Consider the following 53,856-nt stretch of genomic DNA (forward strand, 5'->3'; position numbering starts at 1 on the left):
CTGAACGAAACCGGCCGGCCCTGGAGCGAAGTGCGGCCGGAGTTTCTGGCCCTGATCGACAAGACGTTCGGCAAGTCTGAATGAAGGTCGTCCTGGCGCCGCGCGCCGAGCTGGACTTTCAGACGCAGGTCGCCTGGCTCAAACTTCATTCCCCTGCCGCAGGCCAGAAAGCGGCCCTGCGAATTGTCGAAATGATCGACCTGCTGGCGGACTTCCCACAGCTGGGCCTGGTGGTGAACAGCCGAACTCGAGAAAAGCAGTTTCAGTTCGGCCGGGACGGCTTCGTTATCCGATATCGATTAGAGGATGACACCCTGATCGTCATGCGCATCTTCCACTCGCGTCAGGACCGCTGATCCTGCAATCCCAACCCTCCGTTAACCGCGCCAACCGACCCTGCGAGGGTGCGCGAATCTCGTTCCGCCCCTGACCTGACCGACCCCGATCCGCCCCTGTGGGAGCGGGCGGCGGCGATTGTGGTGATCGTCATGCTGACCGGCGCCCTGGTCGGGCCGGTGTTCGCCCCGACGCAGGAAGAGACGCCGATCCTGCGGCTGGTCTGGCTGCCCATCTATGGGATCATCGCCGGGCTGATCGCGCTCCGGGCCGACCGGATGGCGCGCGCCTGGCCGGCGATGATCGCCCTGATGAGCGTGGTCGGGTTGGCCTATGCCTCCAAATACTGGTCGATCGATCCGGCCACCACCAGCCGCCGGGTCATCGCCCTGGCCATCACCGGGGCCTTCGCCGTCTATCTGGGCGCCGTGTTCCGGGGCGCCGCCCTGCCCCGGCTGCTGACGTTGGCGACCCTGCTGATGGGTTTGGGCAGCGTGGTCATGGTTTTCGCCTTCCCGGCCATCGGGGTGCACCAGGACGTCAACGCCGGCCTGTGGCGGGGCCTGTGGTACGAGAAGAACCAGATGGGGCTGGTCATGGTGGCCGGGGCGACGGCGGCGTCCGCCCTGCTGGCCTCGGGCGATCCGCGACGCATCATGCCGATCGTCACCCTGGCCCTGACCAGCGCCCTGGTGCTGGCGACCCAGTCCAAGACTTCGCTGCTGTGCCTGATGATCGGGGTGGGCCTGCCCGCCGGCCTGTGGACCCTGCGGCGGGGCGGTCCGGCCTTTTCGGTGGTGATGGTCTGGCTGGCTGTGGTGGCGGCCTGCGCCGGCGCCTGGCTGTGGTTCAGTCATTCCTCGGCCATTCTGGAGGCCCTGGGCAAGGACCCCTCCCTGACCGGACGGACCGACATCTGGGCCAGCCTGATGCGCCGCGTGGCCGAGCGGCCGTGGACCGGATATGGCTACAGCGCCTTCTGGATCCGGGGGTCGGAGCCCGCGGCCTTCGTCCGTCACGAGACCGACTGGCCCGTGCCCTCGGCGCACAACGGCTGGATCGACGTGCTGGTCCAGCTGGGATGGCCGGGCGTTGTCCTGGTCGGCGGCCTGACGGCCCTGACGGCGGGGCTGACGATCCTGCGCCTGGGGGGTTCGGGACTGCGTGAAGGCGGCTGGGGCCTGGCCTATCTGTGCGTCTTCGTGCTGCTGAGCCTGTCGGAGAGCATTCTGATCCACCATCAGGATCTGCCTTGGGTCCTGTTCCTGGCCATATTGACGCGCGCCCTGACGGCCGATCCCGCGCCACGGCGCGCAACGCTTGCCCAGCGGCCGGCGCGCGGCTACCTGACCGGCTCCCGAATCGCCGCACAATCCGTTCATGGCCCCCGCCGACGACCTGTTCTCCTTCGCTGACGAGCAACCCGAACCGCCCAAGCCGGCCGCCCAGGCCGAGCGCGCGCCTGCGCCCGCCGCCCCGACGCCCGAACCCGCGCCTGCCGCCGCCGCCCCGGCCGGCGGCTATTCGGCCAGTTCGATCGAGGTGCTGGAGGGGCTGGAACCTGTCCGCAAACGCCCCGGCATGTATATCGGCGGCACCGATGAGCGAGCGCTGCATCACCTGTTCGCCGAGGTGCTGGACAACGCCATGGACGAGGCGGTGGCTCGCCATGCGAAACTGATCACCGTCGATCTGGACGCCGAGGGATTCCTGTCGGTGCGCGACGACGGGCGCGGCATTCCGGTCGATCCCCACCCCAAGCATCCAGGCAAATCGGCGCTGGAAGTCGTGATGACGGTGCTGCACTCGGGCGGGAAATTCTCAGGGAAAGCCTATGAGACCTCCGGCGGCCTGCACGGGGTCGGGGTGTCGGTGGTCAACGCCCTGTCGGAACGGCTGGACGTCACCGTCTGGCGCGACGGCCACGAATGGCGCCAGTCGTTCAGCCGGGGTCATGTGCTGGCGCCAATCCAGCAGGTCGGCCCGTCGAAGAAGAAGGGCACACTGATCCGTTTCCGGCCGGACGAGGAGATTTTCGGCCACGGCGCGGCGTTCAAGCCGGCGCGCCTGTTCCGCATGGCGCGGTCCAAGGCCTATCTGTTCCGCGGCGTCGAGATCAAATGGACCTGCGCGGCCGAGCGGATCACGGATTCGACGCCGACCGAGGCGGTGTTCCACTTCCCCAACGGCCTGGCCGACGCCCTGGCCGAGCGCGTGGGAGCCATCGAGACCGTCACCCCGACCTTCGCCGGCCGGGTCGAGCGCAAGGGCGAGGCCGGGGCCGTGGAATGGGCCGTCACCTGGTCGCCCGCCGGGTTCGGAGAAGCCGACGGCTTCGTCCAGTCCTATTGCAACACGGTCGCCACCCCGGACGGCGGCACGCACGAGGCCGGATTCCGCGCCGCCCTGGTCAAGGGGTTGAAGGCCTATGGCGAACTGGCGGGCGAAAAGCGCGCGGGCGTCATCACGGCCGAGGACGTGATCGCCAACGCCGGCGCCCTGATTTCGGTCTTCATCCGCAATCCGGAGTTCCAGGGCCAGACCAAGGACCGCCTGTCGTCGCCCGAGGGCGCGCGCCTGGTCGAACAGCTGCTGCGCGACCCGCTGGACCACTGGCTGACCGAAAGCCCGAAACAGGCCAACACGCTTCTGGGCTTTGTCATCGACCGGGCCGAGGACCGGCTGCGCCGCCGCAAGGACAAGGAGGTCCAGCGCGCCGCCGCCACGCGCAAGCTGCGCCTGCCCGGCAAGCTGTCGGACTGTTCGCGCCAGGCGGCCGAGGGCACCGAACTGTTCATCGTCGAGGGCGACTCGGCCGGCGGATCGGCCAAACAGGCGCGCGACCGGGTGACCCAGGCCATCCTGCCTCTGCGCGGCAAGATCCTGAACGTGGCCTCGGCCTCGGCCGACAAGCTGCGCGCCAACGCCGAACTGTCGGACCTGACCCTGGCCCTGGGGGTCCAGCCGGGCGCCCGCTTCAACATCGACGACCTGCGCTATGAGCGGATCGTCATCATGACCGACGCCGATGTCGACGGCGCCCATATCGCGGCCCTGCTGATCACCTATTTCTATCGCGTCATGCCCGAGGTGGTGCGCCAGGGGCGGCTGTTCATGGCCCTGCCGCCGCTATACCGCATCCAGGCGGGCGCCCTGTCCGAATACGCCCGCGACGACGCCCACCGCGACGAGCTGCTGGCCACCACCTTCAAGGGCAAGAAGACCGAGATCGGCCGGTTCAAGGGCCTGGGCGAGATGATGGCGTCTCAACTGAAAGAGACGACCATGGACCCGAAGAAGCGCACCCTGGCGCGGGTCACCGTGCCGGACGCCGAGGCCGAGATCGAGGATCTGGTCGAACGGCTGATGGGCAAGCGCGCCGAGGCCCGCTTCCAGTTCATTCAGGAGAACGCGCGGTTCGCGGTGGCGGAGCTTGACGTCTGACAAGGTAAGGATCATCCTTACCTCCATGATCGTCAGCCGTATCACCAGCAAGGCTCAGACGACGGTTCCTCAGGCCGTCCGCAAGGCCCTGGGCCTGAAGCCGGGCGATGACCTGGCCTACGAAATCCGCGACGGCCAGGTCCTTCTGACCAAGGCGCGGCCGGCGCCGCATGACGATCCCTTCGCCACGTTCGATGAGTGGTCGGGCGATGCGGACACCAAGGCCTATGCCGACCTTTGAGCGTGGCGACGTCGTTCGCGCGCCCTTTCCCTACACGGATCGCGATACGCGTCAGTACAGACCCGCTGTTGTCGTGTCGGACGGCGTCATAGGCCAGAATCTCGTCTGGATCGTGATGGTGACGAGCGCCGAGAACCGCCCCTGGTCACAGGACTTGGCGCTGGGCGAACGCTATGGCGATTGCGGCCTGCCCGTCCCGTCGGTGGTTCGGCCGGTGAAGATCACGACCGTCGATGCGTCACGCATCGAACGTGTCGGCGCCCTGCCCTTGGATCTGCTTGCAGAGGTTGAACAGGCGCTTCAGCGCGCCCTGGGCCGCTGATCAGCGGCCGCGCACCAGTTCGTTGGTGACGCGGCGCCCCAGGGGGTCGCGGCCGGGCCAGGTGTCGCCGACGTCCGCCTCGACCAGGGGCGAGCAGTAGCGGTCGATCATCATGATGGCGGGGCGGATGCCGTTCAGGCAGATTTTGTCGCCCTCGATGCGCCAACGCGCCGTGATGGTGCGCCCGCTGGAGAACTGGGCCCGATAGCCGCCGTCGCGGTCGAACCAGTGCTTGACCCAGCCGCCATGGGCGTAGCGCGACAGCACCGTATTGCCGAAGGCGCTGGACATGTCCGCCTGGGCCGGGACGGCCACGGCCAGTCCCGCGGCGGCCAATACCGCTCCGATCCGCAAACGCATCCCATACCCCGTCACAACCCAACCCGGCGGCCACTATTGCCATCTGACGCCGTTTTTCAATCCCGCATCCCCGATCGGGCGAACCTGAATACTTGACTCTGGCCAAGGGGCTTCTATATCCGCCCCAGCCTCGGGACAGGTCTGCGATGCGCGCCGCCCCTACGCCCCGGACATGGGCGGTTCCGCAAGGCGATCCCGCGATCATCCGGATCGCATGAACGCAAACGTCCCAAGGACTTATGACAGATTTCAATCAACTGGGCCTTTCGCCCACGACCCTGCAGGCGGTCGCCGACACCGGCTACACCACCGCCACCCCCATTCAGGAACAGGCCATCCCCGTGGCCCTGGCCGGACGCGACGTTCTGGGCATCGCCCAGACCGGCACCGGCAAGACGGCGGCCTTCACCCTGCCGATGGTGGATCGCCTGGCCTCGGGCCGCGCCCGCGCCCGCATGCCGCGCGCCCTGGTCCTGGCGCCGACCCGCGAACTGGCGGACCAGGTGGCCGAAAGTTTCGCCAAATACGCCAAGGGCACGCGCCTGAACTGGGTGCTGCTGATCGGCGGGGTGTCGATGGGCGACCAAGTGGCCGCCCTGAACAAGGGCGTGGATGTGCTGATCGCCACGCCCGGCCGCCTTCTGGACCTGTTCGACCGTGGCAAGATGCTGCTGACGGGCGTCGAGCTGATGGTGGTCGATGAAGCCGACCGTATGCTGGACATGGGCTTCATTCCCGACATCGAGCGCATCTTCAAACTGACGCCGCCGCGCCGCCAGACCCTGTTCTTCTCGGCCACCATGCCGCCGGAGATCACCCGGCTGACGACCCAGTTCCTGAAGGATCCGACCCGGATCGAGGTGGCGCGTCCGGCCACCACCGCCGACACCATCACCCAGCACGTCACCCGCCTGCCGACCTCGGACCCCAAGGCCAAGCGCACCGCCCTGCGCGCCCTGATCGAGCGCGGCGACGTCCAGAACGGCATCGTCTTCTGTAACCGCAAGTCGGAAGTCGACATCGTCGCCAAATCGCTGAAGACCCATGGCTTCGACGCCGCGCCGATCCATGGCGACCTGGATCAGAGCCTGCGGATGAAGACCCTGTCGGACTTCCGCTCGGGCGCGCTGAAACTGCTGGTGGCGTCGGACGTCGCCGCGCGCGGCCTGGACATCCCCGCCGTCAGCCACGTCTTCAACTATGATGTGCCGCACCACGCCGACGACTATGTGCACCGCATCGGCCGCACCGGCCGCGCCGGGCGCCTGGGCGAGGCCTTCATGATCGTGACGCCCGCCGACGACAAGTCGTTGGACAAGGTGCTGAAGCTGATCAAGAAGGAGCCGGTCGAACTGCCGCTGGACGGCATCGACTTCGCCTCGATCAAGGACCAGCCGCGCCGCGACAGCGACCGCTCGCGCGGGCGTGGCCGTAGCGAGCGGCCGGACCGCCCCGCGCGCGGCCGTCACGAAAGCTCGGCCGTCGCCGAGGCCGTGGCCGAAACGCCGGTGGTTGAAGCGGTCGAGGCCGAGGTCGCCGCTCCGGCGCCCGAGTCCAGGCCTCGCCGTGGCCGTCGCACCCGGTCGGACCTGGCCGAGGCGGCCCCTGCCCCCACGCCGCCGCCGGCGCCCGCCAAGGCCGAAGCCCAGTCCCGCCCCCTCCAGGAGCCGCAGCTGAGACAGTCCGGGCGTGGCGGCCGCGCCGACGGCGACCGTGACGAACCCCGCGCCGGCGCTGGTTTCGGCGCCGAAGTGCCGGCCTTCATGCGGCGCTCGGCGTTCTGAATCCGCGACTGAACCGCGTTCGATTCAGTCGGTCTTTACGTTCCAAGGCCTAGCTTCCCTTTTGAACTGACCAGAAGGGTCGGACGGGGGACGTTCATGCCGCAGATTGAAACGACGCTACGCGGCCCTGACGCCTATGATCTGGCTTCGCGCGCGATCCAGGAAATGCAGCGCGCCGAGGTGTGGCCGACACCGCTGAATTTCGAGTTGTGGCTGCACTATCTGGGCGATCCCGAGGGCGCCCTGGGGCGCGAGATCCGCCGGCTGATCGAAACTGAAACCACCTTCACGGAGGACACCTCCGAGATGCTGGCGGCCAAATTCCTGCCGCGCACCCAGCTGTCCGAGGAAATTCGAGACGCCGGCGCCGTGCTGAACCGCGAACTGTCCAGCGTCGCCGAGGCGATCGCCACCGCCCACCGCAGCCAGGCCGCCTATGGCGTCACCCTGGCCGACGCGGCCGCCACCATGGGGTCGATGGATGGCGATGGAGGATTGAAAAAGCTCGTCTCTTCCCTGTCCGACGCCACCCGCAAGGTCCAGCGCGAGAACGCAACCCTGGAAGCCAAGCTGGAGGACTCCACCCGCGAGGTCGCCAGGTTGCGCGACCACCTGGAGCAGGTGCGGCGCGACGCCATGACCGACGCCCTGACCAGCCTGGCCAACCGCAAGGCGTTCGACGAGCAGCTGGCCCGTCTGTGCGAGGAGGCCGACGCCAAGGGCGGCCAGCCCCTGACCCTGGCCGTCATCGACATCGATCATTTCAAGCGCTTCAACGACACCTGGGGGCATCAGACCGGCGACCAGGTCCTGCGCTATGTCGCCAGCGTGATGAACCGCATGGCCAAGCACCCGCGCGTGGCCGCCCGCTATGGCGGCGAGGAATTCGCCCTGATCTTCCCCGGCGAGATGGGCGCCACGGTCGAAGACGGGCTGGAGGCGATGCGCCAGGAAATCTCGTGCCGCTCCCTGCGTCGCCGGTCGACCAATGACGAACTGGGCGCCGTCACCATTTCGGCGGGCTATGCCGAACGACGGCGCAACGAGATGCCGTGCGCCCTGCTGGAACGGGCGGACGAGGCGCTCTATGCCTCCAAGCGCGCGGGCCGCAACCGGGTCACCAAGGCCGACAGCCTGGCCGACGCGGCCTGACCGCTGGTCGTGGGGGCCGGCAGGCTTCATAAGACGGCATGATCCGCAGCCTTCTGTTCGCCGTCGCCTATTGGATCCTGTCCATCGCCTACACCCTGGCGGCCGTGATCGCGGCTCTTGCGCCGGGGCGTGGCGCGACCGGGTGGATCATCCGGCGCTATGTGCGGCGCATGGTGCAGGCGATGCGCGTCCTGGCCGGCATCCGCATCCAGTATCGGGGCGAGGACCGCCTGCCCGAAGGCGCCTTCATCCTGGCGGCCAAGCACCAGAGCTGGGGCGACGGATTCTCGGTCTATGACCGGTTCCAGGATCTGGCCTTCGTCACCGGAGACCATCTGGAGAAGTTTCCGCTTCTCTCGACCGTCCTGACCAAGCTGGGCGCCATCGTCGTCAACAACTGCGGAGGCTCCAAGGCGCGCGAGGCGCTGAAGACCCGCGCCGCCGACGCCCATGCGCAGGGCCGCCGCATCCTGATCTATCCCGAGGGCAATCTGGCCAGGGTCGGCGAGAAATTCCGCTATCGTTCCGGCGTCTGGCACATGTACCGCGACTTCGACATGCCGGTCGTTCCGGTGGCCACCAACCTGGGCCTGTTCTGGCCCGGCGAGGAATTCCGCAAACACCCGGGCGTGGCGACGCTGGAGTTCCTGGCCCCCATCCCGACCGGCCTGCCCAAGGACGAATTCCTGGCCCGTCTGGAAGCCGCCGTCGAGGATCGCACCGCCGAACTGGTGGCCGAGGCGACGGGCCAGCCGGTCACACCCGCCGTGCGCGTGCTGGCGCCGGACGAGGCGCGGCGGGCGGCGGCGCGGCCTTAAACCCAAACCCCGTCACCCTCGGGCTTGTCCCGAGGGCCCATCTATCCGACTGCCCGAACAGCGATGCGTCGCGCAGCCAGCGGGCCACGGTTTCGGTCCCATGTGACGGCGCCATGGGCCCTCGGGACAAGCCCGAGGGTGACGGAGCTATTTCGGCGTCTTCTTTCGCGGCTTCTTCGCCGCTGCCTTCCTGAGGGCCGCGTCGATCGACGTCCGCGCCCAGCGCACGGCTTCATCCGGATCATCGACGGCGGGTTCCGGCAGGCTCCAATAGGCCATGGTCATCGTCTCCCCATCCTTCATCGGATAGGTGAACTGGCGCGACCCGGCCTCACGCAGCATCGGCTCGTTCTGCTCGTCAGCCTTAAGCCACACGACGCCGTCGTCCAGCAGGGCGAAGATGGGGCCGTTCGCATAGACGCCGGCCCCGCCGAACATCCGCTTGATCGTCAGGGGACCCAGTCCGGCGAAATGCTCCTGAACCCACTCACCGAACGACGGATCATAGGCCACCGCTCAGGCCTGTTCCGCCGGGATGATCGTCACGCTCTCTCCGCAGCCGCAGGCGTCGGTCTGGTTCGGGTTCCGGAAGACGAATTTGGACGCCAGCTTCGTCGTCTCGAAGTCGATCTCGGTTCCGATCAGGAACAGGATGGCCTTGGGGTCGATCACCACGGTCGCGCCCTTGTCGGTCACCACCTCGTCCAGCGGCCCAATCTCGCCGGCGAAGGCGAAGGTGTATTCCTGACCGGCGCAGCCGCCGTTCTTGACGCCAACGCGCAGGCCCTTGTGGCCGCCGGTTTCCGTCAGCTCGCGCACCCGCGCGGCGGCCGCCTCGGTCAGGGTCAGAACCTGCGGGCGCGGTCGGCGGGGACGGGGAGTGGTCGAAAGTTCGCTCATCGCGGCCTCAGAACATGTTGAGCGCGAGCTTGGCCTCGTCGCTCATCTTCGAAGGGTCCCACGGCGGATCGAACACCAGGTTGGCGCGCGCCGACTTCACGCCCTGGACCGTCATCACGGCCGCCTCGACCCAGCCCGGCATTTCGCCGGCGACGGGGCAACCGGGCGCGGTCAGGGTCATTTCCACCAGCACGTCGCGGTCGTCGTTTACGTCCACCTTGTAGATCAGGCCCAGCTCATAGATATCGACCGGGATTTCCGGGTCGAACACCGTCTTCAGCGCCGCGATCAGGTCGTCGGTCAGCCGGTCCAGTTCGGCCTGGCCCAGGGCGCTCTGCCGAGGCTCGTCCCAGGCGGCGGCGAAATCGCCGCTGTCGCTGATGGTCTTGGCGTCCATATCCGTCGTCATACGAAGAACTCTCGCGCCCGAACCAGGGCGTCCACGAAGGCGTCCGCATCCTCCAGCGTATTATATAGGGCGAAGGAGGCGCGTGTGCTTGAAGTCACGCCGAAACGCGCGGCCAGGGGCTCGGCGCAGTGCAGACCGGCCCGCACCGCCACCCCATAGCGATCCATCACCTGGGCGATGTCGTGGGCGTGGATGCCCTCAAACACGAAGGTCAGGATGGCCCCCTTCCCTTCCGCCTCGCCCAGCACCCGCAGGCCGTTGACCCCAGCCAGCCGCCCGCGCGCATGGGCATACAGCCGCCGCTCGTGCTCGGCCACCGCCTGGCGGTCGAACTGCATCAGCCAGTCCAAGGCCGCGCCCAGGCCGATGGCCTCCAGGATCGGCGGGGTGCCCGCCTCGAACCTGTGTGGCGGCCGGGCGTATCTGACATGATCCCTGGTCACCGTCTCGATCATCTCGCCCCCGCCCTGATAGGGCGGCAGCATGTCCAGCGCCTCGGCCGTGCCGTGCAGCACGCCGACGCCGGTCGGTCCGAACAGCTTGTGGCCCGTCAGCACATACCAGTCGGCGCCGATGGCCCGGACGTCGGGCGCGGCATGCACCGCCCCCTGGCATCCGTCGATCAGCACCCGCGCCCCGGCCGCATGGGCCAGGCGGACGATCTCGGCGACCGGGTTGATCGTGCCCAGGACATTCGACATGTGGCTGACGGCCACGACCTTCGTCCTGGGGCCCAGCAGGCCCGCGAAGGCTTCCAGATCCAGCGACCCGTCGTCCCGCACCGGCGCCCATTTGAGCACCGCCCCATGGCGTTCGCGCAGCATGTGCCAGGGCACGATGTTGGAGTGGTGCTCCATCTCGGTGACGATGATTTCGTCGCCCGGCTGGATCGTGCGGCCGACGCCGGCGGCGACCAGGTTGATGGCCTCGGTCCCGCCCTTGGTCCAGACGATGTCGTCCGCCCGTCCTGCGTTCAGGAACCGCGCCACTGTCTCGCGCGCGGCCTCAAACGCCTCGGTCGTCTCGTTCGCCAGGGTGTGCAGTCCGCGATGGACGTTGGCGTAGCTGCCTTCCATCGCCGCCGTCAGGGCCTGGATCACCGCCCTCGGTTTCTGGGCCGAGGCGGCGTTGTCCAGATAGACCAGCGGCCGCCCGTTCACCTGGCGCGACAGGATGGGGAATTCGGACCGGACAGCCTGGGGGTCAAATCCTCCCCCATCGGGGGAGGGGGACCGCGAAGCGGTGGAGGGGGCTGGCTGCATCGCCGGTGTCAGGGGTTGGCCCCCTCCACCATGCTGCGCATGGTCCCCCTCCCCCGATGGGGGAGGAATGCTCACAGACGCGCCTCCAGCCAGTCGCGCGCCACATCGCGGGCGCCCTCGTGGCCGATGCGGTCGACCACCTCGATCAGGAAGGCCTGGGTCAAGAGGGCCCGCGCCTCCTCGGCCGGAATGCCGCGCTGCTGCATGTAGAACAGGGCGCTTTCATCCAGCGCGCCGACCGTATTGCCGTGGGCGCACGACACCTCGTCGGCGTAGATGACCAGCTCTGGCTTGGCGTCGATCTCGCCCCGGTCCGACAGGATCAGAGCGTGATGGCCCATGCGGGCGTCGGTGTCGTCGGCGCCGCGCGCGACCACGATCCTGCCCTGGAAGACACCCCGCGCCGTGTCGCGCACGACACCCTTGGTCAGCTGGCTGGTCACGCCGCCGCGCCCCTGGTGCGCCACCACGCTGGTCAGGTCGGCGTGGCGGGCGCCGGACAGCAGATAGAGGCCGTCCATCCGCACGGCGGCGCCCTGGCCCGGATGGGACACATGGGTTTCCAGGCGCTGCAGTTTCGCCCCTGTGGCGATAAGGGTCTGGTTGAACACGGCCCCGGCGCCCAGGCTGACCTCGGCCCGCGACAGGGCGATGGCGTCGTCGGCCTCATCGGCCAGGATGACGCGCGTCAGCCGGGCGCCCGCGCCGACGCGGATGTCCAGCGCCACGTTCGACACATAGCCGGCGGCGCGACCCTCATGGCTTTCCAGAAGCGTCAGGGCGCCGCCCGCCGCAACCTCGATCTTGAGCCTCGGCTGATGCCCCGCCCCCGCCTCGGTCGAGACGAAACGCAGCCGCACGGGCGCCGGATCGTCGCCATCGGCCACGATGTCGGTGAAGCCCTGAAGGCGCCCATTGACCACGGCCCGCTCTTGCCCGCCGAGGGCCGCGAACGGGCCGCCCGGCGCCACCGTGGCCTCAGCCGAGGCGGGCGGGGTCTCGCGCAGGAAGCGGCGCAGGTCGGTGTATTTCCACGCCTCGACCCGCCGGGTCGGGAAGCTGGACGGGTCGCGCAGATCGACCAGGGTCATGCGGCCGCCGGAAGGTATTTGTCATAGCCTTCCGCCTCCAGCGCCAGCGCCAGTTCCGGCCCGCCCGAGGCGACGATGCGACCGGCGGCCAGAACGTGCACCCGGTCCGGTTTGATGTAGTCCAGCAGGCGCTGATAGTGGGTGATGACAAGCATCGACCGGTCCGGCCGGCGCAGGGCGTTCACCCCGTCGGCGACGATACGAAGGGCGTCGATGTCCAGGCCCGAATCCGTCTCGTCCAGGATCAGCAGGGACGGCTCCAGCAGCACCGCCTGCAGGATTTCCATCCGCTTCTTCTCGCCGCCCGAGAAGCCGACGTTCAGCGGCCGTTTCAGCATGTCGAAATCCATCCGCAGCGACCGCGCCGCCTCGCGCGCCCGCTTCAGGAAGTCGGGCGCCGACAACTCGGCCTCGCCACGCTGGCGCTTCTGGGCGTTCACGGCGGTGCGGATGAAGGTCAGGGCCGGGACGCCCGGAATCTCGGTCGGATACTGGAACGACAGATAGACGCCTTCGGCCGCCCGCTCGGCCGGGCCCAGGGCCAAAAGGTTGCTCCCGCGCCATGCGACGGCGCCCTCGGTCGCCTCATAGCCCGGCCGTCCCGACAGGGCGTAGCCCAGGGTCGACTTGCCCGCCCCGTTCGGCCCCATGACGGCGTGCACCTCGCCCGTCGGAACGTCGAGCGTCAGGCCCTTGAGGATCGGCTTTTCGCCGACGGCGACGTGGAGGTTGGAGATGGAGAGCATCATGAAAACCAGCGAGCGTGCATTGCGCTCAAAAACGTGGGGTCAGAAACAGGGAGACCAGACGCATCACCGATAACCGAATCGATGCCGCACCGAGGACAAACGGCCGTGCAAGGGTCCGGCCTGCGCGAGAGTTCGCCGCCAGTTTCCTCAATCCAATCCTTGATTTCGGACGGTGGGAAGGTCTGACGGCAAGAGAAACAGCCGCAAACCTTGCTGGCGCGAAGCTCGTCACGATGACACGCACAGTGCCAATGGGCCCGCTCAAAGGTTTCGGCAGAGAACGTCATCCCACGCTCCCTTCAAGACTGATCGCCACCAGCTTCTGCGCCTCGACGGCGAACTCCATCGGCAGTTCCTGCAGCACGTCGCGGACGAAGCCGTTGACCAGAAGGGCGACCGCCTCCTCCTCGGACAGGCCGCGCTGCTGGGCGTAGAACAGCTGGTCCTCGCTCAGGCGCGTTGTCGTCGCCTCGTGCTCCAGCTGGGCCGAGCCGTTGCGGGCCTCGATATAGGGCACGGTGTGGCTGCCGCAGTCCTTGCCGATCAGCAGGCTGTCGCACTGGGTGAAGTTGCGGACACCCGTCGCCTTGGGGTGCACCGAGACCAGGCCGCGATAGGTCGAGTCCGACTTCCCCGCCGAGACCGCCTTGGCGATGATGCGGGATTTCGAGTTCCGGCCCAGGTGCACCATCTTGGTGCCGGTGTCGGCCTGCTGGCGGCCGTTGGTGATGGCGATGGAATAGAACTCGCCCGAGCTGTCCTCGCCCTTCAGCAGGCAGGAGGGATATTTCCAGGTGACGGCCGAACCCGTCTCAACCTGGGTCCAGGACACCTTGGACCGGTCGCCGCGGCAGTCGGCGCGCTTGGTGACGAAATTGTAGATGCCGCCCCGCCCTTCCGCATCGCCCGGATACCAGTTCTGGACCGTCGAATATTTGATCTCGGCGTCGTCCAGCGCCACCAGCTCAACCACCGCCGCGTGCAACTGGTTCTCGTCGCGCATCGGCGCCGTGCAGCCTTCCAGATAGGAGACATAGGCGCCCCGGTCGGCGATGATCAGGGTCCGCTCGAACTGGCCGGTGGAAGAGGCGTTGATGCGGAAATAGGTCGACAGCTCCATCGGGCAGCGCACGCCCGGCGGCACATAGACGAACGACCCGTCCGAAAACACGGCGCTGTTCAGGGCGGCGAAATAGTTGTCCGACACCGGGACGACGGTGCCGAGATATTGGCGCACCAGATCAGGATATTCGCGCAAGGCCTCGGAAATAGGCATGAAGATCACGCCCGCCTTGGCCAGTTCGGCCTTGAAGGTGGTGACCACGCTGACGCTGTCGAACACGGCGTCCACCGCCACCTTGGGCGCGCCCTGGACCCCCGCCAGCACCTCTTGCTCCTTCAGCGGGATGCCTAGCTTGGCATAGACTTCCAGAAGCTCGGGATCGACCTCGTCCAGGCTCTTGGGACCGTCCTTCTTCTTGGGCGCGGCGTAGTAGTGCAGGTCCTGATAGTCGACCGGTTCGTATTTCACGGAGGCCCAGGTCGGCTCCTCCATCGCCTGCCAGCGTTCGAAGGCGGCCAGGCGCCAGTCCAGCATCCACTGGGGCTCGCCCTTCTTCTGGCTGATGAAGCGCACGATGTCGGCGTTCAGCCCCTTGGGCGCGAACTCGGTCTCGATGTCCGAGACGAAGCCGTGCTCATAGGTCTCCAGCGCCGCGACGGCGTCGATGGTCTCCTTGACCGCGACCATCAGGCGACCTCGACCGTCTGGGCCGCCCGGGCCCGGCGTTTGCCCCAGGCCTCCAGCCAGGCGTCGGCGAACCGGATCCAGTCGGCCTCGGTCGTGCCCCAGCCGCCCGAGATCCGAATGCCGTTGGTGGCCAGATCGACCAGGCCGGTGGCCAGTATGGCGCGCGACGGCTTGGTCTTGCCCGACGAGCAGGCGCTGCCGGCCGAAACCATCACCCCCATCAGATCCAGGGTGATCAGCTGCTGCGGGCTGTCCCAGCCGGGGGCGGCCATGAACAGGGTGTTGGGCAGGCGCGGCGCGCCTTCGGCGATGATGGTCGCCCCGGCTGCCTTGACCCGCGCCTCGGCGGCGTCGCGCCAGGCGACATGGGCCTGGGACGCGGCCAGATCACGCGCGGCGCAGTCGGCCGCGGCGCCGAAACCGGCGATGCCCGGCACATTCTCGGTGCCGGCGCGCAGACCGCGTTCCTGGCCGGCGCCGTGGATCATGCGAACGGCCTCGCGGCCTTCCTTCAGCACCAGGGCGCCCACGCCCTGCGGCCCGCCCAGCTTGTGCGCCGACAGGGTAAGGGAATCGGCGCCCAGGGCGGCCATATCGACCGGAATCTTGCCCGCCGACTGGATGGCGTCGACATGCAGCCAGCCGCCCGCCGACCGCACCAGCCGCGCCGCCTCGGCGATGGGCTGGATCGCGCCGCTCTCGTTATTGGCGTGATGGATGGCGACCACCGCCCTGCCCGGCTGGCCCAGCAGTTCGCGCAGCCTGTTCAGGTCGACCACGCCGTCGCGGTTCACCGGCAGCATCTTCACCGGCTTGCCCGACGCGGTCGCCGCCTCGGCCACACAGGGATGTTCGGTGGCGCAGACGATCAGCCGCTCGCATCCGGCCGCCAGGGCGCTCAGCAGGGCCTGGGCGTTCGATTCCGTGCCGCCGGACGAGAAGACCACCGCCGTCGCATCGGCCCCGACCAGGGCCGCGACCTGGGCCCGCGCCGTTTCGACCCGCGCCCGCGCGCGCCGCCCGGCGGCGTGGACAGCCGAGGGATTGCCGTTGTCGGCCAGGGCCTTGGCCATGACATCCTGAACTTCCGGGCGAACCAGGGCCGAGGCGTTGTAATCCAGATAGACGCTCACGCCGCCGCTCCCACTTGACCATCCGCCGCCGACCGGCGCCGCGCGCCCGTGCGGTTCATCACCACATCCTCCAGAGACACGGCGGCCAGGAAGGCGTGGATCTCCTCGCCCAGATCCTCCCACAGATTGTGGGTGATGCAGCGTTCGCCGGCCATCATGCAGCCGCGCGGGGACGAATGGGCGGCGCAGCGGGTCGCGCGGATCGGCTCGTCCACCGCCAGAACGATCTCGGCCACCGTCGTCTCCCGCGACCCCCGCGCCAGACGATAGCCGCCGCCAGGGCCGCGCACGGAACGGACCAGGCCGCTCTTCCTCAGGCGCGCGAACAGCTGTTCCAGATAACTCAGGGAAATCTCCTGCCGCGCCGCGATCTCGGCCAGGGACACCGCGCGATCCCGTCCGTTCCGGGCCAGATCGGCCATGGCCATCACGGCGTATCGTCCCTTGGTCGACAGTCGCATCGCGGGTTCCTCAAAAATTGCGCGCTTTCGGGGGCTGTTGTGCTAAGACCCCCGCCTTCGCGGGCGAACCGGCGCGCGTGGCGGACTTAGAAAGTCCGACTGCCCCGGTCAAGTATTACGCGACTGCGAAACGACAGTTGAGACGGGATTTCCATGCCTGAAGTCATTCTGCCCGGCGCCTCGGGCCGCATCGAAGGTCGCTATTCGCCGGGCAAGCGCCCGAACGCCCCCATCGCCCTGATCCTGCACCCGCACCCCAAGGCGGCGGGACATATGAACAATCCGGTGGCGGTGACCCTGCACCAGCTGTTCGTCAAGCGCGGCTTCGCCACCCTGCGCTACAACAGCCGCGGCGTCGGCAAGTCCCAGGGCGAATTCGACAGCGGCATAGGCGAGCTGGCCGACGCGGCCACGGCCCTGGACTGGCTCCAGGCCAACAATCCGGCCGCCAGCCAGACCTGGGTCGCCGGCTATCAGTTCGGGGCCTATATCGGCATGCAGCTGCTGATGCGCCGGCCGGAAACGGACGGCTTCATCTCGGTGTCGCCGCCGTCCAACATCTACGATTTCAGCTTCCTGGCCCCCTGCCCGGCCTCGGGCCTGTTCCTGCACGGCACGGCCGACACCATCGTCCCGCCGATCGAGGTGGAGCGCGTGGTCAACAAGCTGCGGACCCAGAAGGGCATCGTCATCGACTATGAACTGGAAGAGGGCGCGACCCACTTCTGGCAGGACCATCTGGAGGCCGTCGACCGCCGCGTCGGCGCCTATCTGGACAAGCGGCTGGAAGAAAACCCGGCCTGACGCCGGGCGGTCGGATCAGAGCGGAAACGCCGCCGTCCAGCCGTCATGGGCCACCTCGACATTCGCCGGCACGCGCCGGCGAAGGGTCTGATAGTCCATGTCGATGTGCAGATTGGTCAGCAGGGCGCGCTCCACTCCCGCCTCGGCGATCCAGTCCAGCGTCTTGTCCAGGTGGGCGTGGGTCGGGTGTGGCGTCATCCTGAGGGCGTCCACGATCCACAGCGCGCAGCCCCGCACGGCGTCTAGCGCCGCCGGGTCCAGGTCGGACACATCACTGGAATAGGCGACCGGTCCCAGTCGATAGCCGACTGAACGGATCGGGCCATGCGCCTGGTCGAAGGTGACGACCGGGATCGACCCGCCCGCCCCGTCGATGCTCCACCCGACGCCGTGCGGCGGCAGGTCGCGACGCTCCAGGATGGGCGGATAGCCCTCAAGACTCTCGAAGATATAGCGGAAGCGGTGGTGCAGGGCCGCCGCCGTGGGCGCGTCCATCCAGGCTGGTATCCGCCGCCTTGCCCGCATGGCGAAGACGCGCAGATCATCGATCCCATGGGTCTGGTCGGCATGATCGTGGGTATAGAAGACGGCGTCCAGCGTCTTCAGTCCGGCCGCCAGCGCCTGCTCGCGCAGATCCGGAGAGGTGTCGATCAGGACCGCCGTCTCGCCTTCGCGGCCCCGTCGCCGGGCCAGCATCGAACAGCGACTGCGCCGGTTGCGGGGTTCGCCCGGGTCGCAGACGCCCCAGTCGCCGTCGCCGCGCGGGACGCCGCCGGACGAGCCGCAGCCCAGCACCGTGATCTCCAGCTGGTCGCTCATGCCCCCTCCGGGCGCGGAATGCGGTCAAACAGGGCGAAGAAGGCGTCGGTCGTCCGCGCCTCGGCCTCTTCCCGGCTCCAGCCCCGGATCTCGGCCAGCTTGTCGAGGACATGGCCCACATAGGCCGGTTCGTTGCGGCGCCCCCGGTGCGGGATCGGCGCCAGATAGGGGCAGTCGGTCTCGACGATGATCCGGTCGGCCGGCATGTCGCGGATCACCGCCCGCACATCGTCCGCCGCCTTGAAGGTGGCGATGCCCGAGACCGAGAACCAGGCGCCAAGTTCGGCTGCCAGTTCCGCCAGTTGCGGGCCGCTGGTGTAGCAGTGCATCAGGAAGCGGAATGGCCCTTCGGCCATCTCCTCCCTCAGGATCGCGGCCATCACGTCGTCGGCCTCGCGCGTATGGACCACCAGGGGCAGGCCCGTCTGGCGCGCCGCGGCGACATGGGCGCGGAAGACCTGGGCCTGGGTTTCCCGCGGACTGAGGTCGTAGTGGAAGTCCAGGCCGCACTCGCCGATCCCGACCACCCGCGGCCGCCCCGCCAGACCGATCAGCCGTGAGGACGTCAGGTCCGCATAATGCCGCGCCTCGTGCGGATGGACGCCGACGGTGCACCAGATGTCCGGATGGGCCATGGCCAGGCCGTGCGTCGCCTCGAAGGTCGCCAGCCGGTCCGAGATTTCGACCATCAGGGATACCCCCGCCTCACGCGCCCGTTCGATCACGGCGTCACGATCCGCGTCGAACTGTGGCGCATGCAGGTTGACGTGGCTGTCGATCAGCATGCCGGGGGCCCCGTCATCCGCCGGGTGCGGGCCAGGTCGGCCAGGGCGCCGGACAGGACGTCGCCCTTGTCCAGGTTCAGGCCGGATTGACGCTCAGGCAGTTCGGACAGCCGCCCCCACAGCTCGGCCCAGCGCGCGCCGTCGGGGCCCGCCGACAGGGCCCTTTCGCGCACGGCCGCGATCAACCGTTCCATCAGGATGTCGAACCGCGCCTGGCCCTCCGCGCCCCGGAAGCCGTCGATGACGGCCAGCTGCTCGGCCCGATCCGCGTCGGCGGCCACCCAGGCGCGGGCCAGTTCGTCGGCCTCGACCACCGGCCCCGCGGCCAGGGCCAGGGCGCGGCCGGGCGAACCGCCCGCCATGACCGCCGCCCGATGCGCCGCCTCGCCGCCCACGCCCGTGCGGCGCGCGACCAGGGCCTCCAGCCTATCCTCGGCCCAGACAGGAAAGGCCAGGCGACGGCAACGGGACCGGATGGTGGCCAGAAGCCGCCCCGGGGCATGGGTCACCAGGAACAGGACGCCACGCTCAGGCGGTTCCTCAAGAACCTTCAGCAGGGCGTTGGCGGCATTCAGATTCAGGTCGTCGGCCGCATCGATGATCGCCACCCTGTGACGCGCCTGGGACGGGCTCTTGGCGAAGAACTCCGGCAGGTCACGCGCCTGGTCGACCGAGATGTTCCGCTTGGTCCGTCCGCCCTCCACCAGGCGCTCCAGCACCAGCAGGTCGGGATGGGCCTGGGCCGAGACCAGGCGGCTGACCGGATCGTCCGGCCGCGCGCCCAGAGGTCCCCGCGCGGGGTCCGGCGCGGCGCCCAGCAGACGACGCGCCGCCCGATAGGCGAAACTGGCTTTCCCGGCCCCCTCCGGCCCGCACAACAGCCAGGCGTGATGCAGGCGCCCGCGCTCAAGCGCATCCAGAAACGCCGTCTCCGCCGCCTCGTCGGGAACCAGGTCGAACCGGTCGCGGGGGTGGTCGGTCACAGCAGCCGCTCCCGCACCGCGGCCCAGAGACGCGCCTCGACCGTATCCGGATCGGCGTCGGCGTCGATCATCACACAGCGCTGGGGGTGACGGCGGGCGATGTCGGCGAACCCGTCGCGCAGCCGCTGATGGAAGGCCAGGCCCTTGGCTTCGAACCGGGTCTCGAACAGGCCCCGGCCGAACGCCCGCTCCAGCCCCACCTCGACAGGCAGGTCGAACACCAGGGTCAGGTCCGGCTGATCGGCGCCGACCACGGCGGCGTCGATGGCCTCGATCACCTGGGGCGCCACGCCGCCGCCCGCCCCCTGATAGGCCCGGCTGGAATCGGCGAAACGGTCGCAGACCACCCAGCGGCCGGCGTCCAGGGCCGGACGGATGGTCCGTTCCAGATGGTCGCAGCGCGCGGCGTACATCAGCAGGGTCTCGGTCATGGCCGACCAGGCCTCGGTCTCGCCGGAAACGACCAGGTTGCGGATGGTCTCTGCGCCCGGACTGCCGCCCGGCTCGCGCGTGCGGATCGCCTCGATCCCCTGGGCGCGCAGCCGTTCGACCAGGCGCACGGCCTGGGTCGTCTTGCCGGCGCCTTCGCCGCCTTCCAGGGTGATGAACCGCCCGCGAGTCATCGGCGCACAATGGCGGCCCGGCCGCCCCCCGCCAAGGGCGCAGGCCGCCTCAGCCGCCGGAAATCAGCATGGCGTCGACATAGCCGAAGGCGACGGCGGCCTGGCGCGCGCGCTCGGCGGCATTGGCGTCGGGCCAGGGGCCCAGCATGACGCGGTAGAGACCGCCGCGAGCATCGTCGATGCGAGCCGAACGGCCCAGGGCGTCGGCGGCCCGCCGCGCCCGCTCCACATCGGAAAAGGCCCCGGCCTGGACCCAGAAGGCGCGCGGCTCGACCGGCGGCGGGCGCGCGGTCTGCGCGGTTGACGGCGGCGTCTGGGCGACCTGCAGCGCCCTGCCCCCGCCCAGCCGCGGCGCCCGGCCCAGATAACGCACCCGCACCTGGCCCACCCCGGCCTGAAGCAGGCCCAGCTCCTGCGCCGCGCCGCGCGAAAGGTCCAGGATGCGTCCATCGACGAAAGGCCCCCGGTCATTGACCCGCAGGACCGCCCGACGGCCGTTGGCCATGTTGGTCACCTCGACCAAACCGGGCAGAGGCAAGGTCTTATGCGCCGCCGTCAGGGCGTGCATGTCGAAGATCTCGCCCGTGGCCGTGGGCCGGCCGTTGAAGGCGTCGCCATACCATGAGGCCAGGCCCACCTCGTCATAGGCCGGCTGTTCCTCGGGCCGATACCAACGGCCGCGCACCTGATAGGGCCGCATGGTCCCGCTGACGATCGGGGCCGGATCGTCGACGGCCGGATAGGCGACGGCGGCGCCGCCCGGCCGCGGGCCCATGCTGGCGCAGGCGGCGGACGTCAGGGCCAGGGCCGCGATCAGCAGCCCCCGCCATCCCCTCGCTCCCAGCCTGGACCGCATCATGAGCTCAGGATGGGCCGCAAGGATTTCCGCTTTGGTTAACGCGCCCTTGTGCTGCTATGCACCCTTCCCTGCCCGTCGCCGGGCGATGGACAGGTGGCCGAGTGGTTTAAGGCAGCGGTCTTGAAAACCGCCGTGGGTGGAAGCCCACCGTGGGTTCGAATCCCACCCTGTCCGCCACTTCGGTATAAAACCGGGAACGCCGATTCCCGCCGATTTCCCTCCTTTAGTAGCTATCAGCATCCTCAACAGCGTGCTTTTGCTGCCGTTGATGTAGATCGCGTCGTCCGCGACCTCGACATGCTGGGCGAAAGCCCGGACGTGATCCCGCCGATAGCCGCTCTTTTCAAGCCGAAGCCCGGCGCGCGCTTCGCTCGCCAGTTCCCGCACGGCCGCCCCTGTGAGGCCCTGATGGGCCGAGCTTTTCAGCATGGCCTCGGTCCTTGCGGCGTCGGCCCGTGCCTGATCCCGTATCGCTGTAAGGCCGGCGATGCGTTCGCCGAGGGCGGATTCGGCCGGATCGAGTGAACCGGCTTCGATAGCTTCATAGAGCCGCTTGAGGCGCATGTCGGCCTCGGCCGCGCGCTGGTTCAATTCGGCGATGTGCTGGCTGCGCCGCTCGACGCTCTCCTGCCGGCGATCCAATAGCGAGGCGAGCACGTCTTCGATCCGCTCGGGGTCCAGCAGCCTTTCCTCGATGTGGCTGACCACGATGCGGTCGAGCTTGTCCATCGGGATCGCGCGGCCCTTGCAGCCGGTTTCGCCCTGCCGCGCCCGGATCGAACAGGCATAATAGCGATAGCGGCCGTTCTTGCCGGTGCGCAGCGTCATAGCCCCGCCGCAATTGCCGCAATAGCAAATGCCGGTCAGCAGGTTCGGGCCGCTGACGACGCGTGGCGGTGTCACCTTCGGGTTGTTGACCTGCAACCGCTTCTGCACCGCCTCGAATATCTCAAGGTCGATCAGCGGCGGCACCGCGACGGTGACGACTTCTTCCTCCGGCTTCACCTCGCCTTTCTTGGAACGGCGATTGAAGCGATGTTCGCCGACATAGGTGCGGCGGGTCAGGACACGGTGAAGCTGGCCGATGCCCCAACGCCCGCCGCTGCGAGTGAACATGCTGTTCCTGTTGAGGTAGCTGACAATGTTCTTGACGCCCATGGGGCCGGACGTGCCGTCGCCTTCCGATGCGAGGCGGAAGATCAGCCGCACGGTGTCGGCGTGCAGCGGGTCGATTTCCAGCTTCTTCTTCATCTTCGTGCCGCGCTGCTCGGCATCGACGACGCGGTAGCCGATGGGCGGCAGCGAACCGTTCCAGAAGCCTTGCCGCGCGTTCTCCTTCAAGGCGCGCAGGACGTGCTTGGCGTTCTCCTTTGACTGGTATTCGTCGAACAGTGACATGATCCGCCGCATCATCTGGTGGATCGGATCGTCACCAAGTTCCTGCGTCATGGATACGAGCTTGACGCCGTTCTTCGCCAGCTTCCGGTAGTAGTATTCCATTTCAAATTCGTCGCGAAAGAACCGCGAGAAGCTATGCACCACCACCACGTCGAACGCTGGCGGCTTCGACGTGCCGGCTTCGATCATGCGCTGGAACTCGGGGCGGCGGTCGTTGGTCGCCGATGCACCCGGCTCGACGAAGGTTTCCACAAGCTGATAGCCGCGAGACTCGCAATAGGCTTCGCCCTGCCGCTTCTGGTCGGGGATCGACACGTCATGCTCGGCCTGCCGCGCCGTCGAGACGCGCAGATAGAGCGCGGCGCGTTGGGCGACGTGCGGGGAATGAATGTTCATAGCGCGCCTCCTTTCGCCGCGCGGCGTTCGAGCAAGGGCAAGGCCAGCTCGACACGATCATGCAGCACCTTGGGCACGAGCTTCTGGCCTTCGCCGGGGTCCATGCGGACAAGGCCGTAGCTCGCCATCTTCTTGAGGGTTCGGGACAGGTTGGGCTTTGCCCGTCCCGTGATCCGCGACAGTTCCTCCAGCGAGCCGGGCGACTGCTCGTCGATGACGCGTAGCAGCTCGCGGTTCCCGCTGGACAGGAGTTGCGCGAAGGATTCCATGGATGTGAACCACACCTTCGGATCGTCCGCCGCCGGCTTTTCCTCGCCCTTGGCGATCCGCATGGTGCGGGCCTTCATCTCGTCATAGCCGGCGATCCCGACTTTCAATGTGGTCATGTTACGCCTCGCTCCTTCAATACCGCGTCCACCGCCTGCCAGAAGTCGGCCAGCAGCGTGGCCGCGTCCTCGTAGGCGTAGGGCTTCACGGTCTGGAGGCGGTGTCGATGGTCCATCGGCTCGCCGCGTCTGCCCCGGCCGACCGGATGGGCGTTATCGAAGCCGACCAGCCGTTCGCCCGAAGGCCCGTGAAGCGTGAGCGAGTAATCGAGGCCGTGCGGCTTTTCCGGCGATGCCGGAACGCGGGTGACGATGAACTTCACCCAATGGCCGCCCTCGGGATCGACGACAAGCACCTGACCGTCGAGGTCCAGAAGCGTGTCGAGGCTCTGGTCACGATCCTCGCTCATGACTTACTGTTATCATCGGATGATAACGATGGCAAGCCCTGATTGTCTGGATCGGGGTCGATGGGGCCGAATAGCCGGTCGAGCACATGCCCGAAATGCCGCTCGAAGATTTGCAGTTCTTCCTCGGTGATCGGCACCTTCTCGGGCCAGTCGTCGAAGACCGGCAGCGTCTCAACATCGACGATGCGAAGCGGCGACCTGCGGCGTTCCCGGCCATCCGGCGTGGGTTCGTCGGCGTAGTCGAAAAGATCGTCGGGAAGTGGTTCGGGGACCGGGTGTCGCGGTCGCCCTTTGCGGGCGCGGCGGCGCTCTGCGCACATGGAATCCTCCTTGGTTCTGGTGGATTCCGGGGCGCTATAGGCCCCGGAATTAGGCGAACCATGGAGGGCAGTCGGCGGCCTGTAGCGTGCCGCATTTGCGGTGATGCGCTGGCGGCACCCCTGCTGTCAGGATAGGACTTAGCTTGTGGCTCGCCGTGCCTTGGCGAAACCGCGATCCGTTGCGATGAACCGCTCCAACATGGGCACGATCAGCCTGACGGGATCGGCGACGGGCTGGCCGCTCTCGCGGGCCAGCACCTCGGCATAGGCGACCAGATCGCGGTGAAGCGCCGCAGGCAGCTCCACCGTCACCTTGACGGGCTTGTCGTCGGGCAGCGGGCCGAGTTTCAGCTTGGTCATGCTCAACCTCTTGTCGGCTCGAACACGAGGTCGCGGGTTACGATGATGCGAACCGGGAACCCCGGCCGGATGGTGAGCGTCGGCGCAACCTGCAACTGGCGCTGGACGATCTGCTGGCCGGCCTGATTGACGGTATCCTGCGCCCCGTCGCGGATGGCGCGGATCAGCCGGTCCTCGTCGCTCGTCGCCAACTCTGTGCCGACTGCGAGCAGCGTGGACAGCCCTGCGGCCTTCATCAGATCCCACCAATGATAATCGACGCCATCCTCAAGGCCGGCATAGCCGCTGGCGTCCGCGCCCGGCAGGCGCTCCAGAACGATGGAGCGGCCGCCCGGCAGGATCAGGCGGTTCCACACCAACAACACGCGGCGCTGGCCGAAGGTCACGCCATCGTCGTATTGGCCGATGATGCGCGTGCCCTGCGGGATCAGGAGCAGCGAGCCGGTCGGGCTGTCATAGACGTTTTCCGTGACCTGCGCGGTGATCTGGCCGGGAAGGTCCGAACGGATGCCGGTGATGAGCGCGGCCGGGATCACGGCCCCGGCCTGAAGAATATAGGGCGACGCTGGCGGCATGACGCGATCCGGGGCGACGGTCTGCCGGTCCACCGGCCCGTTGAGAAACGCCGTATGCCGATTCTGCCCCGTCCCGTCCGGCTGCGCGCCGATTCCGGCGAGGCCCGGCATGACCGTTCCGTCTGGCGCTCCGGTGCGCGGGCCGGACTGGAAGAACACGTTGCTCAAGCGCGCGGCTTCTTCCTCGGCGAGACGGCGCTGTTCGTCGGGATCGACGGCGGGCGTCGCCATCGTAGGCGGTGCGACGGGCTGCCCTCGGTTCTGGGCGTCGAGGATCGGACGGCCGAGGTCGCCCGGCAGCGCCGGGCCGAGCACCGGGCCGGTGTAGTCGCGCGGCAGGCCGGATAGCCCGTCCGCCGTGGGTCGGTTCTCGGTCGAATAGAGTTCTTCGCTGCCCGGTCCTGCATCGCGGGTCTGGAGCGCGTAGATCAGTGCGCCCCCGATGCCGAGAAGCGCGACAGCGCCAGCGCCTGCCAGCATCTTGCGGGACAGGCGGGTGACGCGGGGCGGCTCGGCGCGCAGCCGCATGGGTGCAGCGGTGTCGGTGATGGTGTTGTCTGTCATGACGGGGAGTCTCCGGTCGCGCTGGCGGGCTGCGCGGCGGCGGCCTGCGTCGGGTTGATGCGGACGATCCTGACGACCTGCTGGCGGTTGCCGCTGCCAAGGCGCAGCTCGGCCGTGCCGAACAGCCGGTCAACGATCAGGACGTTCTGGTGGACTCGACTGTTGACGATCTGCTGCTCGCCATTGGAGCCGAGCACGAAGATCGGCGGCATCTCGCCCTGCACGATCCCGGCCGGGAAGACGACATAGACGCGGCGGCCATCGTCGAAGACAGAGCTGGGTCGCCACGGCGGGCTGTCGCCTGTCAGGCCGTAGCGGTAATTCCTAGCGGTCTCGGCCGGCATGACGGGCGCGGCCGGGACTGTCTGGCGCTGACTGGCAGGCGTTGCGGGATAGGCCCAAGCCACGGCAGGCATATAGAGCGATTCCCGCGCGCGCAGCTCGATCATGTAAGTGCGCCGGTCGGTGGTGACGACAAGGTTGGTGGAAATGTCCGTGCGTGTCGGCTTCACAAGGATATGGACGCGGCGGTTCGCACCGCTGCCGCTCTCGGTGTCGCCGATGATCCAACGCGCGGTGTCGCCGGCCGCGATCGGCCCCGCGCCGGTCAGGCTCTCGCCCGGCTCCAGCGCAATGGTCGTGATCTGCCCAACTGCGGCATAGACCTGATAGAGCGCGCCTTCGCTCCACGGATAAATCTGGATCGCGTTGTAGTAGCCTTCGCGGCGCGGCTCGACGCGGGCGGCGGCGTTGGCATTCTCGACGCGGCCGGTCGGCGTGCCGGCAGCCTCGCCGCCCCGCGCCACGGTCCATGCCGGCGGGACATGCAGCGGCCGGGGCGTGTCGTTGGTGACGGCCGCCTGCACGGTCGGCAGCGGCGGCACGGTATCGTCATAGCTCCATTGCTGGGCGCGATTGGTGGCGCAGCCCGCAAGCATGGTGGCCGAAAGCAGCATGGCGGCAACGGCCGGGGTGCGGGTGATCGTCCTCATTGGCTCATCTCCCGCGACCATGAAATTGCGTTGACGTAGATTCCGAGCGGATTGGCGCGCAGGCGCTCGGCATTGCGCGGTGGCTGGATCACGATGGTCAGGATCGCGGTCCAGCGTTCGGTCGTGGCGAGCTGGCCGCTCTCGAAATGGCGTTCGGTCCACGCTACCCGAAAGCTGTTGGGGGATGCGCGGATGACGCTCGAGACCTCGACGGCGACCTGCTGACGGCCGACCTTGGCAAAGGGATCATTGGCGCGGGCGTAGTCGTTCAAGGCAGCCGCGCCGCGATCCGTGGTCCACTCATAAGCCCGAAGCCAATTCTGGCGGACGATGATGGCGTCGGCCGGGATCGCGCGGACCTGCTCGATGAAGCGGCCGAGATGGAAAGCGATCTGCGGGTCAGTCGGGCGATAATCCGCGTTCGCGGGCGCGACGGTCTGCGCCTGTCCGAGATTATCGACCTGCACCACCCAAGGCACCACGGTCCCCCGTGCGGATTGCCAGACCAGCGCCGAGGCGAAGCCGGCGGAAAGGATCAGAGAACCGAAGGCCATGAGCCGCCAGTTCCTCGCCTGCACGCGGGCCGAGCCGATACGCTCGTCCCACGCCTGCGCGGCCTTCTGATATGGCGTCTCGGGTTCGGGTGATTTGCCGTAATGGGTTGCGGGTCGTTTGAAGATGCTCATGAGCGGTCACTTTCGGAAAGGTTGACGGAGGAACCGGAGCCGTGGCTGTCGCCGGAGCGAACGGCATGTGCTGACATGGTGGTGCCGTGATTGAGGGCCTGCCGGCGCTGCATCCGCTGCGCCCAAGCCGGAGGACCAGCGGGGGAAGTCGGCGGCGCGGCTGCCGCAGTGGCGCTGGCGCTGGCGCTGCCTACCGTGCCCATGGAGGACGCGCCGCCCGTCGCACCGAAACCGGCGCGCACGCCATCGGCGAAGCTGGACTTGACGCTTTCGCTTACTTGGGATGTTGCATTAGAGGCAGCGCGTTTTAGCGGCGAGATGGCGGCCGAGCCTGCGGCGCGTGCAACACCGCCGAGGCCGGAAGCAACGCCTGCCGCTCCGGTCTGGCCGAGTGAGCCTAGGCTATATGCAGCGGTCGCCGCTCCCGCGGCCGTCGCGCCGCCGCGAACGGCCGCGGCCCCACCGGACAGGGCAGCAGCGCCGCCCTTCGCGGCCAGCATGGCCCCGCCGCCAGCCGCCGCGCCGCCCGCAAGCACCATGCCGCCGGCAGCGAGGCCCGTGCCTACGGCAGCACCCGCCCCGAGCTGCGGGCCGCCCGAGACGATGCCGTTGGCGATGCCGGGGCCGAAGATGCCGAGGCCGAGCAGCGACAGCGCGGCGAGCACAATCGCCATGGCGTCGTCGATACTCGGGGTCTGGCCACCGAAACCGGCCGTGAACTGCGAAAACAAGGTGCTGCCGATACCGATGATAACGGCGAGCACCAGAACCTTGATGCCGGAGGACACCACGTTGCCCAAGACCTTCTCGGCCATGAAGGCGGTCTTGCCGAACAGGCCGAAGGGGATGAGGACGAAGCCGGCAAGCGTGGTCAGCTTGAACTCGATGAGGGTCACGAAAAGCTGGATGGCGAGGATGAAGAAGGCCAACACCACGAGCGCCCATGCGAACAGCAGGCACGCGATCTGGATGAAGTTCTCAAAGAAGGCGATCCAGCCCATCAGGTCGGAAATGGAATCGAGCAGCGGGCGGCCGGCGTCGAGGCCGGTCTGCGCCACGCGGCCCGGCCGCATCAGGTCCGCAACCGAAAAGCTGGTGCCCGACGCCAGGAGGCCGAGGCCGGCGAAGCTCTCGAAGACGATGCGCGCGAGATTGTTCCAGTTGGAAATGATGTAGGCGAATACCCCGACAAACAGGGTCTTCCTGACCAAGCGCGCGATGATGTCGTCATCCGCGCCCCATGCCCAAAAGAGCGCGGCGAGCGTCACGTCGATGACAATGAGCGTCGTGGCGATGAAGGCGACCTCGCCGCCGAGCAGGCCGAAACCGCTGTCGATGTAGGAGGTGAATACGCCGAGGAAATTGTCGATGACGCCCGTGTTGCCCATGGTCAGCGCGCCTCGCTGCGATCACGGCCGAGGAAGCGGTCGCGGGATTCAGCCCATGCGGCGAGGCAGCCGGCGTCACTTGCCGCCGCCTCGCCGAGCTGCTGGCAGTGGCGCAGGGTTTCGCGCAACGGGTCGGCCGGGGGCTGGAAGGCCGGCGCAGGGGGTGGCGCGGAAGGTTCATCCTTCCGCGCCATGTCGATTGCGGTCGCCGTGACGGCGATGGCGATGAACACCACGGCCCCGAGCCGGGCCAGCATCTTGCCGTCCATGGCGAGCCTCCCGGTCAGTTGTTGCCGTTGTTGAACATCTGCGCGTTGCCCGGCTGGTAGCCGGTGCCGGGCGTGAGGAAGCGACGGCGCTGCTCGCGGCCTTGTTCGGCGGCGGTCGCACGCTCGGCCTCGGTCAGCGCGTCGGCCCGCCCGTTCGCCGAGATGAGCGCGATCAGGTCGGAAAGCTGCAGCGACTGGAGGGCAAGGAGCTGGTTGCCGGCCTGCGTGGCTTGCAGCGCGCCGGTCGCGCCTTGGCTCTGGCCGACAAGCGCGGCCATCTCGGCGCGATTGCTGTCGATGTTGCCGACGACGCCAGCCTGCACGCGCATGGCGTCCTGCAAACCGCCAACCGTATTTTCCCAACGGCCGCGCGCATCGGCGACAAGCTGGGCGTCGGTCGCGGACAGCGAGACATTGCCGTATTGGCTCTGGAACGCTTGGTCGATCTGGCCGACCTCGAACGCGAGATTTTGAGCCTGCCCGAGAAGCTGCTGCGTGCGCTGGACGTTCTGCTGGAGCTGCTGGAGCGAGCTATGCGGCAGGCTCGCAAGGTTGCGGGCCTGATTGATGAGCATCTGCGCCTCGTTCTGGAGGCTCTGAATCTGGTTGTTGATCTGCTCCAGCGTGCGCGCGGCCGTGAGCACGTTCTGCGCATAGTTGGACGGGTCATAGACGATCCGGCCGAAAAGCTGGGCATGGGCCGGGCTTGCCAGCATGGGCGAAAGCGTGACGGGCACGGCGAGCGCCAGCGCGAGGGCCGAGGCCCCGACGATCTTGGGATAGGTCATGGAAGAATCTCCTGTGTGGGGTGGGTATCGAGCCGGGCCGGCGCGGCGGATTCCGGCCGGTCGGCAAGATTGGTGAGGTTCGGGATCAGGTCGGCCGCCCAATCGACGCCGCGCTCGCGCAGCCATGCGGCGAGGAAGCCGTCGCGTCCGTGCTCGGCGAGGATTTGTGCAATGAGCGTCTGGTCGGATTTGGCGGATGCGGCGCAAAGCGCGAGGCCGACTTCGGACAGGCCAAGCTCGAACAGGCGATTGCCCCTGCGGCTTTGGCAGTAATAATCCCGCTTGGGCGTGGCCCTTGCGAGGATTTCTATCTGGCGGTCATTGAGGCCGAAGCGGCGATAGATGGCTGTAATCTGCGGCTCGATGGCGCGCTCGTTCGGCAGCAAGAGCCGCGTCGGGCAGCTCTCGATGATGGCGGGCGCGATGTTGCTCCCATCAATGTCGGACAGGCTTTGCGTGGCGAAAATGACGCTAGCGTTTTTCTTGCGGAGCGTTTTCAGCCATTCGCGGAGCTGGCCGGCGAATGCCTCATCGTCCAGCGCAAGCCAGCCCTCGTCGATGATGAGCAGCGTGGGCCGCCCGTCGAGCCGGTCACCGATGCGATGGAACAGATAGGCGAGCACGGCGGGGGCCGCGCCGGTCCCGACAAGGCCCTCGATCTCGAAGGCTTGCACATCGGCCGAGCCGAGATGTTCCGCCTCGGCGTCGAGCAGCCGGCCATAGGCACCTCCGACGCAGAACGGGCGCAATGCCTGCTTCAAGTCGTTCGACTGGAGCAGCACGGCAAGGCCGGTGATGGTGCGTTCTTCAACCGGCGCGGACGCAAGCGAAGTCAGCGCCGTCCAAAGATACTCTTTGACCTCGGGTGTGATGGCGACGCCCGCGCGTATGAGGATGGCGGCAATCCAGTCCGCCGCCCATGCGCGTTCATAGGTGTCGTGGATGCGGGCGAGCGGCTGGAGCGAGACGGACGCCTCGGCCCCTTCTGTCAGCCCGCCGCCGAGGTCGTGCCAGTCGCCGCCCATGGCGAGCGACGCGGCCCGGATCGAACCGCCGAAGTCAAAGGCGAAGACCTGCGATCCTGCATAGCGGCGGAACTGCAAGGCCATGAGCGCGAGCAGGACGGACTTCCCCGCGCCGGTCGGGCCAACGACAAGGGTGTGTCCTACGTCGCCGACATGGAGACTTAGCCGGAACGGGGTTGAGCCTTCAGTCTTTCCAAAGAGCAAAGGGGGTGCACCGAAATGCTCGTCCCGTTCCGGCCCCGCCCACACCGCTGAAAGCGGGATCATGTGGGCGAGATTCAAAGTGCTGATGGGCGGCTGGCGGACATTGGCGTAGGCGTGTCCGGGCAGACTGCCGAGCCATGCGTCAACCGCGTTGACGCTCTCGGGCATGACGGTGAAGTCACGGCCCTGAACGATCTTCTCGACCAGGCGCAGCTTCTCTTGCGCCACGCGCGGGTCGGCATCCCATACGGTGACGGTCGCCGTGACGTAGGCCATGCCCGCCACGTCTGCCCCAAGCTCCTGCAACGCCATGTCGGCGTCGAGCGCCTTGTTCGCCGCGTCGGTGTCCACAAGGGCGGACGCCTCGTTGGTCATCACCTCTTTCAAGATCGCCGCGATGCTCTTGCGCTTAGCGAACCATTGGCGACGGATGCGGGTCAGCAACCGGGTCGCATCGGTCTTGTCGAGCAGGATCGCGCGCGTGCCCCACCTGTAGGGGAACGGCAGCCGGTTCATCTCGTCGAGCAGGCCCGGCATCGTTGCGGTCGGGAATCCCACGATGGTCAGGACGCGCAGATGTGTGTCGCCAAGGCGCGGCTCCAGCCCGCCAGTCAACGGCTGGTCGGCGAGCAGCGCGTCGAGGTGCATCGGCACCTCGGGCACGCGCACGCGATGGCGGTTGGTTGAGATGGTGGAATGGAGGTAGGTCAGCGTTGCGCCGTCATCCATCCAACGGCACTCGGGCATGAAGCCGTCGAGCAGCGCCAGCACGCGGTCGGTGCGGTCGATGAAGCCGCGCATCAGCTCCCACGGGTCCACGCCGGTTTTCTCGCGGCCCTCATAGAGCCATGCCTCAGTGCGGGCGGCTTCCTCGGCCGGGGGCAGCCAGAGGAAGGTGAGGAAGTAGCCGGACACGAAATGCGCGTCCGCTTCCTCGAAATCAGCCTTCCGTTCCGCATCGACCAGCGCCGACGCGGGATCAGGAAAGATGCTATCGGGATAGGTCGCCGCCTCGCTGCGCTGTGCCTCGACGAAGATGCTCCAGCCGGAGCCGAGACGGCGCACGGCGTTGTTGATGCGGCCGGCGACGGCGACCAGCTCGGCCGCGACGGCGGAATCCAGATCGGGGCCGCGAAACTTCGCGGTCCTCTGAAAACTCCCATCCTTGTTCAAGACGACGCCGGAGCCGACCAGTGCCGCCCATGGCAGATAGTCGGCGAGTCGGGTGGCGGTGCTGCGGTATTCGGCAAGGTTCATCATCGACGCGCCTCCCTCACACCGCCAGATGGCCGGGGATGCGCAGATGCCGCCGCCCGACCTCGACAAAGAGGGGATCGCGCTTTGCCGCCCACACGGCCGCGAAATGACCGATGGCCCAGATGGCGATGCCGACCAGCCAGAGGCGCAGGCCGAGGCCCACGGCCCCGGCCAGCGTGCCGTTCAGAATCGCGATGGAGCGCGGTGCGCCGCCGAGCAAAATATGCTCGGTCAGCGCCCGATGGACCGGGACCGTGAACCCCGGCACCGCGTCGAGCTGTTCGAGGCCGCCCGCCATCAGATGAGCGCCCCGCCGCCGAACGAGAAGAACGACAGGAAGAAGCTCGACGCCGCGAAGGCGATGGACAGGCCGAACACGATCTGGATCAGCTTGCGAAAGCCGCCGCCCGTATCGCCGAAGGCCAAAGTCAGGCCGGTCACGATGATGATGATGACGGCGATGATCTTGGCGACCGGCCCTTCGATGGACTGGAGGATGCTTTGGAGCGGTGCTTCCCACGGCATCGACGAACCGGACGCATGGGCGGCCGGGGCAAGCATGAGGCTGATGGCAAGGGCAGATGCGGCGGTCGTGGCGAAGCGATAGCCGCGCGTAAGGGTGCGGATCATGAAGATTCTCCTGTGCTGGTGGGGATTGCCGAAGGGATGGGATGCGTGATGCGGTAGTCGCCGTCCGGCCCCAGCCCCTCGACGCGGGCAAGCTCGGCCAGCCGGCGCGCGGAACCGCGCCCGGAAAGGACGGCAACAAGGTCGATAGTCTCGGCGATCAGCGCACGCGGGACCGTGACGACAGCCTCTTGGATGAGCTGTTCAAGGCGACGAAGCGCGCCGATGCCGGTGCCGGCGTGAATGGTGCCGATCCCGCCGGGATGGCCCGTGCCCCATGCTTTGAGCAGGTCGAGGGCTTCCGATCCGCGCACCTCCCCAATCGGGATGCGGTCGGGGCGCAGGCGCAGCGAGGACCGCACAAGGTCCGACAGGCTGGCGACGCCATCCTTGGTGCGCAGCGCCACCAGATTGGGCGCGGCACATTGCAGCTCGCGGGTGTCTTCGATGATGACGACACGATCCGCGCCCTTGGCGACCTCCGCCAAAAGGGCATTGGTGAGCGTGGTCTTGCCGGTGGAAGTGCCGCCCGCCACCAAGATATTGGCGCGGGCTGCGACGGCTTCGCGCAGCGTTTCCGCCTGATCGGCAGACATGATGCCGGCGGCCACATAGTCGTCGAGCGTGAACACCGCGACGGCAGGTTTACGGATGGCGAAGGCCGGCGCGGCGACCACGGGCGGCAAAAGGCCCTCGAACCGTTCCCCGCTCTCGGGCAGCTCTGCCGAGACGCGGGGGCTGCGGGCATGAACCTCTGCGCCGACATGATGCGCGACCAGCCGCACGATGCGTTCGCCATCGGCGGCGGACAGGCGTTCGCCCGTGTCGGAAAGCCCTTCGGACAGCCGGTCCACCCAAAGGCGACCGTCCGGGTTCAACATTACCTCGACCACGGCCGGGTCTTCGAGCAGCCGGGCAATGGCGGGGCCGAGCGCGGTGCGCAACATGCGCGCGCCGCGCTGGATCGCTTCCTGTCTGTGGTGGTTGGTGGTCATGTCGGCCCCGGCTTCTGGCGGGGCGCAACAGGCGGTCCCCGGATCGGGGTCGATTAAGAGAGACCGAAATGCGGCCGGTTCAACAAGTATCTATGAGGCGGCGGTGATCGGCGGCGAACGGCGGTAAATAGGATGGGTCCGAATACTCATTCTTGATCGCCGTTGCTCTCGGACTCGTCCGGCAACTGATCGTCGGGAAGTGAGTCGAGGTCACGCGACAGCTCCTTGAGGAACCTGTCGCCCGTCGCCAGACGCCGGCCGAGATTTTGCATGAAGCCCTCGAACCGCTCCGCGCCTTTCGCTCGGGCAGCGGATTGTGCGGCTCCCGTAAGCGGCGGTGTGATGGTCATCCAGAAATGGATGAACTGCGCGACCGTCTCGCCGAGGACGGCGAGATCCAGGTCGAGCGTGTCGATCTGGCGGCCGAGCTTGTCCATGCGGCGCGACATGGCGGCTTCAAGCTGGTCGTCGGCATCGCCGGACAGGTAAGATATGACCGCCGCCTCCACGATGGCGGATTTTGAGACATTACGGCGCAGCGCCACCGAGCGGCGCAGCGCCATCGCTTCGATCTGCGGAATGAGCGCGGGGTCGAAATAGAGATTCAGGCGGGTTCTGGTTGCCATGGTCGTGTCCTCAAAGGTCGATTCCGTCATCGGGGTTCAATGCGACCTGCCGCGCGACCATCCTCATACGTTGGCGCATGGCGCGGGCCTTGGCCGCGTCAACGTCCGGCTCGTCGTCCACAAACTCGAACTCCTGTTCGGGTGATGGCGGCGGGGCGACGATTTCCTCATGCTCAGGCAGCTCCGGCTCGCGGCGGATGCCAGCATTGGCCGGATCGCCCTCGGCCCCGTGTGCGGCGTCGGTCGCGGAATGGCTTTCCGCCGCGACCACACGGCCGGACCAATCATCGGCGGATGGACTGGGCGCCAGCGGAGCGGCGACCAGATCGGGCGGGGTCAGGATGCGTTCCTGCAACCGCGCGTCCTCGAAATAGCGGGCCTTGGTCGCGCGGATCGGCGGTGTGCCCGCGACCATCACGATTTCATCGGTGGGCGGAAGCTGCATGATTTCGCCCGGCGTGAGTAGCGGGCGGGCCGTCTCCTGCCGTGAAACCATGAGATGCCCAAGCCACGGGGCCAATCTGTGCCCGGCGTAGTTGGTGGAGTCGCGCAGTTCGGTCGCGGTGCCGAGTGCGTCGCTCACCCGCTTGGCCGTCCTTTCGTCGTTCGTGGCGAAGCTGACGCGCACATGGCAGTTGTCGAGGATCGCGTTGTTCGGGCCATAGGCGCGCTCGATCTGGTTGAGGCTCTGCGCGATCAGGAAGCCTTTGATTCCATACCCCGCCATGAAGGCGAGCGCCGATTCAAAGAAGTCGAGCCGGCCGAGCGCCGGAAACTCGTCCAGCATCAACAGCAGCCGATGGCGCTTGCCGGAGGTGGTCAGTTCCTCGGTCAACCGCCTGCCGATCTGGTTGAGGATCAGGCGAATGAGCGGCTTGGTGCGGTTTATGTCGGATGGCGGCACGACCAGATAGAGCGTGACGGGCTGGCGGCTGCCGACCAGGTCGGCAATGCGCCAGTCGCACCGCGCCGTCACCCGCGCCACCACGGGATCGCGGTAGAGGCCGAGAAACGACATGGCGGTGGAGAGCACGCCCGACCGCTCGTTCTCGGATTTGTTCAACAGTTCGCGGGCGGACGACGCGATGACGGGATGAGCGCCTGCTTCGCCGAGATGCGGCGTGTCCATCATCGCGCGCAAGGTTGCCTCGACCGGGCGGCGGGGATCGGACAGGAAGTTGGCGACGCCCGCCAAGGTCTTGTCCTTCTCCGCATAGAGAACATGCAGGATCGCGCCGACCAGCAAGCTATGGCTGGTCTTTTCCCAATGGTTGCGCTTGTCGAGACTGCCTTCGGGATCGACCAGAATATCCGCGATATTCTGCACGTCGCGGACTTCCCATTCGCCTTGCCGGACTTCGAGCAACGGATTGTAGGCGGACGATCTGGCGTTCGTGGGATCGAACAGCAGCACACGGCCATGCTTCGCGCGAAAGCCCGCTGTCAGGGTCCAGTTCTCGCCCTTTATGTCGTGAACGATGGCGGATGCCGGCCATGTCAGCAGCGTCGGCACCACCAGCCCGACACCTTTGCCGCTGCGCGTCGGGGCGAAGCATAGGACATGCTCAGGACCATCATGGCGCAGATAGTCCCGGTCGTATCGGCCGAGCAGGACGCCATCGGGGCCGAGCAATCCGGCCGCATGGATTTCCTTGCCCTCGGCCCATCGCGCCGATCCATAGGTGGCGACGTTGCGCGCTTCCCGCGCCCGGATGATCGACATGAAGATGGCGGCGGCGATGGCGAGGAAGCCGCCCGATACCGCGATGATGCCGCCCTCGACGAAGATCGCGGGCGCGTAGGCGTCGAACGAAAACCACCACCAGAAGAAGGCGGGCGGATAATAGACCGGCAGGCCCGCCAGCTCGAACCATGGTGCTCCAAGCTGCGGCTGGAAGCCGAGGCGGAACGCCGTCCATTGCGTCGCTGCCCACACCATCACCAGAACGATGGTGAAGACGGCACCAATCTGCCCCCAAAGGATTCGGCCTCCGCGCATACAGGCTCCAGTCGGCAAAAAAAGACGGAGCCGATCAGAGAGTAGGCAAAATCGGGACGGGCAACAGGAAAGAGGATGCCGGAGGGCTGCCGGATACTATCGGCGGCAAATAGGACGGGTCGCCTTTGCCGTTATCGTGCCGGTCGAGTGCCATCTAGGAAACGATTGGGCGAATCGCCGTCACGCTTCATTTTGCCTGCGAGGTTGAGTAGATTTTTCAGTGCGGAGCTGCGATTGAACGGCGACCAGACGGCTGTAAAGGCAACCGGCTCCGGTTCATCGAGGAAGGGCAGGAAGACGATGCCGGTCGTCGGCAATAATGACGTGGCCTCGCCGACGATAGTGATGCCGAAGCCTTGTCCGACCATAGATAGCAGCGTGCCGCGCCCCACATCAAAGCGCAGGATCGACGGTGCGGGCCAACGCCCGGCAAGGCGCAGCACGATATGGTCATGGACCTGCGGGCCGGTGCCACCATAGCGAACAATGAAAGTCTCGCCGACCAGATCGGACCAAGTGATTGCGGACTGCCCGGCGAGGCGATGCCCATCCGATAGCACCACCACCAGCGGTTCGGTCCAGATCGGTCGGGTATGGCAGTCGGGTGGTTGGGGCGTGCCCGCGACGAACGCCACGTCCAACCTGCCGGCGCGAAGCTGCACCACCGCTTCACGGGCCGGGCCTTCGGCGATCTCGACTTCAACATCGGGGTAATCCTTGCGGTATTGGCCGATCAGCTTTGCGAGGAAGCTATGCGGAATCAGGGCATGGATACCGATACGAAGCCGGCCGCTTTCTCCGGCTGCCGCCATGCCGGCGGTTTTCACCGCATGGTCGAGTTGGTCAATACCTACGGCTATCCGCTCGACGAAATGGCGTCCGGCCTCGGTCAGCCGAACGCCGCGCGCATGACGCTCGAACAAGAGGATGCCGAGGTCTTCTTCCAGTGCCTTCACGCGGGCGCTGACGCTGGACTGTGCAACGCCGAGCGCGTTGGCGGCGTGACGGAAGTTGAGATATTCGGCGACAGCGAGAGTGTGAACTAGGCTCAGGACTCATAGCCAGAACAGGACGGTCGCGGCGAGGGCGATGGCGGACAGGAAGACCGTCGGACAGCGATCGTAGCGGGTGGCGACCCGGCGCCAGTCTTTCAGGCGTCCAAACATGATTTCGATCCGGTTTCGCCGCTTGTAGCGTCGCTTGTCGTAGCGGATCGGTTCGGTGCGGGTTTTGCGGCCTGGGATGCACGGCGTGATCCCCTTGGCCTGCAAGGCGCCCCGGAACCAGTCGGCGTCGTAGCCCCTGTCGCCCAACAACCACTGGGCGCGTGGCAGGCTGTCCAGGAGAGCGGCAGCGCCGATGTAGTCGCTGACCTGACCCGCTGTCATGAAGAGGCTGATGGGCCGCCCGTTCGCATCGGTCACGGCGTGCAGCTTGGTGTTCATGCCGCCTTTCGTGCGTCCGATCAGTCGCCCGAGACCCCCTTTTTTACCCGCAGGCTCGAAGCCGTGCGGTGCGCCTTGAGATAGGTCGCGTCGATCATGACCGTGCGGCGTTCGGTCTGAGCCCCGGAGAGGCCCTCCATCATCCGGATGAAGACGCCAGCCTCACTCCATCGCTTCCAGCGGTTGTAGAGGGTCTTGTGCGGCCCGTAGGCCGCCGGCGCATCTCGCCAGCGGAGGCCGTTGCGGTTGACGAAGATGATCCCGCTCAACACCCGGCGGTCGTCAACGCGCGGCTTGCCGTGGCTCTTTGGGAAGAAGGGCTCCAGCCGAGCCATCTGCTCGTCCGTCAGCCAATACAGGTCGCTCATATCCAGACTCCTCAGGAGCCTGAATCAGACCGAACGCCTCACATCAATGGGTCCTGAGCCTAAGGTCATCATTGGCACTCGCCCCGAAAGGAGATGATTGCTCAACAGATTTAATCCGTCATTTCTCCTAAGTCTACGCATGCCAAATCGCCATGACTAAATCACAATGAAGTTGCGAATGGTCTGCGTAGTATTGGCAGACATATTAAATAGAGGATCGCGCCGACAATCCAAACCCAACCGTTCCATGCCCCGGCGGTGGCAGAATAGAGTGCTGTGAAGCCAAGCGGTCCTGCGATAGAGCTTAGATTGGTGAGGCTCGTTAGCGTTCCTTGCAAAGCCCCTTGCTTGTTACTGCTGACATTGTTTGAGAGCATTGCCTGCAAGGCCGGCATGCCAACACCCCCGGCGGCAAGCAGCAACAGAATCGGGAACACCATCCATCCCTGCGTGGCAAAAGCCAGAAGAACGAAGCCAGTCGAATCCGCAGCCATGCCAAACAGCAGCGTGCGCCGCTCTCCAAGCCGGCTTGAAAGCGGGCCGGTAACAAACGCTTGGAAGATCGCATGTGTTGCCCCAAACGCCGCGAGCGACAAACCAACGGTCGCGGTGTTCCACTGAAAACGGTCCTCGCCATATATGACCCATAGGGCTGCAGGCACTTGGCCGATCAGTTGAATAATGAAGAAAACTGCGAAAAGCGCACCTAGCCCGCGCAATGCATCATCCAGCCGTAACAGAACGAATGGTTTGATGCGAACCGGCTTTCCGGTCCCGCCATGGCTGTGATGAGTCTCCTTGAGGAAAATGCAGGCAAGCAGGAACGCGAACCCGTTGAGAAGGGCGGCGGCGATAAACGGGGCATGAGCAGAGATACCACCGAGCATGCCACCAAGTGCTGGCCCGGCAATCATGCCCGCCCCATAACAGGCCCCCATGTAGCCGAACCAGCGTGCGCGAGAACCTTCCCCCGTCGAATCGGCAATGGTTGAGGCTGCTACAGCTCCGGTTGCGCCCGTGACGCCGGACACGAGTCGGCCGATATAGAGCACCCATAAGACCGGCGCTGATGCCATAATCGTGTAATCGACTGCGGCTCCTGCAAGAGAAGCCAGAAGTACCGGACGCCGACCGTAAGAATCCGAAAGCTGTCCAAGCATGGGCGCGAAGACGACCTGCATCAATGCATAGAGCGACAGCAAGGCACCATAGTGTCCAGCGACCTGCTCTGCTGGCACAAGCTCACGCAGAAGCGTCGGAAGGACGGGCATGATGAGGCCGAGACCCATGGCGTCAAGACCCACGATCAGCAGGGCAATGATGGCAGAGCTGCGCACCTGAAACTCCAGCGCCGCTCAATGGAGCGACTTTATCAACGATAAGGAGATGGACATAGAACTTATCGGTGATAAATTGTCAAGCACTGGCGAAGGAACGTGAATGACCAAACTGGACAAGGGCACCGTGATCGCGGCGGCGCTAGAGCTGTTGAACGAGGTTGGCATGGACAGCCTGACGACGCGGAAGCTCGCTGAACGCCTCAAGGTTCAGCAGCCTGCGCTTTACTGGCATTTCCAGAACAAGCGAGCGCTGCTTGATGCGCTCGCCGAGGCGATGCTGGCGGAACGCCATACCCGCTCGCTACCCGAAGAGAATGAGGACTGGCGGGTGTTCCTGAAAGAGAATGCCCTGAGCTTCAGAACGGCGTTGCTCTCTTATCGCGACGGCGCGCGTATCCATGCCGGCACTCGACCGACAGAACCGAATTTTGGCACCGCCGAGACGCAAATACGCTTTCTCTGCGCGGAGGGCTTTTGTCCGAAGCGCGCCGTTTGGGCGCTCCGGGCGGTCAGTCACTATGTGGTCGGTTCCGTTCTCGAGCAGCAGGCATCTGATGCCGATGAGAGAGTTCCGGACAGGCCAGATGTGTCCGAGCAAGCACCGTCGTCCTTCCTGCACGATCTGTTTCACGAGTTGGAAACAGACGGCATGGATGCTGCGTTCAACTTCGGACTCGACAGCCTCATCGCTGGTTTCGAGCGGCTGCGTTCATCTACAACAGATTAGAGGCTTATGCCCCTTTGCCGCCCCAACTGCCACGACACCGATCCGCTTTGCACGATGCCCATGACCTCACGGCCGAGCTGGCGGTCGATGACCGGCCGCCACGGGACAAGGGAAATGAGCGGTATCTTGCCAGACAGGATACCGCCATTCACGAGGTTTCGAAGATTATTGCGCCGCATCGGAGCGGGCTTGCTTCCAGTCGTCGGCTAGACGACTGGCGACTTCTCGGTGGCAGTCCCACGGAGCCGAAGGAGCGCCAGCCCCAACGACACCAGCACTGCCATTGCCGTGGCGTAACAAATCACGGGCCACGCTGTATCGCCGTTTAACAGCGTCACCGCCAATGTCCCGACGATACTGACTATCAGGCTTTGGATGCAGAAGTAGAACGCAACCGCTGATCCAGCGATGTCGTCGAACTGCGCAAGTGCGCCGTTGGCGGTAACGGACACCGTGAAGACAATGCCGACCGCGACAACCCACATCGGCAGGATGAAGCTGAAAAATGACGGCGAACCGAAGAGTTCGCCGATCCCCAACAGGACCGCCCCGAAAACGAGCAACGCCATCCCGCGCGCTACGCATCCCGCGATACCCCATTTGGCAACGAAGGACTTTGCGAAGCGGGTTGTCGTGACCATGACAAGCGCGACAGTGGCGAAGGCAAAGCTGAATCCGATCTCGGAATATTCCGCTTGGCCTATGAGCACACGGGGAGCCGTCGAGAAGAAGACGAAGAAGGTGCCCATACCGGCGCTAAAGCCGATGGTGTAAACCCAAAAAGCCGGACTCGCGAAGATCGGCAAAACAGATCGGCGCGTCTTCGCTTGATCCAGAGGGCGGGTTTCGTGCCACCTGAAACCCGCATTTAGGAGTGCGAGCATCGCCAGTATAGCCAAAGCAATGAATATCGCCTGCCATCCCAAGAACTCGCCGATCAACGCTCCGGCGATAGGGCCGAGCGCAGGTACGAACGCCAGCATCGAACTGAAAAGGCCGTAGATGACGACACCCTCAGGACGACTGGCATAAACGTCGCGAACCGTCGCGAACGTCGCCACCAGCATGGCCGACGCGCCGACTGCTTGAAGCAGACGGAAAGCGACAAAGGCTGGTGCAGTTGAAGACCAAGCTGCTCCCAGAGACGCAATGACGAAAGCCGTTGCGCCCGCAAGTAGAATTGGCCGTCGCCCGATGCGGTCTGAGAGCGGACCAAAAATCACCTGGCCCACACCGAGCATCACAATATAGAGGCTCAACGTGAGTTGGATCATGGCGGGCGTCGTGTTCAGGATGCCGGGCATCGCTGGAACGACGGGGAGATAAATATCCATCGCCAGTGAAGCGAGGATGTCGAAGGGAGCCATCAGCAGTAGGGCTGCCGGCAGCGTATAGGCCCATGCAGGGCGTGTGATGGTCATGATAAGTCAACCGCTCGATTAAGAAATCTCGGGCGGCGTCTGCACATCAGCAATCACATGGGATTGGTCTCACAGAGCGCCGCAACAACAATTTTGCTGTTGCGGCTTACTTGTCTGCTGACTTTGGATTTCCCATGCTGACCACTCCACGATCACAAATTTGACTAGCTATCACTTATACGATCAGCTGTTGCCTCGCAATGCCGTATCGCTGGCTCGTAGCCACCCAATCCCCCGCTGTTGACGTTCCCGTCATTCTTGGCCGTATGAAACCCCTATGCCTTGCTTTGGCGGTTGGCTGGAACGGCAGAGGTTCAGTCGACGCGGATCAGCCGACCCATTTCTTTTGCGAGAGAGAGCAGATCACGGAGCGCGGCGCTTCGATTGAACGGCGACCAGACGGCGGTAAAGGCAACCGGCTCTGGCTCATCGGCGAAAGGCAGGAAGGTGATGCCGGCAGTCGGCAGCAGTGCCGTCGCTGCCCCGACGATGGTAATGCCGAATCCCTGTCCGACCATGGATAGTAGCGTGCCACGTCCTACGTCGAAGCGCAGTATCGAAGGCGCGGGCCAGCGCCCGGCAAGGCGCAGCACGATATGGTCATGAACCTGCGGGCCAGTGCCACCATAGCGGACAAGGAAGGTTTCGCCGACCAGATCGGCCCAAGTGATTGCCGGCTGCCCGGCAAGACGATGCCTATCCGGTAGCACCGCTACCAGCGATTCAGTCCAGACCGGCCGTGTATGGCAGTCGGGCAGCTCTGGTGTGCCAGCGACGAACGCCACGTCCAGCCGGTCGGCACGAAGCTGCATGACCGCATCGCGGGCCGTGCCTTCGGTGACTTCGACCTCGATGCCGGGATGGTTTTCCCGATACTGCCCGATCAGATCGGCGAGGAAGCTGCGCGGAATCAAGGCATGGACGCCGATGCGCAGGCGGCCCCATTCCCCCGTCGCCGCCATGCCTGCGGTCTTCACCGCATGGTCGAGTTGATCGACGCCGGCTGCGATCCGCTCGACGAAGTGGCGTCCGGCTTCGGTCAACCGAACGCCACGCGCACGACGCTCGAACAGGAGGATGCCAAGGTCTTCTTCCAGCGCCTTCACGCGGGCGCTGACGCTGGATTGTGCAACCCCGAGTGCGTTCGCTGCGTGGCGGAAGTTGAGATATTCAGCGACCGCAAGCGTCTGGATCAGCGACAAGAGAGGTATGCGCGACCCGAGCAGCGTTTCACTTGATCGGAAGGCATCGTTCGCATGTCTTTTCGAACGCCGCATCCTATGCTCCCGCTAGGCGGCCTTTTTTGTGGCTCCGCGTTTTTCGACCGGGATTCCGCGCAGATCGCGCAACCAGAGCTGACCGCATGCCGCCGAAATATCCCGCCCCTGTGTATCCCGCACCACGACCGGCACACCGGCGCGATCCAGCACTTCACGGAAAAGTCCGAGGCTGCGGTCGCCGGTTCGATCAAGCGCGATGCCATCGACAGGATTCCAGCGCATAAGGTTCACACGCGCCCTTCGCTTGTTCATGAGACCGGCAAGCCGTTTCGCATCAGCAAGCGTGTCGTTGATGCCGGGGAGGACCAGATAGACAAAGGTGACGATCCGGTTGTGCCGTTCCGCCCATGACGAAGCGCGCGCGATGACCTCCTTGATGTCGTGCTTACGCGATCCGGGGATGAGACGGTCGCGAACTTCCTGCGTCGTCGCATGCAGCGATATAGTCAGATTGATCGCCAGATGCTCTTCTCGCAATTGCGCTAGAGCCTTCGGTATGCCGATGGTCGAAAGCGTGATTCCCGTGGTGGGAAAATTCATCCCTCGCCGGTCGCGCAGGATACGAATCGCCTTCATCACCTGCTCGTAGTTGTTCAAAGGCTCGCCGATGCCCATGAACACGATCCGGTTGACCTTCGGCCCGAGTTGAACGACCTGTTCGACAATCTCGCCCGCCGAAAGGTTGCGCTTGAGGCCGGCTTGGCCGGAAGCGCAGAACTGGCAGGCGAAGGCACATCCAACCTGTGACGAAATACAGGCGGTGTGTCCGTCGTGACGACGGATCAGAACGCTTTCAACGGCATAACCGTCATGAAGGCCGAAAAGCACCTTCTGCGACCGACCGCCGCGCTCATGCGTGATTTTGCGAAGGCTCCGCAACTGGACGCCCCGAGCCTCTGACCAGTTCCGCAAGGCGCGCGGCAGGTCCATGTGTGGGCAGAACAGGTCGCGATAGGCGATTTGCGGCCCGCTGCTCGCGTTCAACGCATCGAACTCGTCGGCCATGAGGTTCAGCGCCAAGGTTGGCGCAGGCAGTGCTTTTTGTCGTTCGGCCCCCAACGGGCTGGGTTCTTGTATAGGCATGATAGTCGTTCCGGGTTTCCGTGCCCGGCGATACCGTGGCGCATGCCTTATAAATAACCGACACGACTGTTATAAACAACCCTCCATATGGTGTTACCCGAACACATGGTCGGGATAGAGGACGGACAGAAGCATGTGGGTGCGCTTGGTCATGAAAGCCGCTAGCTCGCCTTCCGGCTCAACGAGCCATTGCATGCAAGACCCCTGAATGACCGTCTGAATCAAGCCGGCGGTATGCTCGGGTGGGCGCGGCCCGGCGGGCAGTCGTGCCTCGATAGCTTTCAGGACCAGTCTGTTCCGCTCCGCCGCAAGGGCGCGAAGCGACGGCTCCTGAACGTCTCCCCACAATAGAAGAAGGTAGCCTTCCGTTCCGGCACCGTCACCCATACCGGCGATGAGGTCCTTGAGCATCGCCCACAGCGGATCGAGGCCCTTTTCGGGACTCGCACCCGCGAAATAGTCGCGCACCTCCTGCGTGTTGCGCTCCATGACCTTTAGATGCAGCGTCGCCTTGTCTTTGAACCGCTGGATCAGTGCAGCCCGCGAGATGCCGACCGCTTCCGCAACATCGGAGAGGGTGAAGGCCGATGGACCTTTCTGAAGAAGGATGCCTAGCGCGGTATCTAGAATGAACTCATCGCTATGAAGTTTCGGTCTCGGCATATCTTCTTTTCTACTGCTCGCTTGAATGATGGCCCCTACAATAGCCGGCATCCAGCGTGAGATACACGGGGCATGATAGATACCGGATGAAACACGCGTATGTGCTAAAGGCCAAGGTCATGCCTTCGCCCCAACTGCCACGACACCGATCCGCCCTGCACGACGCCAGTGATCTCGCGGCCGAGCTGGCGGTCGATCACCGGCCGCCACGGGACAAGCGTGAACTCATGGCTCTTTTCCACCACGGCGAACTTGCCGCTCGATAGCTGAACGGTCCCGGTGAACTTGCCGCTGACGTTCTCGCCGTCCGTGGCGGCACGGAACGGCAACCCCTTGCCCTCGGCCATCTCCGCGCCAATGCGGGCAACCTCCCGCTCGCGCAAGGTGGCGAGAAGGCTGCGCCGGTAGAAGATGCGGCCGTTCCGTGCTCGGGTGGCATCGCCCTGTTCGATGTGATGCTCGCGCCGCTGGTCCATCGCCTCACGCACCTGCTGGCCGAAGCCGGCCGGCGCAAGGTCGGCCGTTTCGCCATGGACCAATCGCCGGTCCAGCCATGTCGTGCCGTCCGATCCGATCTGCTTGCCTAGATCGACCGGGGAAAGGATGCGAACGCTGGCCTGCCGGTCACGGCCGGCGTCATAGGCGGCGGCGCGGCTGACCAGATCATCGGGGATGCGCCATTGGTCGGCGTCGATCCTCTCGACGATCCCGGCGCGGCGCAATGCCTCCAGTCGCCGGACATGGGCATCGACATAGCCCTCATAATCGCCGCCCGGAACGCGGCCCTCGAACTTCGCCTGCTCCAGATGGCGGCTCGGACGATAGATGCCGTCCTCGGTGATGGCGGCAATGGCGCGTTCGGACGGTCGGGCGGTCGCCTCGGCCGGGCCGATCTGGACGACGCTGCAAACGCGGGCGTCCTCCAGCCGCTCGGGCGCGATGCCTGCGATGTGGTGCGTCCTGCCGTCGATCCCGTCCACCACAATGGTCAGGTTCTCGCCCAGCTCGTCCGACAGGTGCTTGTCCACGACGCGGCCGACGATGGGTGTCTCTGGCGCTCCGTCATGGATTTGAAAGCTCATGGGATCGCGTTCGCCTCCCTGCGGGCCGAGCGCCTTCTGCATGGTGCGGATAATGTCGCCGCGCTCGCCCAACTCGCGCAGGGCCGGCTCCATGTCCTTGCTCAACTCCCAAACGCCGGGCGCGTGCTCGGTCGCCAGTCCCATCTTCTCCAGCTTGGCGAGACGGCGCAGGCGTAAGGTGCGCTCGAACTGGCGGCGCGGTGCGGCCGGTTCATGGCGCAGGTCGAGGAACCGGGCATCGGCTTCCTCGGCCATGGCGCGGTCAATCCGGGTGAAGCGGTCCTGGTCTATCTCGGCCGACAGCTTGCGGGTCTGCTCGATTTCGGTGACGGGGCCGAGTTCCAGACTGGCAAGCTCGCTGGCGCGCTCCCGTAGGCCGTTGGCGAGGTAGTCGCCATTGATGATTAGATCCTCGCCCATCTCGTCGCGGCCGTTGACGATGACATGCACATGGGGATGGCCGGTGTTGTAGTGGTTGACGGCGACCCAATCGAGTTTCGTGCCGAGGTCGGCTTCCACCTGCTTCATGAAATCGCGGGTGTAGGCCGTGAGGTCCGATAGCTCCGCGCCATCCTCGGGCGAGACGATGAATCTGAACTGGTGGCGGTCGTCCTTGCCGCGATCAAGGAAGGCGTCGCCATCGGCGCGGTCCTCGGTCGCCGAATAGAGCCGGCCCCGCTCGCCGTCGCGTGACGTGCCGTCGCGCTGGACATAGCGCAGATGCGCGCGGGCGCGTGCGCCCTTCCACGCGGCCCGAACGCTGCGCTGCTTGACGATCACGCGGCGGCTGCCGGGCTGGCGATGATGCCATTGGCCGGAGATGTTCCGAGCGCGCACGAAGCTCGCGCCCCGGCCGCGCTTCACGCCCTTGCCGCTGGCGACCACGGCACGGGACCGCCCCGGCGATGACGGGCGAGCGGATGACGGCATGGAAGGATCGCGGGAGGCTGCTGCCTGATGCTGCCGGGTGATCTTCTTGACCTGCGTGAAAAAGCTCTTGGTCTTGCCGGCCTTCGGTGTGTCGGATCGGATACGGCCCGGCTTCGGACGGAAGCGGTTTTCATCGTCGGCGCTCATGGGCGCGACTCCTGATAAAACCACCGAAAAACGGCTGATATGGGCCTATGGTGCCGCTCGAAACCCAGCAAAGCCAAGGCTTTGTGCGAAATCGCGGCACGCGACCCCTCAAAACCATGGTGCCGGAACCGGCCACCTAACCAGTGTGCAGACAACAACAATTTCCAGAAGCGGCCCGATATGGTGCCGTCTTCTTTAATCTTGCCCTCCGCCCTTTCTGCCTTTTCTGCCCCTCCTGCCGGGAATCCAGCCGGGCAAAAACCTGCCTGACTGGACACCGGAATGAGCGCCGCCGAGCGCGGGAACGCCGCCCTCATGGCGTTCCCGAACCGCTCGCGTCGGCGACGAAAATGCTGTCGCCCTGCGACTCTGCATCGGCGGGATCGCGCGCCGGAACGGTCGCGCGGGCGTCGCCGGATTGTGCGTCGGACGGCGGCGCGGCGACGGCCCGCGTGTCGCCCGGACGCATGACGAACAGCGGTGCCTCGCGCCAATCAGGCGGCGGTGGCGGTGCCGATGACGGCGGTTCGGTTGCAGCCGCGCCGCCGAGGATCGGCGCGAGCGCGGCGACATAGGCCCGCGTTTCGGCCGGCAGGGTGCGGCCGGTCGCAAGGTATTCGTCATAGCGGCCGGGGCCGGCGTTATATGCCGCGAGCATCGCCGCGACATTGCCGTAGCGATCCCACATTTCGCGCAGGTAGGCCGTGCCAGCCATTATGTTGTCGCGCGAGTCGTAGGGGTCGCGGCCGAGGCCGTAGCGGATGCGCAGGCCCGTCCATGTGTCGGGCATCACCTGCATCAATCCCATCGCGCCGGCCGACGAAACCGCACGCACGTCGCCCGCGCTTTCGGCGCGCAGCACGGCACGAATCCATTGCTCGGGGATGCCGAAACGCTGCGACGCCTCGGCGATGTGGACCGCATAAGGATGGGCGGCGGCCGGGCGCTCGACGGGCGCGGATTGTGCAACCGCGACGCCCGATCCCGCGCAAACGGAAAGCGCGCCGGCCAGTATCAGGACGGCATAGTGCCATGCAGTCCTGTCTCCGCTTCGACACCAGCCTGCCAGCGTGCGCGCTGCGGTCAAGGGCAAGGCGCTAGCGCCGGCCGATGGCCGCCCCTGACCTTCGCTGTGCGCGCCGGCCGTCCGGTGGCCGAGCGGGACGAAGGGATGAGACGGCTTTTCCGCGAACAAAGGGATGACGATCCTGGACCGGATGGCGGGCCGGACGCGCGCGGCCGTCATTCCTCGTCCTCGACTTTCCGGGGGTGCTTCCAACGCAGCGTCCAGACCGAAGGATCGTCGTTGGACTGGAACAGCTTGGCGCGGATCGGGAACGGGAAGATCGGTCCCTCCAGCCTCATCGACACGAAGTCGCCGGCATTTTCGCTGGCGTCCTTCCATGTCGGGCCGGCGTCCGGGCCGTCCTCGCTATCGAGGCGCACGCGATAGTCGGGCGCGTTTTTCACGTCGCTTGGCTTGGCCGGGACTATGAACAGCTTTTCGTGCAGGCCGAACGAATGAAGCTCCCCGGCATAGCCGGTTTCGGTGCGGGTGAAGGTGCCTATTTCTGCCATGGGAAATCTCCTGCGGTTGGCTTTCGGGGGATGGTTTCAATGCGTCGGTGCGCGCCACTCGTAGCGGCCGACGCCTTCCTCATCGGTCCAGAGCGGGACCGCTCGGCCGATGACGGAAGCTGCGGGGGTGGGTCCGAAATAGCGGCCGTCGAGGCTGTCGCGGACTTCCCAATTCATGAGGAAAAGCTGGCCGTCGCCGATCACTCGGCAGCCCCGCCAGACGGGCAGATCACGGCCGAGGCTGTCGCGCTCCAGCGCCTCGCCCATCTCGATCCCGTTCACCGTGATCGTGCGGCCGGTGCGGCAAACCCGCTGTCCCGGCAAGCCCAAGACGCGCTTCAACAGCGGGACGCCGCGCGTGATATAGCCGCGCTCGGCCATGAAGGCGGCGAGCGGTTCGGGCGGCATGACGGCGACCATCTCGGGCACCTCGATCCGCTCGGCCGGTGCGATGGTGTAGAAGCCGATGGGTGCGCTGGCCGTCGCGTTCCAGATGAGTTTCACGGGCCAATCGACGGCGCTGGCGGCGGCGATGCCGATGGCGGCGAGCGCCGTCACCGTGAGGGTGCGGCGGCGCGTCATGGGTCGATCCTTCGGCGATGAAGCCAAGCGGCATGTCGCTCGGGGGTGTAGGCGTGCGGCTCCAGATTGGCGGTCAAACGGTTATGGACGTGCCGCCAATGCTCCGGTGAGGCGTCGGCCGGATCGAGGCCGAGCGCATCCACGGCGTCGATAGCGACAAGCGCACGCTGCACCTTCGGCCAGCCGTCGAGGCGCAACAGGATTTCGCCGCCGGGACGCACGAACGGCAATGTCTGGAACGGCTCGCCCCGGCCGATGGCGCGCACAATGTCGATGCGGGAAACGACAGTGCCGTGCTCGCCCTTCGCCCATCGCACGAAGGCAAAGACGCTGCCCGGCGCGAAACCGACGACGCTGCGGCGGCGGTCGATGATCTGCTTGTAGCTCTTGCGGCCGAAGCGTATCCAGTGCTCGACCTTGCGTTTCTCGAAGGTCAGCTCGACCAATGTTGTGAAGGGCGCAGGCCCGTCCGGCAGCGGACGGCCGTGCGCGCTGCGGTGGGCGCGACGGGTCATTGTTTGTCTCCGGTGATGTGCTGGGGGCTGCGCGGGCGCAGCGCGTCGAGCGCGGCCGTCATGGCTCGCCCCTTCGGGCAGAACCGGCACCACGCTTCGGGTGCGCGCGCGTCAAAGAAAAAGAGTTAGATTCTCTGTTAGATAAGTTAGCGGTCGGATTCCGCTTTTCAGGCCAGAGCGTTAGCTGCGGTTCGTGCGCCTGATCTGCCGATAGTGCTGCGCCTGATGTGCCGATACCCCGTGCGCCTGATCTGCCGATGGCATCAACAGGGTTATCAACAGTGCCTGTTGATGAGTTTTCGGGGCGGATGCGCAGCAGCTCGCGGCCGTCTTCCCGCTCGATCTGGAGGCGGTAGCCGGGGAGTTGCTGGCGGGCCGCGATCCGGCGCAGGTCGAGCGCGAAGTCGGACGGCCGGGCGAGGCTGCCGGATTTCTGATGAAGGTGCGCGACCTCGAAAATCCAGCCGTGGCGCTGGTGCCCGGCGTGCTTTCTGGCGACGCGGTAAAGCCATCGCTCGATGCCGCCAGTCAGCCGGAAATAGGCAGGGTCGATGGTCAGGACCAGCGAGCGGTCGATGACGCTATTGTAGAACCATTCGGGCAGGACAAATTCCATGCCCTCGACGCGGCCGGCGCGCGTCGTCATTTCCTCCCACTCGTTGATCCATGAGAATTGCCGGCGACGCCAATGCGGGCCGTTGCGGATGGTGGTGGCAATGACGGTCGATTGCAGCCGCGCCAGCGCGGCTTTCAGAAGCCGGTATTGGTGATTGCCGGTCGGCCGCCCGATGGCGCGCAACAGATGGTAGGGCGTAAACCGGACAAAGCGCGACGTGGTGAGGCCGTTGTTCTCGGCCGCAACGATCTGCGAGGCCGCCCATATCAGCACATCGGCGTCCCATATGGTCGCCATGCCATGCTCGGGCATCCCGAACACCTGCACCTCTATGTCGGCGGCCTTGTAGAGAATCGGCTTGGTGCGCGGGGTCTTCGCCAGCGAGAAGAACGGCCGTTCCATCAAGTCGCGCTGGTCGCGCGGCGGCGCGTCGCCCGTTGCGACCACGAAGGGGTCTAGACGGCTGCGCTCGCTATCCTCGGTCGGGTGCGCGGGGTCGTGATCGTCCTCGCGCAGCATCTAGCAGTCGCCCCGTTCTTCGGGCGTGAGGGGACGCGCGGGAAAGACGGTGCCGGCGGTCTTGTCGCGGGTGGATTTGCGTTCGCCGACCGCGCTCCAGTCTTCCAGATCGCGGACGGTGTAGAGGACGCGACCGCCGACCTTGCGATAGGTCGGGCCGGTCCCGTAGGTGCGATGCTTCTCAAGGGTGCGGATGGATATGCCGAGGAAGCGCGCGGCTTCCTTGGTGCGCAGCAGGCGCGGCGGCAGGCCCGCAAGCGGGTTGGGCATGGATCACCTCCAGTCAGGATTGGGCTGCCGGGGGCGGCAGCGGACTGTGGCGAACCATGGCGAGGGATCGGCGGCGCGTAGCGTGCCGCATTTGCGCCTATGCGCTGGCGGCACCCCCTCTGGGGTGATGCGGGCTAATAAATGAGATAATTCAGCGTCTCACTGCCTGCCCCGCCGAATAGGCAAAGACATTTACGGCCGGCTCGGATAGAAACGTAGACGGAGCAGACGCGCTGCTCTGGGGCGTAGTAACCCCTGACTAGCGGTTGGTGCCGGCCGTGACGGCACCACCATCCTCGAACCTTATGGTCGGGGAGCCCATGGCGTATGTCCAGGGCTTCTCGCCTAAAGGTCATGGGGCCGTCTAGTCACGGTTACTAACTCCCCGATCACCAGGTAGAGGGGCCAGTTGCGGGGGCGCACCGCAAACAAGGCTCTCTGGAACCTAGGAGGAGTGACTATGCGGGTTCCCGTCGAACTCGATCCCGATGTGGACGATGAAGCGCCGACCGGCGATACCATAACCGTCTATGACAAACGGCATTACGTTACCTATCTGCGCCTTCTCGATGCGAAGGCCGAGGGCGCGGACTGGAAGGAAGTCGCGCAGATCGTGTTGCACCGTGATCCGGTCGCCGATGAACTTCGCACCCGCCGTTGCTGGCGAAGCCATCTCGAACGCGCGCAATGGCTGTCGCGTGAGGGCTATCGGAAGATTCTGGAGCAGGCGGCAGCCAACAAGGCGTGAGGGTCACGCCACCCGATCAACGCTTGCCGGGCTTGATCGGGTAGTGAAGCAGAAGGCGATAGCCGCCGCGCATCATCTTGATACCGTGCGTGACCAGGCGGCGGGCCTTGTTCTTGCGAGGATCGCTCTCAAAGTCCTCCTTGGTGCCGCGAAAGCCGAGCAGGACTTCAGCGATGGTGCGATAACTTTCGCCATGCAGTCGGGCGTCGAGCGCGCGCAGGGACAGGATATGCCATTGCCGGAGTTGGGCGGGAACGGCCCGGAAGTCGGGACCGGGCGCGCGACCGTTGAGAGACCGCCAAAGACGGCGCGCAGCGTGGGCGCGCAGCTCCAGAAAGGAATCCATCGGCAGCGTGACAGCGTAGAACGCTGCCGCGTCGGGCACCGCCTTTGGCAGCCAGAATTGATGCGCGACGCCATCCACCTGCCAGATGCCGTGCCAGCCATCGGCCGCGCGGCGCATATCGAGGCCGTCGAGATGCGCCAACGTCAGTACCGGTTCGGTGTCGTCGTCCTTGTGATTGACGGGCGACAACATTACGGCTTGCGGTTGAAGGCGCGGACTCCAGATTGGCGAATGCTGCTCATGCGGCGCGTCTGGATCGCACGGGAAATCGCAAACCCCAGCGATGCGCGAACTCTTCGAGGTCGCGGGCATCTGTCCCTCCGGTCAATGCGATGGTCTGGCAGTCCCGACGATATTCGTCGTTGCGGCGCAGGTATTCCCAAGCGAAACCAGCGGCAGGGATGTGCTTTGTGTACCCGTATGCCGCCGGAGATCGCCAATCGATGCTGAGCATGGCGTCACCTCCCCAAGCCGGGATGCTGGGCAGCGCCCGGCAAAGAGAGGTTCAAGGATCGTTGGAAATAGAGAAGCCGCTCAAAGCAGATACCTTGAGCGGCTAACCCGATCATTCTTTGGTGTTTTTAGCTTAGCGACAGCCGGTGCTTTCGAGATGCCTGCCCTTATGAGCACGGACAGGCATTCACGTTCTCATCTGCTGGAAAACACATGCACCTCGCCATGCGCCGTCTCGATGGTGAACAGGTCGCCACCGATCTCAGCGTCGCGCGCCATCGCCTGCCAATCGACATAGTAGCGCAGCGCCTCGGGGATCGTGACGCTCTCTGAGGTCAATTCCTCCATATAGTCGGCGAGGCTGGCGTACTGACCATGATAGCAGTCTTGAAAGGCGGTTTCGGCTTGGTCCATGTCGCCACCGAAATGCCCCAGCAAGCCCGCGCCGAGTGCGCCATGCTCTGCGATGAAAGCGGCCATCCGCGCCACGCTGTCGATGCCGGCATATTCGGAAATGCTGACGCCCTCGAAGCCCTCATAGTCGTGAATGGCGTATTCCTCCGCATCCTCGACGGGGGAACGCGCAAGCATCGCGGTAATCTCGTCCCTGATCTGGTCGGCGTCCTGATCCGCGTCGATCCAAGCCCCATGCAGATAGCCGCTATTGTAAGCTGCAAGGCAGGCAACATAGATGCGGGGGGTGCTGTCGGATACGTTGGTCATGTCTCTGATCCTCGGGTCTGAAGGTCAGCGAAGCGGAACGCCGCGCCTGACCTTCTGGCCGTCGCCGAGACTGGGGTAGCAACGAGCAAGGGCGGCCGGGGCGGAGGGGGATCACCCGGCCTGCACAAGCCCTTTGGGCGCGGAAGGCTGGGGATACCGCCCCGGACGGTTCCACTTACCTTGCTGGCGCGAGGGCAACGCCCTTAGTAAAACCAATCAATCAGTCGCCGCTTCGCGGCGTCATTGTTAGGTTTCTGGCGCTGGAAACAGATGGTGCGCGAAGGGCCATCGGCCTTCGGTGACGACGCGAAGGCGCAAGCCGGTCGATGCCGCACTCGCCTTCGTTCGATCCCTGCCGGCAAAGTAGGCCACTGCGGCGCGGCGATAGCCGCGCCAGCCCGGAGGCGAACGCGCTTCCAAATTGACCGCTGTAGAGAGCCGGAGGGCCGCTATGAAAAAGCCCCGGCGCTCTTGCGCCGGGACCGTATTTCATACCTTCATGTCAACGGGCAAGCACGGGGCTGGAGGGCAACGGTGCGGCCAGTCGCATCAAAGCCGATACGCCAACGAAACCGCCGCCGACCAGACAGAAGATTTGCCGCCAGATTTCAGAGGGCACCGCCTCTTTGGTGATGCCATAGACCAGCGCATAGCCTGCGACGGCGGCGGGTGCGGCAAAGATCAGCGCCACAATCAAACGCAGGATGGGAGTGCGCAACGTCTCGAACAG

The 53,856-nt window shown here is 66.0% G+C and carries 61 protein-coding genes, 1 tRNA gene and 4 pseudogenes (2 of these 66 only partly in view); 14 read left to right on the forward strand and 52 right to left on the reverse strand.

Annotated elements, in window-relative coordinates:
* The 6 genes in view from KF910_RS03330 to KF910_RS03355 are tightly spaced (at most 48 nt apart) and all read left to right on the forward strand, a layout consistent with a single transcriptional unit that may run on beyond the window.
* On the forward strand, positions 1–84 hold the 3' end of the coding sequence (locus KF910_RS03330; RefSeq protein ID WP_292258787.1) for a hypothetical protein. 189 nt of this gene lie to the left of the window's left edge; the window shows 84 of its 273 coding nt (coding positions 190–273); its start codon lies off the left edge, out of view; the stop codon is at positions 82–84.
* Positions 81–356 carry a type II toxin-antitoxin system RelE/ParE family toxin gene (locus tag KF910_RS03335; protein WP_292258788.1) on the forward strand — a complete coding sequence of 92 codons (276 nt, stop codon included), beginning with the start codon at positions 81–83 and terminating at the stop codon, positions 354–356. The genes KF910_RS03330 and KF910_RS03335 overlap by 4 nt, the downstream gene beginning before the upstream one ends.
* Before the next feature lie 48 nt (positions 357–404).
* On the forward strand, positions 405–1,751 hold the full coding sequence (locus KF910_RS03340) for an O-antigen ligase family protein (RefSeq protein WP_292258789.1): 1,347 nt from the start codon (positions 405–407) through the stop codon (positions 1,749–1,751).
* Positions 1,717–3,780, forward strand: coding sequence for a DNA topoisomerase IV subunit B (gene parE / locus KF910_RS03345; RefSeq protein WP_292258790.1), 2,064 nt, complete (start codon positions 1,717–1,719; stop codon positions 3,778–3,780). The genes KF910_RS03340 and parE overlap by 35 nt, the downstream gene beginning before the upstream one ends.
* A gap of 25 nt (positions 3,781–3,805) precedes the next feature.
* Positions 3,806–4,021: an AbrB/MazE/SpoVT family DNA-binding domain-containing protein gene (locus KF910_RS03350; protein WP_292258791.1), complete on the forward strand. Its 216-nt coding sequence runs from the start codon at positions 3,806–3,808 to the stop codon at positions 4,019–4,021.
* The gene (locus tag KF910_RS03355; RefSeq protein WP_292258792.1) at positions 4,008–4,343 is read left to right on the forward strand and encodes a type II toxin-antitoxin system PemK/MazF family toxin; all 336 of its coding nucleotides are present in this window, start codon (positions 4,008–4,010) and stop codon (positions 4,341–4,343) included. The genes KF910_RS03350 and KF910_RS03355 overlap by 14 nt, the downstream gene beginning before the upstream one ends.
* Here the strand turns inward: KF910_RS03355 and KF910_RS03360 are convergent, their stop codons facing one another.
* Positions 4,344–4,679: a hypothetical protein gene (locus KF910_RS03360; RefSeq protein ID WP_292258793.1), complete on the reverse strand. Its 336-nt coding sequence runs from the start codon at positions 4,677–4,679 to the stop codon at positions 4,344–4,346.
* A 263-nt stretch (positions 4,680–4,942) separates the two neighbouring features.
* On the opposite strand from KF910_RS03360, the gene KF910_RS03365 reads away from it, so the two are divergent.
* The 3 genes from KF910_RS03365 (at position 4,943) to KF910_RS03375 (ending at position 8,457) form a co-directional block, all read left to right on the forward strand.
* The gene (locus KF910_RS03365; RefSeq protein ID WP_292258794.1) at positions 4,943–6,487 is read left to right on the forward strand and encodes a DEAD/DEAH box helicase; all 1,545 of its coding nucleotides are present in this window, start codon (positions 4,943–4,945) and stop codon (positions 6,485–6,487) included.
* Between the two features lie 96 nt (positions 6,488–6,583).
* The gene (locus tag KF910_RS03370; protein ID WP_292258795.1) at positions 6,584–7,639 is read left to right on the forward strand and encodes a GGDEF domain-containing protein; all 1,056 of its coding nucleotides are present in this window, start codon (positions 6,584–6,586) and stop codon (positions 7,637–7,639) included.
* Between the two features lie 41 nt (positions 7,640–7,680).
* Entirely contained in the window at positions 7,681–8,457 is a 777-nt protein-coding gene (locus KF910_RS03375) for a lysophospholipid acyltransferase family protein (RefSeq protein ID WP_292258877.1), read from the forward strand.
* A 147-nt stretch (positions 8,458–8,604) separates the two neighbouring features.
* Here KF910_RS03375 and KF910_RS03380 read toward each other — a convergent pair whose 3' ends face one another.
* The 9 genes from KF910_RS03380 to KF910_RS03420 all read right to left on the reverse strand — a co-directional run bounded on the left by KF910_RS03380 (position 8,605) and on the right by KF910_RS03420 (position 16,212).
* Entirely contained in the window at positions 8,605–8,970 is a 366-nt protein-coding gene (locus KF910_RS03380; protein WP_292258796.1) for a TfoX/Sxy family protein, read from the reverse strand.
* A 3-nt stretch (positions 8,971–8,973) separates the two neighbouring features.
* The gene (locus KF910_RS03385) at positions 8,974–9,357 is read right to left on the reverse strand and encodes a HesB/IscA family protein (RefSeq protein ID WP_292258797.1); all 384 of its coding nucleotides are present in this window, start codon (positions 9,355–9,357) and stop codon (positions 8,974–8,976) included.
* Positions 9,358–9,364: 7 nt separating this feature from the next.
* Positions 9,365–9,766, reverse strand: coding sequence for an SUF system Fe-S cluster assembly protein (locus KF910_RS03390; RefSeq protein WP_292258798.1), 402 nt, complete (start codon positions 9,764–9,766; stop codon positions 9,365–9,367).
* Entirely contained in the window at positions 9,763–11,028 is a 1,266-nt protein-coding gene (locus KF910_RS03395; protein ID WP_292258799.1) for an aminotransferase class V-fold PLP-dependent enzyme, read from the reverse strand. The genes KF910_RS03390 and KF910_RS03395 overlap by 4 nt, the downstream gene beginning before the upstream one ends.
* 71 nt (positions 11,029–11,099) lie before the next feature.
* The gene (gene sufD, locus KF910_RS03400) at positions 11,100–12,119 is read right to left on the reverse strand and encodes a Fe-S cluster assembly protein SufD (RefSeq protein WP_292258800.1); all 1,020 of its coding nucleotides are present in this window, start codon (positions 12,117–12,119) and stop codon (positions 11,100–11,102) included.
* Entirely contained in the window at positions 12,116–12,865 is a 750-nt protein-coding gene (gene sufC, locus KF910_RS03405; protein WP_292258801.1) for a Fe-S cluster assembly ATPase SufC, read from the reverse strand. The genes sufD and sufC overlap by 4 nt, the downstream gene beginning before the upstream one ends.
* Positions 12,866–13,151: 286 nt before the next feature.
* Complete coding sequence (sufB, locus tag KF910_RS03410) at positions 13,152–14,618, reverse strand: Fe-S cluster assembly protein SufB (protein ID WP_292258802.1); 1,467 nt, start codon at positions 14,616–14,618, stop codon at positions 13,152–13,154.
* Entirely contained in the window at positions 14,618–15,751 is a 1,134-nt protein-coding gene (locus KF910_RS03415; protein ID WP_292258803.1) for a cysteine desulfurase family protein, read from the reverse strand. The genes sufB and KF910_RS03415 overlap by 1 nt, the downstream gene beginning before the upstream one ends.
* The gene (locus tag KF910_RS03420; protein ID WP_292258804.1) at positions 15,748–16,212 is read right to left on the reverse strand and encodes an Rrf2 family transcriptional regulator; all 465 of its coding nucleotides are present in this window, start codon (positions 16,210–16,212) and stop codon (positions 15,748–15,750) included. Before KF910_RS03420 ends, KF910_RS03415 begins: the two co-directional genes overlap by 4 nt.
* Positions 16,213–16,365: 153 nt before the next feature.
* On the opposite strand from KF910_RS03420, the gene KF910_RS03425 reads away from it, so the two are divergent.
* Positions 16,366–17,016 (forward strand): alpha/beta hydrolase, encoded by a 651-nt coding sequence (locus tag KF910_RS03425; RefSeq protein ID WP_292258805.1) that lies wholly within the window; start codon positions 16,366–16,368, stop codon positions 17,014–17,016.
* 15 nt (positions 17,017–17,031) lie between these two features.
* Here the strand turns inward: KF910_RS03425 and KF910_RS03430 are convergent, their stop codons facing one another.
* The 5 genes from KF910_RS03430 to KF910_RS03450 are packed head-to-tail and all read right to left on the reverse strand — an operon-like array spanning position 17,032 to position 21,082.
* Positions 17,032–17,835 carry an MBL fold metallo-hydrolase gene (locus tag KF910_RS03430; RefSeq protein ID WP_292258806.1) on the reverse strand — a complete coding sequence of 268 codons (804 nt, stop codon included), beginning with the start codon at positions 17,833–17,835 and terminating at the stop codon, positions 17,032–17,034.
* Positions 17,832–18,620 (reverse strand): TatD family hydrolase, encoded by a 789-nt coding sequence (locus KF910_RS03435; RefSeq protein ID WP_292258807.1) that lies wholly within the window; start codon positions 18,618–18,620, stop codon positions 17,832–17,834. The genes KF910_RS03430 and KF910_RS03435 overlap by 4 nt, the downstream gene beginning before the upstream one ends.
* A complete protein-coding gene (locus tag KF910_RS03440) occupies positions 18,614–19,603 on the reverse strand; it encodes a DNA polymerase III subunit delta' (RefSeq protein ID WP_292258808.1) in 990 nt (329 codons plus the stop codon). Before KF910_RS03440 ends, KF910_RS03435 begins: the two co-directional genes overlap by 7 nt.
* Positions 19,600–20,226 (reverse strand): dTMP kinase, encoded by a 627-nt coding sequence (gene tmk / locus KF910_RS03445; RefSeq protein WP_292258809.1) that lies wholly within the window; start codon positions 20,224–20,226, stop codon positions 19,600–19,602. Before tmk ends, KF910_RS03440 begins: the two co-directional genes overlap by 4 nt.
* 49 nt (positions 20,227–20,275) lie before the next feature.
* Entirely contained in the window at positions 20,276–21,082 is an 807-nt protein-coding gene (locus KF910_RS03450; protein WP_292258810.1) for a septal ring lytic transglycosylase RlpA family protein, read from the reverse strand.
* Positions 21,083–21,172: 90 nt separating this feature from the next.
* On the opposite strand from KF910_RS03450, the gene KF910_RS03455 reads away from it, so the two are divergent.
* Positions 21,173–21,262 (forward strand) — tRNA-Ser (locus tag KF910_RS03455).
* 120 nt (positions 21,263–21,382) lie between these two features.
* Positions 21,383–21,610 (forward strand): hypothetical protein, encoded by a 228-nt coding sequence (locus KF910_RS03460; protein WP_292258811.1) that lies wholly within the window; start codon positions 21,383–21,385, stop codon positions 21,608–21,610.
* Positions 21,611–21,838: 228 nt separating this feature from the next.
* On the opposite strand, the pseudogene KF910_RS14300 reads toward KF910_RS03460, so the two are convergent.
* The 20 genes and pseudogenes from KF910_RS14300 to tet(G) all read right to left on the reverse strand — a co-directional run.
* Positions 21,839–22,879: pseudogene (locus KF910_RS14300) on the reverse strand (recombinase family protein); the annotation flags it as partial.
* Positions 22,876–23,265, reverse strand: a complete 390-nt coding sequence (locus KF910_RS03470; protein ID WP_279677964.1) for a helix-turn-helix domain-containing protein — start codon at positions 23,263–23,265, stop codon at positions 22,876–22,878. The pseudogene KF910_RS14300 and the gene KF910_RS03470, both read right to left, overlap by 4 nt.
* A complete protein-coding gene (locus KF910_RS03475) occupies positions 23,262–23,615 on the reverse strand; it encodes a toxin-antitoxin system TumE family protein (protein WP_279677963.1) in 354 nt (117 codons plus the stop codon). The genes KF910_RS03470 and KF910_RS03475 overlap by 4 nt, the downstream gene beginning before the upstream one ends.
* On the reverse strand, positions 23,612–23,935 hold the full coding sequence (locus KF910_RS03480) for a hypothetical protein (protein WP_292258813.1): 324 nt from the start codon (positions 23,933–23,935) through the stop codon (positions 23,612–23,614). The genes KF910_RS03475 and KF910_RS03480 overlap by 4 nt, the downstream gene beginning before the upstream one ends.
* Before the next feature lie 138 nt (positions 23,936–24,073).
* Positions 24,074–24,295 (reverse strand): DUF2274 domain-containing protein, encoded by a 222-nt coding sequence (locus KF910_RS03485; RefSeq protein WP_292258814.1) that lies wholly within the window; start codon positions 24,293–24,295, stop codon positions 24,074–24,076.
* Between the two features lie 2 nt (positions 24,296–24,297).
* Positions 24,298–25,434, reverse strand: a complete 1,137-nt coding sequence (locus KF910_RS03490; RefSeq protein ID WP_292258815.1) for a TrbI/VirB10 family protein — start codon at positions 25,432–25,434, stop codon at positions 24,298–24,300.
* Positions 25,431–26,426, reverse strand: a complete 996-nt coding sequence (gene trbG / locus KF910_RS03495) for a P-type conjugative transfer protein TrbG (RefSeq protein ID WP_292258816.1) — start codon at positions 26,424–26,426, stop codon at positions 25,431–25,433. Before trbG ends, KF910_RS03490 begins: the two co-directional genes overlap by 4 nt.
* Positions 26,423–27,112 carry a conjugal transfer protein TrbF gene (gene trbF / locus KF910_RS03500; RefSeq protein WP_099547428.1) on the reverse strand — a complete coding sequence of 230 codons (690 nt, stop codon included), beginning with the start codon at positions 27,110–27,112 and terminating at the stop codon, positions 26,423–26,425. Before trbF ends, trbG begins: the two co-directional genes overlap by 4 nt.
* Entirely contained in the window at positions 27,109–28,500 is a 1,392-nt protein-coding gene (trbL, locus tag KF910_RS03505; protein ID WP_292258817.1) for a P-type conjugative transfer protein TrbL, read from the reverse strand. The genes trbF and trbL overlap by 4 nt, the downstream gene beginning before the upstream one ends.
* A 2-nt stretch (positions 28,501–28,502) precedes the next feature.
* Positions 28,503–28,769 (reverse strand): putative entry exclusion protein TrbK-alt, encoded by a 267-nt coding sequence (gene trbK-alt / locus KF910_RS03510; protein ID WP_099547426.1) that lies wholly within the window; start codon positions 28,767–28,769, stop codon positions 28,503–28,505.
* A gap of 14 nt (positions 28,770–28,783) precedes the next feature.
* Positions 28,784–29,557 (reverse strand): P-type conjugative transfer protein TrbJ, encoded by a 774-nt coding sequence (trbJ, locus tag KF910_RS03515; protein ID WP_099547425.1) that lies wholly within the window; start codon positions 29,555–29,557, stop codon positions 28,784–28,786.
* On the reverse strand, positions 29,554–32,046 hold the full coding sequence (gene trbE / locus KF910_RS03520) for a conjugal transfer protein TrbE (RefSeq protein WP_292258818.1): 2,493 nt from the start codon (positions 32,044–32,046) through the stop codon (positions 29,554–29,556). Before trbE ends, trbJ begins: the two co-directional genes overlap by 4 nt.
* A gap of 13 nt (positions 32,047–32,059) precedes the next feature.
* Positions 32,060–32,341 carry a VirB3 family type IV secretion system protein gene (locus tag KF910_RS03525; RefSeq protein WP_029074213.1) on the reverse strand — a complete coding sequence of 94 codons (282 nt, stop codon included), beginning with the start codon at positions 32,339–32,341 and terminating at the stop codon, positions 32,060–32,062.
* Positions 32,341–32,673: a TrbC/VirB2 family protein gene (locus KF910_RS03530; RefSeq protein ID WP_292258819.1), complete on the reverse strand. Its 333-nt coding sequence runs from the start codon at positions 32,671–32,673 to the stop codon at positions 32,341–32,343. The genes KF910_RS03525 and KF910_RS03530 overlap by 1 nt, the downstream gene beginning before the upstream one ends.
* A complete protein-coding gene (gene trbB / locus KF910_RS03535; protein WP_200973972.1) occupies positions 32,670–33,617 on the reverse strand; it encodes a P-type conjugative transfer ATPase TrbB in 948 nt (315 codons plus the stop codon). The genes KF910_RS03530 and trbB overlap by 4 nt, the downstream gene beginning before the upstream one ends.
* 194 nt (positions 33,618–33,811) lie before the next feature.
* On the reverse strand, positions 33,812–34,321 hold the full coding sequence (locus KF910_RS03540; RefSeq protein ID WP_090613559.1) for a CopG family transcriptional regulator: 510 nt from the start codon (positions 34,319–34,321) through the stop codon (positions 33,812–33,814).
* Positions 34,302–36,290: a conjugal transfer protein TraG gene (locus KF910_RS03545; protein WP_099547422.1), complete on the reverse strand. Its 1,989-nt coding sequence runs from the start codon at positions 36,288–36,290 to the stop codon at positions 34,302–34,304. Before KF910_RS03545 ends, KF910_RS03540 begins: the two co-directional genes overlap by 20 nt.
* 131 nt (positions 36,291–36,421) lie before the next feature.
* On the reverse strand, positions 36,422–37,342 hold the full coding sequence (locus KF910_RS03550; protein ID WP_292258878.1) for a LysR family transcriptional regulator: 921 nt from the start codon (positions 37,340–37,342) through the stop codon (positions 36,422–36,424).
* Between the two features lie 3 nt (positions 37,343–37,345).
* Positions 37,346–38,103, reverse strand: a protein-coding gene (locus tag KF910_RS03555) for an IS5 family transposase (protein ID WP_292258820.1) whose coding sequence is annotated in 2 segments (ribosomal slippage) — positions 37,346–37,782 and positions 37,782–38,103 — 759 coding nt in all. Because the reading frame shifts where the segments join, the coding sequence is not laid out codon by codon here.
* 161 nt (positions 38,104–38,264) lie between these two features.
* Positions 38,265–39,440, reverse strand: coding sequence for a tetracycline efflux MFS transporter Tet(G) (gene tet(G), locus KF910_RS03560; RefSeq protein WP_292258821.1), 1,176 nt, complete (start codon positions 39,438–39,440; stop codon positions 38,265–38,267).
* Between the two features lie 103 nt (positions 39,441–39,543).
* Here tet(G) and tetR(G) point away from each other — a divergent pair, with 103 nt between their 5' ends.
* A complete protein-coding gene (tetR(G), locus tag KF910_RS03565) occupies positions 39,544–40,170 on the forward strand; it encodes a tetracycline resistance transcriptional repressor TetR(G) (RefSeq protein ID WP_000163574.1) in 627 nt (208 codons plus the stop codon).
* Here the strand turns inward: tetR(G) and KF910_RS03570 are convergent.
* The 13 genes and pseudogenes from KF910_RS03570 to KF910_RS03625 all read right to left on the reverse strand — a co-directional run.
* Positions 40,167–40,283: pseudogene (locus KF910_RS03570) on the reverse strand (DUF3363 domain-containing protein); the annotation flags it as partial. The gene tetR(G) and the pseudogene KF910_RS03570 overlap by 4 nt on opposite strands.
* 93 nt (positions 40,284–40,376) lie before the next feature.
* Positions 40,377–41,591 carry a chloramphenicol/florfenicol efflux MFS transporter FloR gene (floR, locus tag KF910_RS03575; RefSeq protein WP_292258822.1) on the reverse strand — a complete coding sequence of 405 codons (1,215 nt, stop codon included), beginning with the start codon at positions 41,589–41,591 and terminating at the stop codon, positions 40,377–40,379.
* Between the two features lie 314 nt (positions 41,592–41,905).
* Entirely contained in the window at positions 41,906–42,868 is a 963-nt protein-coding gene (locus tag KF910_RS03580) for a LysR family transcriptional regulator (RefSeq protein WP_292258823.1), read from the reverse strand.
* A 12-nt stretch (positions 42,869–42,880) separates the two neighbouring features.
* Positions 42,881–43,876: a 23S rRNA (adenine(2503)-C(2))-methyltransferase RlmN gene (gene rlmN / locus KF910_RS03585; protein WP_207896397.1), complete on the reverse strand. Its 996-nt coding sequence runs from the start codon at positions 43,874–43,876 to the stop codon at positions 42,881–42,883.
* A gap of 171 nt (positions 43,877–44,047) precedes the next feature.
* Positions 44,048–44,617 (reverse strand): TetR/AcrR family transcriptional regulator, encoded by a 570-nt coding sequence (locus tag KF910_RS03590; RefSeq protein WP_029074205.1) that lies wholly within the window; start codon positions 44,615–44,617, stop codon positions 44,048–44,050.
* A 104-nt stretch (positions 44,618–44,721) separates the two neighbouring features.
* The gene (locus KF910_RS14280) at positions 44,722–46,119 is read right to left on the reverse strand and encodes a DUF3363 domain-containing protein (RefSeq protein ID WP_371413031.1); all 1,398 of its coding nucleotides are present in this window, start codon (positions 46,117–46,119) and stop codon (positions 44,722–44,724) included.
* Between the two features lie 9 nt (positions 46,120–46,128).
* Positions 46,129–46,776 (reverse strand): annotated as a pseudogene (locus KF910_RS14305) (relaxase/mobilization nuclease domain-containing protein); the annotation flags it as partial.
* A 313-nt stretch (positions 46,777–47,089) separates the two neighbouring features.
* Entirely contained in the window at positions 47,090–48,022 is a 933-nt protein-coding gene (locus tag KF910_RS03600) for a lytic transglycosylase domain-containing protein (protein WP_246751659.1), read from the reverse strand.
* Positions 48,019–48,354 carry a DUF736 domain-containing protein gene (locus KF910_RS03605; RefSeq protein WP_207588934.1) on the reverse strand — a complete coding sequence of 112 codons (336 nt, stop codon included), beginning with the start codon at positions 48,352–48,354 and terminating at the stop codon, positions 48,019–48,021. Before KF910_RS03605 ends, KF910_RS03600 begins: the two co-directional genes overlap by 4 nt.
* A gap of 36 nt (positions 48,355–48,390) precedes the next feature.
* A complete protein-coding gene (locus KF910_RS03610; RefSeq protein ID WP_207588936.1) occupies positions 48,391–48,936 on the reverse strand; it encodes a S26 family signal peptidase in 546 nt (181 codons plus the stop codon).
* Complete coding sequence (locus KF910_RS03615; protein WP_207588938.1) at positions 48,933–49,451, reverse strand: DUF2840 domain-containing protein; 519 nt, start codon at positions 49,449–49,451, stop codon at positions 48,933–48,935. The genes KF910_RS03610 and KF910_RS03615 overlap by 4 nt, the downstream gene beginning before the upstream one ends.
* Positions 49,452–49,752: 301 nt before the next feature.
* Positions 49,753–50,586: pseudogene (locus KF910_RS03620) on the reverse strand (replication initiator protein A); the annotation flags it as partial.
* Positions 50,587–50,856, reverse strand: a complete 270-nt coding sequence (locus KF910_RS03625; RefSeq protein WP_024353481.1) for a helix-turn-helix transcriptional regulator — start codon at positions 50,854–50,856, stop codon at positions 50,587–50,589.
* Positions 50,857–51,316: 460 nt separating this feature from the next.
* Between KF910_RS03625 and KF910_RS03630 the strand changes: the two genes are divergently transcribed.
* A complete protein-coding gene (locus KF910_RS03630; protein ID WP_207588942.1) occupies positions 51,317–51,604 on the forward strand; it encodes a DNA -binding domain-containing protein in 288 nt (95 codons plus the stop codon).
* Between the two features lie 16 nt (positions 51,605–51,620).
* Here KF910_RS03630 and KF910_RS03635 read toward each other — a convergent pair whose 3' ends face one another.
* From KF910_RS03635 to KF910_RS03645, 4 genes are all read right to left on the reverse strand, one after another.
* Positions 51,621–52,262: a DUF2285 domain-containing protein gene (locus tag KF910_RS03635; protein WP_292258825.1), complete on the reverse strand. Its 642-nt coding sequence runs from the start codon at positions 52,260–52,262 to the stop codon at positions 51,621–51,623.
* Positions 52,189–52,404: a transcriptional regulator domain-containing protein gene (locus KF910_RS14310; protein WP_207588946.1), complete on the reverse strand. Its 216-nt coding sequence runs from the start codon at positions 52,402–52,404 to the stop codon at positions 52,189–52,191. The genes KF910_RS03635 and KF910_RS14310 overlap by 74 nt, the downstream gene beginning before the upstream one ends.
* Before the next feature lie 194 nt (positions 52,405–52,598).
* The gene (locus KF910_RS03640) at positions 52,599–53,126 is read right to left on the reverse strand and encodes an antirestriction protein ArdA (protein WP_292258826.1); all 528 of its coding nucleotides are present in this window, start codon (positions 53,124–53,126) and stop codon (positions 52,599–52,601) included.
* Positions 53,127–53,628: 502 nt separating this feature from the next.
* Positions 53,629–53,856: the 3' portion of a hypothetical protein gene (locus tag KF910_RS03645; RefSeq protein WP_292258827.1), read on the reverse strand. 198 nt of this gene lie beyond the right edge of the window; the window shows 228 of its 426 coding nt (coding positions 199–426); its start codon lies beyond the right edge, outside the window; its stop codon occupies positions 53,629–53,631.

The sequence above is a fragment of the Brevundimonas sp. genome (genome assembly GCF_019636155.1).
Classification (GTDB): Bacteria; Pseudomonadota; Alphaproteobacteria; order Caulobacterales; family Caulobacteraceae; genus Brevundimonas.

What these genes read in the sequence shown, in the direction of transcription:
- KF910_RS03425 (WP_292258805.1), top strand. Translation starts at nt 16,366, where the DNA reads ATGCCTGAAGTCATTCTGCCCGGCGCCTCGGGCCGCATCGAAGGTCGC.
- tmk (WP_292258809.1), bottom strand. Translation starts at nt 20,226, where the DNA reads ATGACTCGCGGGCGGTTCATCACCCTGGAAGGCGGCGAAGGCGCCGGC.
- floR (WP_292258822.1), bottom strand. Translation starts at nt 41,591, where the DNA reads ATGACCATCACACGCCCTGCATGGGCCTATACGCTGCCGGCAGCCCTA.
- KF910_RS03590 (WP_029074205.1), bottom strand. Translation starts at nt 44,617, where the DNA reads ATGCCGAGACCGAAACTTCATAGCGATGAGTTCATTCTAGATACCGCG.
- KF910_RS03540 (WP_090613559.1), bottom strand. Translation starts at nt 34,321, where the DNA reads ATGACGGAATCGACCTTTGAGGACACGACCATGGCAACCAGAACCCGC.
- KF910_RS03365 (WP_292258794.1), top strand. Translation starts at nt 4,943, where the DNA reads ATGACAGATTTCAATCAACTGGGCCTTTCGCCCACGACCCTGCAGGCG.
- KF910_RS03630 (WP_207588942.1), top strand. Translation starts at nt 51,317, where the DNA reads ATGCGGGTTCCCGTCGAACTCGATCCCGATGTGGACGATGAAGCGCCG.
- KF910_RS03390 (WP_292258798.1), bottom strand. Translation starts at nt 9,766, where the DNA reads ATGACGACGGATATGGACGCCAAGACCATCAGCGACAGCGGCGATTTC.
- KF910_RS03475 (WP_279677963.1), bottom strand. Translation starts at nt 23,615, where the DNA reads ATGAGCGAGGATCGTGACCAGAGCCTCGACACGCTTCTGGACCTCGAC.
- KF910_RS03355 (WP_292258792.1), top strand. Translation starts at nt 4,008, where the DNA reads ATGCCGACCTTTGAGCGTGGCGACGTCGTTCGCGCGCCCTTTCCCTAC.
- KF910_RS03450 (WP_292258810.1), bottom strand. Translation starts at nt 21,082, where the DNA reads ATGCGGTCCAGGCTGGGAGCGAGGGGATGGCGGGGGCTGCTGATCGCG.
- KF910_RS03600 (WP_246751659.1), bottom strand. Translation starts at nt 48,022, where the DNA reads ATGACGGCCGCGCGCGTCCGGCCCGCCATCCGGTCCAGGATCGTCATC.
- KF910_RS03525 (WP_029074213.1), bottom strand. Translation starts at nt 32,341, where the DNA reads ATGGCGGGCGGCCTCGAACAGCTCGACGCGGTGCCGGGGTTCACGGTC.
- KF910_RS03490 (WP_292258815.1), bottom strand. Translation starts at nt 25,434, where the DNA reads ATGACAGACAACACCATCACCGACACCGCTGCACCCATGCGGCTGCGC.
- trbF (WP_099547428.1), bottom strand. Translation starts at nt 27,112, where the DNA reads ATGAGCATCTTCAAACGACCCGCAACCCATTACGGCAAATCACCCGAA.
- KF910_RS03605 (WP_207588934.1), bottom strand. Translation starts at nt 48,354, where the DNA reads ATGGCAGAAATAGGCACCTTCACCCGCACCGAAACCGGCTATGCCGGG.
- trbE (WP_292258818.1), bottom strand. Translation starts at nt 32,046, where the DNA reads ATGATGAACCTTGCCGAATACCGCAGCACCGCCACCCGACTCGCCGAC.
- KF910_RS03530 (WP_292258819.1), bottom strand. Translation starts at nt 32,673, where the DNA reads ATGATCCGCACCCTTACGCGCGGCTATCGCTTCGCCACGACCGCCGCA.
- trbJ (WP_099547425.1), bottom strand. Translation starts at nt 29,557, where the DNA reads ATGACCTATCCCAAGATCGTCGGGGCCTCGGCCCTCGCGCTGGCGCTC.
- trbK-alt (WP_099547426.1), bottom strand. Translation starts at nt 28,769, where the DNA reads ATGGACGGCAAGATGCTGGCCCGGCTCGGGGCCGTGGTGTTCATCGCC.
- KF910_RS03615 (WP_207588938.1), bottom strand. Translation starts at nt 49,451, where the DNA reads ATGACCCGTCGCGCCCACCGCAGCGCGCACGGCCGTCCGCTGCCGGAC.
- KF910_RS03370 (WP_292258795.1), top strand. Translation starts at nt 6,584, where the DNA reads ATGCCGCAGATTGAAACGACGCTACGCGGCCCTGACGCCTATGATCTG.
- KF910_RS03480 (WP_292258813.1), bottom strand. Translation starts at nt 23,935, where the DNA reads ATGTGCGCAGAGCGCCGCCGCGCCCGCAAAGGGCGACCGCGACACCCG.
- sufB (WP_292258802.1), bottom strand. Translation starts at nt 14,618, where the DNA reads ATGGTCGCGGTCAAGGAGACCATCGACGCCGTCGCGGCGCTGGAGACC.
- KF910_RS03385 (WP_292258797.1), bottom strand. Translation starts at nt 9,357, where the DNA reads ATGAGCGAACTTTCGACCACTCCCCGTCCCCGCCGACCGCGCCCGCAG.
- KF910_RS03395 (WP_292258799.1), bottom strand. Translation starts at nt 11,028, where the DNA reads ATGCAGCCAGCCCCCTCCACCGCTTCGCGGTCCCCCTCCCCCGATGGG.
- sufC (WP_292258801.1), bottom strand. Translation starts at nt 12,865, where the DNA reads ATGCTCTCCATCTCCAACCTCCACGTCGCCGTCGGCGAAAAGCCGATC.
- rlmN (WP_207896397.1), bottom strand. Translation starts at nt 43,876, where the DNA reads ATGGCCGACGAGTTCGATGCGTTGAACGCGAGCAGCGGGCCGCAAATC.
- KF910_RS03580 (WP_292258823.1), bottom strand. Translation starts at nt 42,868, where the DNA reads ATGCGGCGTTCGAAAAGACATGCGAACGATGCCTTCCGATCAAGTGAA.
- trbL (WP_292258817.1), bottom strand. Translation starts at nt 28,500, where the DNA reads ATGGGCAACACGGGCGTCATCGACAATTTCCTCGGCGTATTCACCTCC.
- KF910_RS03640 (WP_292258826.1), bottom strand. Translation starts at nt 53,126, where the DNA reads ATGACCAACGTATCCGACAGCACCCCCCGCATCTATGTTGCCTGCCTT.
- KF910_RS14280 (WP_371413031.1), bottom strand. Translation starts at nt 46,119, where the DNA reads ATGGGCGAGGATCTAATCATCAATGGCGACTACCTCGCCAACGGCCTA.
- KF910_RS03635 (WP_292258825.1), bottom strand. Translation starts at nt 52,262, where the DNA reads ATGCCCGCGACCTCGAAGAGTTCGCGCATCGCTGGGGTTTGCGATTTC.
- KF910_RS03545 (WP_099547422.1), bottom strand. Translation starts at nt 36,290, where the DNA reads ATGCGCGGAGGCCGAATCCTTTGGGGGCAGATTGGTGCCGTCTTCACC.
- trbG (WP_292258816.1), bottom strand. Translation starts at nt 26,426, where the DNA reads ATGAGGACGATCACCCGCACCCCGGCCGTTGCCGCCATGCTGCTTTCG.
- KF910_RS03430 (WP_292258806.1), bottom strand. Translation starts at nt 17,835, where the DNA reads ATGAGCGACCAGCTGGAGATCACGGTGCTGGGCTGCGGCTCGTCCGGC.
- KF910_RS14310 (WP_207588946.1), bottom strand. Translation starts at nt 52,404, where the DNA reads ATGCTCAGCATCGATTGGCGATCTCCGGCGGCATACGGGTACACAAAG.
- KF910_RS03470 (WP_279677964.1), bottom strand. Translation starts at nt 23,265, where the DNA reads ATGACCACATTGAAAGTCGGGATCGCCGGCTATGACGAGATGAAGGCC.
- KF910_RS03610 (WP_207588936.1), bottom strand. Translation starts at nt 48,936, where the DNA reads ATGACGCGCCGCCGCACCCTCACGGTGACGGCGCTCGCCGCCATCGGC.
- KF910_RS03485 (WP_292258814.1), bottom strand. Translation starts at nt 24,295, where the DNA reads ATGACCAAGCTGAAACTCGGCCCGCTGCCCGACGACAAGCCCGTCAAG.
- KF910_RS03335 (WP_292258788.1), top strand. Translation starts at nt 81, where the DNA reads ATGAAGGTCGTCCTGGCGCCGCGCGCCGAGCTGGACTTTCAGACGCAG.
- KF910_RS03625 (WP_024353481.1), bottom strand. Translation starts at nt 50,856, where the DNA reads ATGCCCAACCCGCTTGCGGGCCTGCCGCCGCGCCTGCTGCGCACCAAG.
- KF910_RS03350 (WP_292258791.1), top strand. Translation starts at nt 3,806, where the DNA reads ATGATCGTCAGCCGTATCACCAGCAAGGCTCAGACGACGGTTCCTCAG.
- parE (WP_292258790.1), top strand. Translation starts at nt 1,717, where the DNA reads ATGGCCCCCGCCGACGACCTGTTCTCCTTCGCTGACGAGCAACCCGAA.
- KF910_RS03420 (WP_292258804.1), bottom strand. Translation starts at nt 16,212, where the DNA reads ATGCGACTGTCGACCAAGGGACGATACGCCGTGATGGCCATGGCCGAT.
- KF910_RS03435 (WP_292258807.1), bottom strand. Translation starts at nt 18,620, where the DNA reads ATGCTGATCGACAGCCACGTCAACCTGCATGCGCCACAGTTCGACGCG.
- KF910_RS03460 (WP_292258811.1), top strand. Translation starts at nt 21,383, where the DNA reads ATGCTGGGCGAAAGCCCGGACGTGATCCCGCCGATAGCCGCTCTTTTC.
- trbB (WP_200973972.1), bottom strand. Translation starts at nt 33,617, where the DNA reads ATGTTGCGCACCGCGCTCGGCCCCGCCATTGCCCGGCTGCTCGAAGAC.
- sufD (WP_292258800.1), bottom strand. Translation starts at nt 12,119, where the DNA reads ATGACCCTGGTCGATCTGCGCGACCCGTCCAGCTTCCCGACCCGGCGG.